Origin of the sequence: Rhizobium sp. R693, assembly GCF_002211315.1 — a bacterium.
Classification (GTDB): domain Bacteria; phylum Pseudomonadota; class Alphaproteobacteria; order Rhizobiales; family Rhizobiaceae; genus Rhizobium.
The window spans coordinates 229,341-284,615 of record NZ_LOKY01000047.1 but is presented as its reverse complement, the minus strand read 5'-3'; the positions used below and the strand labels follow the sequence as shown (position 1 = coordinate 284,615).

60 protein-coding genes (2 of these 60 running past the window's edge) are annotated in these 55,275 nt (G+C 61.5%); 42 read left to right on the top strand and 18 right to left on the bottom strand.

The features are described from left to right. From tkt to ATY79_RS27580, 8 genes are all read left to right on the top strand, one after another. Positions 1–368: the final stretch of a transketolase gene (tkt, locus tag ATY79_RS27610; RefSeq protein WP_088693265.1), read on the top strand. Its footprint begins 1,612 nt before the window's first position; the window shows 368 of its 1,980 coding nt (coding positions 1,613–1,980); its start codon lies off the left edge, out of view; its stop codon occupies positions 366–368. Between the two features lie 155 nt (positions 369–523). Continuing rightward, positions 524–1,534 (top strand): type I glyceraldehyde-3-phosphate dehydrogenase, encoded by a 1,011-nt coding sequence (gene gap, locus ATY79_RS27605; protein WP_007527381.1) that lies wholly within the window; start codon positions 524–526, stop codon positions 1,532–1,534. A 122-nt stretch (positions 1,535–1,656) separates the two neighbouring features. Beyond that, complete coding sequence (locus ATY79_RS31075; protein ID WP_189637170.1) at positions 1,657–1,797, top strand: hypothetical protein; 141 nt, start codon at positions 1,657–1,659, stop codon at positions 1,795–1,797. Positions 1,798–1,892: 95 nt separating this feature from the next. Next, positions 1,893–2,213, top strand: coding sequence for a hypothetical protein (locus tag ATY79_RS27600; RefSeq protein ID WP_088693266.1), 321 nt, complete (start codon positions 1,893–1,895; stop codon positions 2,211–2,213). Between the two features lie 333 nt (positions 2,214–2,546). Then, positions 2,547–4,397: a potassium/proton antiporter gene (locus ATY79_RS27595; RefSeq protein ID WP_088693267.1), complete on the top strand. Its 1,851-nt coding sequence runs from the start codon at positions 2,547–2,549 to the stop codon at positions 4,395–4,397. Positions 4,398–4,467: 70 nt separating this feature from the next. Then, entirely contained in the window at positions 4,468–5,670 is a 1,203-nt protein-coding gene (locus tag ATY79_RS27590) for a phosphoglycerate kinase (protein ID WP_088693268.1), read from the top strand. A gap of 221 nt (positions 5,671–5,891) precedes the next feature. Next, on the top strand, positions 5,892–6,917 hold the full coding sequence (locus ATY79_RS27585) for a class I fructose-bisphosphate aldolase (protein ID WP_088693269.1): 1,026 nt from the start codon (positions 5,892–5,894) through the stop codon (positions 6,915–6,917). Positions 6,918–7,057: 140 nt separating this feature from the next. Beyond that, the gene (locus ATY79_RS27580) at positions 7,058–7,975 is read left to right on the top strand and encodes a PhzF family phenazine biosynthesis protein (RefSeq protein ID WP_088705451.1); all 918 of its coding nucleotides are present in this window, start codon (positions 7,058–7,060) and stop codon (positions 7,973–7,975) included. Here ATY79_RS27580 and ATY79_RS31070 read toward each other — a convergent pair. Beyond that, complete coding sequence (locus ATY79_RS31070) at positions 7,972–8,136, bottom strand: hypothetical protein (RefSeq protein WP_007802544.1); 165 nt, start codon at positions 8,134–8,136, stop codon at positions 7,972–7,974. The genes ATY79_RS27580 and ATY79_RS31070 overlap by 4 nt on opposite strands. 170 nt (positions 8,137–8,306) lie before the next feature. On the opposite strand from ATY79_RS31070, the gene ATY79_RS27570 reads away from it, so the two are divergent. From ATY79_RS27570 to ATY79_RS27560, 3 genes are all read left to right on the top strand, one after another. Further along, complete coding sequence (locus ATY79_RS27570) at positions 8,307–9,587, top strand: MFS transporter (protein ID WP_088693325.1); 1,281 nt, start codon at positions 8,307–8,309, stop codon at positions 9,585–9,587. A 21-nt stretch (positions 9,588–9,608) separates the two neighbouring features. After that, on the top strand, positions 9,609–9,800 hold the full coding sequence (locus ATY79_RS27565) for a DUF1192 domain-containing protein (protein ID WP_088693271.1): 192 nt from the start codon (positions 9,609–9,611) through the stop codon (positions 9,798–9,800). A 376-nt stretch (positions 9,801–10,176) separates the two neighbouring features. After that, positions 10,177–10,692 (top strand): DUF1465 family protein, encoded by a 516-nt coding sequence (locus ATY79_RS27560; RefSeq protein ID WP_018858873.1) that lies wholly within the window; start codon positions 10,177–10,179, stop codon positions 10,690–10,692. 120 nt (positions 10,693–10,812) lie between these two features. Here ATY79_RS27560 and rpmE read toward each other — a convergent pair whose 3' ends face one another. Then, positions 10,813–11,034 carry a 50S ribosomal protein L31 gene (rpmE, locus tag ATY79_RS27555; protein ID WP_007527409.1) on the bottom strand — a complete coding sequence of 74 codons (222 nt, stop codon included), beginning with the start codon at positions 11,032–11,034 and terminating at the stop codon, positions 10,813–10,815. A gap of 192 nt (positions 11,035–11,226) precedes the next feature. Here rpmE and ATY79_RS27550 point away from each other — a divergent pair, with 192 nt between their 5' ends. The 3 genes from ATY79_RS27550 (at position 11,227) to ATY79_RS27540 (ending at position 13,958) form a co-directional block, all read left to right on the top strand. Then, the gene (locus ATY79_RS27550) at positions 11,227–13,029 is read left to right on the top strand and encodes an ABC transporter transmembrane domain-containing protein (RefSeq protein ID WP_088693326.1); all 1,803 of its coding nucleotides are present in this window, start codon (positions 11,227–11,229) and stop codon (positions 13,027–13,029) included. 148 nt (positions 13,030–13,177) lie between these two features. Continuing rightward, positions 13,178–13,621: a hypothetical protein gene (locus ATY79_RS27545; protein WP_088693272.1), complete on the top strand. Its 444-nt coding sequence runs from the start codon at positions 13,178–13,180 to the stop codon at positions 13,619–13,621. 148 nt (positions 13,622–13,769) lie between these two features. Beyond that, positions 13,770–13,958: a YegP family protein gene (locus tag ATY79_RS27540; RefSeq protein ID WP_088693273.1), complete on the top strand. Its 189-nt coding sequence runs from the start codon at positions 13,770–13,772 to the stop codon at positions 13,956–13,958. Positions 13,959–13,988: 30 nt separating this feature from the next. On the opposite strand, the gene ATY79_RS27535 is transcribed toward ATY79_RS27540, so the two are convergent. Beyond that, positions 13,989–15,629, bottom strand: a complete 1,641-nt coding sequence (locus ATY79_RS27535) for an FAD-binding dehydrogenase (RefSeq protein ID WP_189637169.1) — start codon at positions 15,627–15,629, stop codon at positions 13,989–13,991. A 221-nt stretch (positions 15,630–15,850) separates the two neighbouring features. On the opposite strand from ATY79_RS27535, the gene ATY79_RS27530 reads away from it, so the two are divergent. Next, the gene (locus ATY79_RS27530) at positions 15,851–16,189 is read left to right on the top strand and encodes a YciI family protein (RefSeq protein WP_088693274.1); all 339 of its coding nucleotides are present in this window, start codon (positions 15,851–15,853) and stop codon (positions 16,187–16,189) included. A 7-nt stretch (positions 16,190–16,196) separates the two neighbouring features. Beyond that, positions 16,197–17,447, top strand: a complete 1,251-nt coding sequence (locus ATY79_RS27525; RefSeq protein ID WP_088705450.1) for a DUF6596 domain-containing protein — start codon at positions 16,197–16,199, stop codon at positions 17,445–17,447. A 2-nt stretch (positions 17,448–17,449) separates the two neighbouring features. Here the strand turns inward: ATY79_RS27525 and ATY79_RS27520 are convergent, their stop codons facing one another. The 5 genes from ATY79_RS27520 to ATY79_RS27500 form a co-directional block, all read right to left on the bottom strand. After that, positions 17,450–18,481 carry a peptidoglycan -binding protein gene (locus tag ATY79_RS27520; protein ID WP_088693275.1) on the bottom strand — a complete coding sequence of 344 codons (1,032 nt, stop codon included), beginning with the start codon at positions 18,479–18,481 and terminating at the stop codon, positions 17,450–17,452. A gap of 3 nt (positions 18,482–18,484) precedes the next feature. Continuing rightward, positions 18,485–19,582: a flagellar motor protein MotA gene (locus ATY79_RS27515; protein WP_088693276.1), complete on the bottom strand. Its 1,098-nt coding sequence runs from the start codon at positions 19,580–19,582 to the stop codon at positions 18,485–18,487. A 100-nt stretch (positions 19,583–19,682) separates the two neighbouring features. Next, positions 19,683–20,483: an inositol monophosphatase family protein gene (locus tag ATY79_RS27510; protein ID WP_088693277.1), complete on the bottom strand. Its 801-nt coding sequence runs from the start codon at positions 20,481–20,483 to the stop codon at positions 19,683–19,685. Positions 20,484–20,830: 347 nt separating this feature from the next. Beyond that, positions 20,831–21,913 (bottom strand): tetratricopeptide repeat protein, encoded by a 1,083-nt coding sequence (locus ATY79_RS27505; RefSeq protein WP_088693278.1) that lies wholly within the window; start codon positions 21,911–21,913, stop codon positions 20,831–20,833. 10 nt (positions 21,914–21,923) lie between these two features. Continuing rightward, positions 21,924–22,577 carry a thiamine phosphate synthase gene (locus tag ATY79_RS27500; protein WP_088693279.1) on the bottom strand — a complete coding sequence of 218 codons (654 nt, stop codon included), beginning with the start codon at positions 22,575–22,577 and terminating at the stop codon, positions 21,924–21,926. Between the two features lie 108 nt (positions 22,578–22,685). Here ATY79_RS27500 and ATY79_RS27495 point away from each other — a divergent pair, with 108 nt between their 5' ends. Further along, entirely contained in the window at positions 22,686–23,450 is a 765-nt protein-coding gene (locus ATY79_RS27495; RefSeq protein WP_088693280.1) for a sulfite exporter TauE/SafE family protein, read from the top strand. Positions 23,451–23,518: 68 nt separating this feature from the next. Further along, positions 23,519–23,779 (top strand): metalloregulator ArsR/SmtB family transcription factor, encoded by a 261-nt coding sequence (locus ATY79_RS27490; RefSeq protein WP_088693281.1) that lies wholly within the window; start codon positions 23,519–23,521, stop codon positions 23,777–23,779. Between the two features lie 154 nt (positions 23,780–23,933). On the opposite strand, the gene ATY79_RS27485 is transcribed toward ATY79_RS27490, so the two are convergent. Continuing rightward, positions 23,934–24,107 carry a DUF465 domain-containing protein gene (locus tag ATY79_RS27485; RefSeq protein ID WP_088693282.1) on the bottom strand — a complete coding sequence of 58 codons (174 nt, stop codon included), beginning with the start codon at positions 24,105–24,107 and terminating at the stop codon, positions 23,934–23,936. Positions 24,108–24,336: 229 nt separating this feature from the next. Here ATY79_RS27485 and ATY79_RS27480 point away from each other — a divergent pair, with 229 nt between their 5' ends. From ATY79_RS27480 to ggt, 7 genes are all read left to right on the top strand, one after another. After that, the gene (locus ATY79_RS27480; RefSeq protein WP_007527435.1) at positions 24,337–24,540 is read left to right on the top strand and encodes a DUF465 domain-containing protein; all 204 of its coding nucleotides are present in this window, start codon (positions 24,337–24,339) and stop codon (positions 24,538–24,540) included. A gap of 16 nt (positions 24,541–24,556) precedes the next feature. Beyond that, positions 24,557–25,051: a 5-(carboxyamino)imidazole ribonucleotide mutase gene (gene purE, locus ATY79_RS27475; RefSeq protein WP_007802503.1), complete on the top strand. Its 495-nt coding sequence runs from the start codon at positions 24,557–24,559 to the stop codon at positions 25,049–25,051. Continuing rightward, the gene (locus tag ATY79_RS27470; protein ID WP_088693283.1) at positions 25,048–26,127 is read left to right on the top strand and encodes a 5-(carboxyamino)imidazole ribonucleotide synthase; all 1,080 of its coding nucleotides are present in this window, start codon (positions 25,048–25,050) and stop codon (positions 26,125–26,127) included. The genes purE and ATY79_RS27470 overlap by 4 nt, the downstream gene beginning before the upstream one ends. A gap of 162 nt (positions 26,128–26,289) precedes the next feature. Further along, positions 26,290–26,415 (top strand): type B 50S ribosomal protein L36, encoded by a 126-nt coding sequence (gene ykgO / locus ATY79_RS27465; RefSeq protein WP_003566454.1) that lies wholly within the window; start codon positions 26,290–26,292, stop codon positions 26,413–26,415. 106 nt (positions 26,416–26,521) lie between these two features. Next, positions 26,522–27,136, top strand: a complete 615-nt coding sequence (locus ATY79_RS27460) for a hypothetical protein (RefSeq protein WP_088693284.1) — start codon at positions 26,522–26,524, stop codon at positions 27,134–27,136. A gap of 63 nt (positions 27,137–27,199) precedes the next feature. Continuing rightward, a complete protein-coding gene (locus ATY79_RS27455; RefSeq protein WP_088693285.1) occupies positions 27,200–28,264 on the top strand; it encodes an alpha/beta hydrolase in 1,065 nt (354 codons plus the stop codon). A 97-nt stretch (positions 28,265–28,361) separates the two neighbouring features. Next, complete coding sequence (gene ggt / locus ATY79_RS27450; protein ID WP_088693286.1) at positions 28,362–30,104, top strand: gamma-glutamyltransferase; 1,743 nt, start codon at positions 28,362–28,364, stop codon at positions 30,102–30,104. Here the strand turns inward: ggt and ATY79_RS27445 are convergent, their stop codons facing one another. After that, a complete protein-coding gene (locus ATY79_RS27445; RefSeq protein WP_088693287.1) occupies positions 30,105–30,812 on the bottom strand; it encodes a hypothetical protein in 708 nt (235 codons plus the stop codon). It lies immediately after the preceding gene. A 160-nt stretch (positions 30,813–30,972) separates the two neighbouring features. On the opposite strand from ATY79_RS27445, the gene ATY79_RS27440 reads away from it, so the two are divergent. Both ATY79_RS27440 and ATY79_RS27435 read left to right on the top strand, forming a co-directional pair. Continuing rightward, positions 30,973–32,034: an AraC family transcriptional regulator gene (locus ATY79_RS27440; protein ID WP_088693288.1), complete on the top strand. Its 1,062-nt coding sequence runs from the start codon at positions 30,973–30,975 to the stop codon at positions 32,032–32,034. Between the two features lie 70 nt (positions 32,035–32,104). After that, complete coding sequence (locus ATY79_RS27435; RefSeq protein WP_088693289.1) at positions 32,105–33,079, top strand: threonine/serine dehydratase; 975 nt, start codon at positions 32,105–32,107, stop codon at positions 33,077–33,079. Between the two features lie 28 nt (positions 33,080–33,107). Here ATY79_RS27435 and ATY79_RS27430 read toward each other — a convergent pair whose 3' ends face one another. After that, positions 33,108–33,905 (bottom strand): SDR family oxidoreductase, encoded by a 798-nt coding sequence (locus ATY79_RS27430; RefSeq protein ID WP_088693290.1) that lies wholly within the window; start codon positions 33,903–33,905, stop codon positions 33,108–33,110. Positions 33,906–34,024: 119 nt separating this feature from the next. Between ATY79_RS27430 and ATY79_RS27425 the strand changes: the two genes are divergently transcribed. Next, positions 34,025–34,969: a GlxA family transcriptional regulator gene (locus tag ATY79_RS27425; RefSeq protein WP_088693291.1), complete on the top strand. Its 945-nt coding sequence runs from the start codon at positions 34,025–34,027 to the stop codon at positions 34,967–34,969. Here ATY79_RS27425 and ATY79_RS27420 read toward each other — a convergent pair. Then, positions 34,960–35,886 (bottom strand): LysR substrate-binding domain-containing protein, encoded by a 927-nt coding sequence (locus tag ATY79_RS27420; protein ID WP_088705452.1) that lies wholly within the window; start codon positions 35,884–35,886, stop codon positions 34,960–34,962. The two genes, ATY79_RS27425 and ATY79_RS27420, sit on opposite strands and share 10 nt — an antisense overlap. Positions 35,887–35,994: 108 nt before the next feature. On the opposite strand from ATY79_RS27420, the gene ATY79_RS27415 reads away from it, so the two are divergent. From ATY79_RS27415 to ATY79_RS27405, 3 genes are read left to right on the top strand one after another with little or no spacing between them, the layout of a single operon-like run. Next, positions 35,995–36,414: a tautomerase family protein gene (locus tag ATY79_RS27415; protein WP_088693292.1), complete on the top strand. Its 420-nt coding sequence runs from the start codon at positions 35,995–35,997 to the stop codon at positions 36,412–36,414. Continuing rightward, complete coding sequence (locus ATY79_RS27410; RefSeq protein ID WP_088693293.1) at positions 36,411–36,812, top strand: cupin domain-containing protein; 402 nt, start codon at positions 36,411–36,413, stop codon at positions 36,810–36,812. Before ATY79_RS27415 ends, ATY79_RS27410 begins: the two co-directional genes overlap by 4 nt. After that, positions 36,809–37,360, top strand: a complete 552-nt coding sequence (locus ATY79_RS27405) for a DUF4865 family protein (protein WP_088693294.1) — start codon at positions 36,809–36,811, stop codon at positions 37,358–37,360. Before ATY79_RS27410 ends, ATY79_RS27405 begins: the two co-directional genes overlap by 4 nt. Positions 37,361–37,364: 4 nt before the next feature. Here the strand turns inward: ATY79_RS27405 and ATY79_RS27400 are convergent, their stop codons facing one another. The 3 genes from ATY79_RS27400 to ATY79_RS27390 form a co-directional block, all read right to left on the bottom strand. Further along, positions 37,365–38,000, bottom strand: a complete 636-nt coding sequence (locus ATY79_RS27400; RefSeq protein WP_088693329.1) for a LysE family translocator — start codon at positions 37,998–38,000, stop codon at positions 37,365–37,367. Between the two features lie 131 nt (positions 38,001–38,131). Continuing rightward, positions 38,132–39,571, bottom strand: coding sequence for a pyruvate kinase (gene pyk / locus ATY79_RS27395; RefSeq protein ID WP_088693295.1), 1,440 nt, complete (start codon positions 39,569–39,571; stop codon positions 38,132–38,134). Further along, a complete protein-coding gene (locus tag ATY79_RS27390; RefSeq protein WP_007802470.1) occupies positions 39,571–40,056 on the bottom strand; it encodes a DUF1036 domain-containing protein in 486 nt (161 codons plus the stop codon). Before ATY79_RS27390 ends, pyk begins: the two co-directional genes overlap by 1 nt. 198 nt (positions 40,057–40,254) lie before the next feature. Here ATY79_RS27390 and ATY79_RS27385 point away from each other — a divergent pair, with 198 nt between their 5' ends. From ATY79_RS27385 to ATY79_RS27375, 3 genes are all read left to right on the top strand, one after another. Then, a complete protein-coding gene (locus tag ATY79_RS27385; RefSeq protein WP_088705449.1) occupies positions 40,255–41,046 on the top strand; it encodes an N-formylglutamate amidohydrolase in 792 nt (263 codons plus the stop codon). A gap of 11 nt (positions 41,047–41,057) precedes the next feature. After that, positions 41,058–41,363, top strand: a complete 306-nt coding sequence (locus tag ATY79_RS27380) for a DUF1244 domain-containing protein (RefSeq protein WP_088693297.1) — start codon at positions 41,058–41,060, stop codon at positions 41,361–41,363. 91 nt (positions 41,364–41,454) lie between these two features. After that, positions 41,455–41,718, top strand: coding sequence for a DUF2312 domain-containing protein (locus tag ATY79_RS27375; protein ID WP_007527482.1), 264 nt, complete (start codon positions 41,455–41,457; stop codon positions 41,716–41,718). Positions 41,719–41,796: 78 nt separating this feature from the next. Here the strand turns inward: ATY79_RS27375 and ATY79_RS27370 are convergent, their stop codons facing one another. Next, positions 41,797–42,555, bottom strand: coding sequence for an alpha/beta hydrolase (locus ATY79_RS27370; protein WP_088693298.1), 759 nt, complete (start codon positions 42,553–42,555; stop codon positions 41,797–41,799). A gap of 395 nt (positions 42,556–42,950) precedes the next feature. On the opposite strand from ATY79_RS27370, the gene ATY79_RS27365 reads away from it, so the two are divergent. From ATY79_RS27365 to ATY79_RS27330, 8 genes are all read left to right on the top strand, one after another. Then, on the top strand, positions 42,951–43,568 hold the full coding sequence (locus tag ATY79_RS27365) for an ANTAR domain-containing response regulator (protein ID WP_088693299.1): 618 nt from the start codon (positions 42,951–42,953) through the stop codon (positions 43,566–43,568). Next, positions 43,565–44,776 carry a CmpA/NrtA family ABC transporter substrate-binding protein gene (locus ATY79_RS27360; protein ID WP_088705448.1) on the top strand — a complete coding sequence of 404 codons (1,212 nt, stop codon included), beginning with the start codon at positions 43,565–43,567 and terminating at the stop codon, positions 44,774–44,776. Before ATY79_RS27365 ends, ATY79_RS27360 begins: the two co-directional genes overlap by 4 nt. A 319-nt stretch (positions 44,777–45,095) precedes the next feature. Beyond that, entirely contained in the window at positions 45,096–46,358 is a 1,263-nt protein-coding gene (locus tag ATY79_RS27355; protein ID WP_088693301.1) for a nitrate/nitrite transporter, read from the top strand. Between the two features lie 18 nt (positions 46,359–46,376). Next, complete coding sequence (nirB, locus tag ATY79_RS27350; RefSeq protein ID WP_088693302.1) at positions 46,377–48,827, top strand: nitrite reductase large subunit NirB; 2,451 nt, start codon at positions 46,377–46,379, stop codon at positions 48,825–48,827. Positions 48,828–48,831: 4 nt separating this feature from the next. Next, on the top strand, positions 48,832–49,167 hold the full coding sequence (gene nirD / locus ATY79_RS27345) for a nitrite reductase small subunit NirD (protein WP_088693303.1): 336 nt from the start codon (positions 48,832–48,834) through the stop codon (positions 49,165–49,167). Continuing rightward, positions 49,167–51,824 (top strand): nitrate reductase, encoded by a 2,658-nt coding sequence (locus tag ATY79_RS27340; RefSeq protein WP_088705447.1) that lies wholly within the window; start codon positions 49,167–49,169, stop codon positions 51,822–51,824. The genes nirD and ATY79_RS27340 overlap by 1 nt, the downstream gene beginning before the upstream one ends. Beyond that, positions 51,796–53,292 carry a siroheme synthase CysG gene (cysG, locus tag ATY79_RS27335; RefSeq protein ID WP_088693305.1) on the top strand — a complete coding sequence of 499 codons (1,497 nt, stop codon included), beginning with the start codon at positions 51,796–51,798 and terminating at the stop codon, positions 53,290–53,292. Before ATY79_RS27340 ends, cysG begins: the two co-directional genes overlap by 29 nt. Then, a complete protein-coding gene (locus ATY79_RS27330) occupies positions 53,292–53,609 on the top strand; it encodes a hypothetical protein (RefSeq protein ID WP_088693306.1) in 318 nt (105 codons plus the stop codon). The genes cysG and ATY79_RS27330 overlap by 1 nt, the downstream gene beginning before the upstream one ends. 8 nt (positions 53,610–53,617) lie before the next feature. Here the strand turns inward: ATY79_RS27330 and ATY79_RS27325 are convergent, their stop codons facing one another. Continuing rightward, positions 53,618–54,733 carry an HPP family protein gene (locus ATY79_RS27325; protein WP_088693307.1) on the bottom strand — a complete coding sequence of 372 codons (1,116 nt, stop codon included), beginning with the start codon at positions 54,731–54,733 and terminating at the stop codon, positions 53,618–53,620. A 57-nt stretch (positions 54,734–54,790) separates the two neighbouring features. Continuing rightward, a protein-coding gene (locus tag ATY79_RS27320; protein WP_088693308.1) for a LysR substrate-binding domain-containing protein crosses the window boundary here: on the bottom strand, positions 54,791–55,275 show its 3' portion. The gene runs 424 nt beyond the window's last position; 485 of the gene's 909 nt are visible here — the last part of the coding sequence; the start codon falls outside the window, past its right edge — the gene reads right to left on this strand; it ends in the stop codon at positions 54,791–54,793.

The following is a 55,275-nucleotide window of genomic DNA, read 5'->3' as shown; positions in this document are numbered from 1 at the left end:
CGCTCGCCGGCAATGCCGACGCGAAGGCGACGATCTTCGCGTCGGGCTCGGAAGTTGAGCTTGCCGTTGCCGCCCGCGCAACACTGGAAGCCAAGGGCGTCAGCGTTCGCGTTGTATCCGTTCCCTGCACCGAGCTGTTCTTCGAGCAGCCGGACGCCTACCGCAAGGAAGTCATCGGCAACTCACCGGTGAAGATCGCCGTGGAAGCCGCTGTCCGCGAAGGCTGGGATGCCTTCATCGGGCCTGAAGGCACTTTCGTTGGCATGAAGGGGTTCGGCGCGTCCGGTCCGGCGAAGGAAGTCTTCAAGCATTTTGGCATCACCGCGGACGCCGTGGTCGCTGCCGCAGAAGCAAAACTCCGCGCATAGCCCTTCAAATCGGTTCCGATTTGAAGAAAGGATTATGCGCAGTTTCTAAATGCTATAGCGTCTTTGCGCGTCATATGACGTGCGGCGCTATAGAGGGAGCGCCCAGGCGCTCTCCAATTCAATCCGCAAGCCCCATCTCTAGGGAGTGAATGCACATGACTGTAAAGGTTGCCATCAACGGCTTCGGCCGCATCGGCCGTAACGTTCTCCGCGCCATCGTCGAATCCGGCCGCACCGACATCGAAGTCGTTGCGATCAACGACCTCGGTCCGGTCGAGACCAACGCCCACCTGCTGCGCTACGATTCCATCCACGGCAAGTTCCCGGCCGAAGTGAAGGTTGAAGGCGACACCATCACGGTTGCTGGCGGCAAGCCGATCAAGGTGACCGCGATCAAGGACCCGGCAACGCTGCCGCACAAGGAACTCGGCGTCGACATCGCGATGGAGTGCACCGGCATCTTCACCGCTCGCGAAAAGGCTGCCGCACACCTGACGGCCGGCGCAAAGCGCGTTATCGTTTCGGCTCCTGCCGACGGTGCCGACCTGACCGTCGTTTTCGGCGTCAACCACGACCAGCTCACCAAGGAGCACCTGGTCATCTCCAACGCGTCCTGCACGACGAACTGCCTCGTGCCGGTCGTGAAGGTTCTCGATGACGCCGTCGGCATCGACCACGGCTTCATGACCACCATTCACTCCTACACGGGTGACCAGCCGACGCTCGACACCATGCACAAGGATCTGTACCGCGCCCGCGCCGCAGCCCTCTCCATGATCCCGACCTCCACGGGCGCTGCCAAGGCTGTTGGCCTCGTTCTGCCGCATCTGAAGGGCAAGCTCGACGGTACGTCGATCCGCGTGCCGACCCCGAACGTCTCGGTGGTCGATTTCAAGTTCGTTGCCAAGAAGGCCACGACCGTCGGCGAGATCAACGAAGCGATCAAGGCTGCTGCAAACGGCAAGCTCAAGGGCATCCTCGGCTACACCGACGAGCCGCTCGTTTCCCGCGACTTCAACCATGACAGCCACTCCTCGATCTTCGCGACCGACCAGACGAAGGTCATGGAAGGCAACTTCGTGCGCGTCCTGTCCTGGTACGACAACGAGTGGGGCTTCTCCAGCCGCATGTCCGACACGGCCGTTGCTTTCGCAAAGCTCATCTAAGAGCGTCGCGACATAGTTCGTGGAAAGCGGCTCGGGCAACCGGGCCGCTTTTCTTTTGGCGTCGAACTGACTAGCGTCAAAGCCAACAGAGAATGCCGGATGAATGGCTGGCGGATTCACCCATGAAAATTCTCATGACGATCATCGTTTTCCTTATGATTGCGAGCGTTTTGAGCTTGAGCGTCGTTGGCGGGCGCAGTTCGAAGCAGATCGCCGAGGGGCAGCCGCTGATGGCCTCCACCCGCATCATGGGCCCTCGATAGTCCGTTCCCGGGGAAGGATAGGGACTGGCGCTGCGCCGCCGATCGCCGTACTGTCGATCGAAGCTAAGACGGCACAGAAGCGAAAGAGAATTTTGATGGACTACTTTACGATCGAAATCGGCGGCCAGGCGATCGCAAGTTTCCGCTCCGAGAATGCCGACGACGCCAAGAATTTCTTCGAGGCCGAGGATTTCCGCGAGGACCTGACGGTCCTGCAATCGCAGGGCAAGCCGGTTTGGAATGGGGTCACGGCGCTCACGCTGCGCAAGGCGACCGCCGAAGAGGCGAGTGAAGTCGAGCACGCCTACGAATTCGACGACGATCCAGAACGCACGATCGACGATGAGTTTGTTGTCTTTCTGGTCCCGATTTCTGACCTCGCCGATGGCGAGGATGATGAGGACGACGACGCCTGAGAGAGAGCGGAAGCCTGGGGGCGTTGCCCTGTCCCACGCGGCATTCATTGAACGAGAGGAAAAGCGCAAGAGCGCGGCTTCTGCCCTGCTATCGCCCGATTTGCTCATACACTCGATTCATGCTCTTCGTGAGCGCTCATCCGGCTTTGCCATCCGGCACGCCAAAACAGCAGCATGAAGCCGCAAAACAGCACGGGTTGGACCGCAAGGCCTACCCATCCTGCTTGTTTTGCCGTTTACTCATAGCTGGCTTGAGTGACCACGAAAGGGCGATCTGGAATGGGCTGCGGGACCGGGGGCGGTCTGCATTGAATTGCGGGTAAGGGGACAGGCATGGAAGCGTTCTACATCGTCGTGCTGGTGTCGACGACGCTCGTGCTTCTCGCCGCATTCTCCAGCCTGCTCGCCTTCCGCTTCGGCGCCCCCCTGCTCCTGCTTTTTTTGGCGATCGGCCTGCTAGCGGGGACTGACGGTCTCGGGATCGAGTTCACCAACAACTACCTCGCCTATATCCTCGGCTCGATTGCGCTTGCGGTCATCCTGTTCGACTCAGGCTTCGGAACGCCGGTGCAAGCCTTCAAGCTTGCCGCGGTGCCCTCGCTGACGCTCGCCTCTGTCGGCGTCCTCATGACGGCGTCGCTCGTTGGCGTCGCTGCCATGTGGCTCCTGAACTTCACGTGGTTGGAAGGCCTGCTGCTCGGCTCCATCGTCGCCTCGACCGACGCCGCCGCCGTCTTCTTCCTGCTGCGCATTGGCGGCATCAATATCCGCGACAAGGTCCGCTCGACGCTGGAAGTGGAATCCGGAACCAACGACCCGATGGCGATCTTCCTGACCATCGCTCTCGTCGAGATTCTCGCCAGCGGCGAACGCTACCACGGCATCAACATCGGCATGCTCGCCATGTTCGTGCAGCAGATGGGCCTCGGTGTCATCCTCGGCCTACTCGGCGGCATGATGATCTCGCTGATCGTCAGCCAACTGGAAACCGATCGCGGCCTCACTCCGATCTTCGTGCTGGCGCTGGCGTTGCTAGTCTTCTCCGCGACTGGAGCAGTCGGCGGCAGCGGGTTCCTCGCCGTCTATGTCGCGGGAATTTACGCGGGTAATCGCAAGCTGCAGGGCTATGCCTCCATCAAGCGCTTCCAGGATGGCATGACCTGGCTCGCCCAGATCATCATGTTCCTGGTGCTCGGGCTCCTTGCGACGCCGTCGCAATTTCCGGCAATCGCCATTCCCGCCGTTCTGCTCGCCCTGTTCCTGATCTTCATTGCGCGCCCCCTCGCCATATGGCTATCGCTGCTCCCCTTCGACTATACGCAGCAGGAGATCGGCTTTGTTGCCTGGGTCGGCTTGCGCGGCGCAGTTTCGATCCTGCTCGCCATCATGCCCATTCTCGGCGGCCTGGAGAATGGCCAGATCTATTTCAACTGCGCCTTCATCATCGTGCTCGTCTCGCTGCTCGTACAGGGGTGGACGATCAAGCCGGTCGCCAAGAAACTCGGGCTCATCATCCCGCCGCGTATGGGCGCGGTCGACAAGGTCGAAGTTGATCTGCCTGGCGCGGCAAACCATGAGCTTCTCTCCTACCGCGTGATCAAGGATAGCCCGGTGCTGCGCGGCGAACGCATCCCACGCTGGGCAACGCCGTCGCTCGTCATCCGTGACGGCAAGTCGATGCGTTATCAATACGCCGGCCGATTGCGCGAAAACGATCTTGTCTATCTCTTCGTCGTTCCCTCCTATTCGCGGCTGCTCGACAAGCTCTTTGCCAGCCGCGCGCCGGTGGAGGAGGACGACGCGGATTTCTTCGGCGCATTCGCGCTCTCGCCGGCCCGACCTGCTGCCGACCTTGATGCCGCCTATGGCCCCGGCCTGCTGAACGAATCCGAGAAAGGACTGACGATCGCGGAACTGATGAAGCATCGCCTGGGTGGCAAGGCGGACTATGCGGACCGAGTACGTCTAGGCTCGATCATTCTCATCGTCCGCGACCTCGATGATCAGGACCACATCACCTCGGTCGGCATGTCGCTAGAGGCAGTCGAGCCCGCCACCGCGCTGCCGATCTTCCTCAATCTGCACGATATCATCGACCGCATCCGCGACCGCATCAAAGGCCGCAGGAACCGGGAAGCAGCCGCCGCCGCGGCCTCGGCCAAGGCCGATCAAAACCCGCAATGACTGCCTTGCGTCTGCGATCATCCTTGCTATGGTCGCCGCATCTTTTGGGCAATAACGAACGGATTTTTCCATGCCTTCCTTCAAGACCCTCGACGACCTCAACAATGTTGCCGGCAAGCGCGTTCTCGTTCGCGTTGACCTCAATGTTCCGGTCAAAGACGGCAAAGTAACCGACACCACGCGCATCGAGCGTGTTGCCCCGACGATCCTGGAGCTCTCCAAGAATGGTGCCAAGGTGATCCTGCTGGCGCATTTCGGCCGCCCCAAGGACGGCCCGTCGCCGGACCTTTCGCTGTCGCTGATCGCTCCGTCCGTCGAGGAGGTGCTGGACCATCCCGTGGCGACCGCTGGCGACTGCATCGGCGCCGCAGCTGCCGCCGCAGTTGGGGCGATGAAGAACGGCGACATCCTGCTCCTGGAAAACACCCGTTTCCACAAGGGCGAAGAGAAGAACGACCCGGATTTCGTCAAGGCGCTGGCCGCCAACGGTGACATCTATGTCAACGACGCCTTCTCCGCTGCTCACCGCGCACACGCTTCGACGGAAGGTCTCGCTCACCATCTTCCCGCCCACGCCGGCCGCACAATGCAGGCCGAGCTTGAGGCACTGGAGAGCGGCCTTGGCAACCCGGCCCGGCCTGTCGTCGCCATCGTCGGCGGCGCCAAGGTTTCGACCAAGATCGATCTTCTGATGAACCTCGTGAAGAAGGTCGATGCGCTGGTAATCGGCGGCGGGATGGCCAACACCTTCATCGCCGCGCGCGGCACCAATGTTGGCAAGTCGCTCTGTGAGCACGATCTTGCTGACACCGCAAAGCAGATCATGATCGAAGCAGCCACCGCCGGCTGCGCCATCATTCTCCCGGAAGACGGCGTTGTCGCCCGCGAATTCAAGGCGAACGCCGCTAATGAAACGGTCGCAATCGATGCGATCCCCAGCGACGCGATGGTGCTGGACGTCGGCCCGAAATCGGTCGAGGCGATCAAGGCCTGGATCGAGCGCGCCAATACGCTGGTCTGGAACGGGCCGCTTGGCGCTTTTGAGATCGAACCGTTCGACAAGGCAACGGTCGCGGCCGCGAAATTTGCGGCCGAGCGCACCAAGGCCGGCAAGCTCACCTCTGTTGCCGGTGGTGGCGACACGGTCGCGGCGCTGAACCATGCCGGGGTTGCGGATGATTTCAGCTATGTCTCAACGGCCGGCGGCGCTTTCCTGGAGTGGATGGAGGGTAAAGTCCTTCCCGGCGTCGCTGTGCTCAGCAAGGCCAAATAATTCGGCCAACCGAATTCAACAAATTTTACATGTAGATAGACCGCGGTGCGAAAGTGCCGCGGTCTTTTGCTCGCAGCGAATGCAAAAGCCCAGACTTTCAAACGATTAAAAGAAATTCAAACGTTTCAAACAATTTTGCTGCCGTTTTCCCGCCCATAAACTTCTGTTATCCGCGACCTATATCTACTGGTTGACGATTTTTTTGCTGTGGAGAGAACGATATGAGCGAACGTTTGGAAGACATTGCCGTGCGTATGGTAGCTGGTGGCCGCGGGCTGCTTGCAGCGGATGAATCGACAGCCACGATCGGTAAGCGGTTCGATACGATCGGACTCGAATCGACGGAAACGAGCCGCCGCGACTACCGCGAAATGCTGTTCCGCACGGACGACGCGATGCGTCAGTATATTTCCGGCGTCATCCTCTACGAAGAGACCCTTCATCAGAAGGCGGCAGACGGCACGCCCTTCGTGGACATCATTCGCGCTGCCGACAGCATCCCGGGCATCAAGGTGGATATCGGCGCGAAGCCGATGGCTGCCTATCCCGGCGAAACCATCACCGAAGGCCTCGACGGTCTCGCAGACCGCCTGGCGAAGTATTATGAAGCCGGCGCCCGCTTTGCCAAGTGGCGCGGCGTGATCGCAATCTCCTCCACGCTTCCGACCTGGGGCTCCATGAAGGCCAATGCGCACGCGCTTGCCCGCTATGCCGCGCTCTGCCAGCAGGCTAACATCGTACCGATCGTTGAGCCGGAATGCCTGATGGACGGCAAGCCGGGCGACCACAACATCGATCGTTGCGCCGAAGTCACCGAATGGACGCTGCGCACCGTCTTCGAAGAACTGGCCGATGCCCGCGTCAGCCTGGAAGGCATGATCCTGAAGCCGAACATGGTTATCGACGGCAAGAATGCTCGCAAGGCTTCCGTGGCTGAAGTCGCCGAGCGCACCGTCGAGGTGCTGAAGCGCACCGTTCCGTCGGCTGTTCCGGGCATCGCCTTCCTCTCCGGCGGCCAGTCCACCGAAGAAGCAACTGCGCATCTTTCCGCGATCAACTCGGGTTACGACCTGCCTTGGGCTGTCACCTTCTCTTACGGCCGCGCCCTGCAGGATACGGCCCTGAAGGCCTGGGGCGGCAAGCCCGAGAACATCGCCGCTGGCCAACGCGCCTTTGCCCATCGCGCCGAGATGAACAGCCTCGCCGCCAAGGGAAGCTGGAAGAAGGATCTCGAGAAGGCGGCGTAAGCCTCTTCTCGACCGATGAGACAGAAGAAACCGGTCGTCCTAGGCGGCCGGTTTTTGCATTGTAACCGCGACAAGTTTCAGGCTTCAGCAGCCAGCGGATCGCCAGTAGAGATCATGACACACGCCCTCTCGGAGCCGTCATGAAAACCGTAGCCTTCACGACCCTCGATGTCTTCACCACCACCCGCTTCGAAGGCAACCCGCTGGCCGTGATGACGGATGCGCGCGGATTGACCGATGCCGACATGCAGAACATCGCCGCAGAGTTCGGCTATTCGGAGATTACCTTCGTACTACCGCCGGAAGACCCGGCAAACACTGCCCGTGTCCGCATCTTCACGCCCACCATGGAAGTGCCATTCGCCGGACATCCGAACGTCGGCACGGCCTATGTGCTCGGCCGACAGGGTCAGGTCTTCGGGCGGCCGGTTAGCGATAGCCTGCGCTTCGAGGAGAGGGCAGGCCTTGTCGAAGTCAATTTGAAGCGTGACGGCGATGACGTTCTGTCGGCATCCATTCGCGCGCCAAAGCCGCTCACCATTGGCAACACGATACCCGAGCAGACCGTTGCCCGTTGCGTCGCGATCGAGCCAGGGGACATCCGTGTAGCCAAGCATCGACCTGTTGTTGCATCGGTAGGTCTGAGCTTCGTCTTTGCCGAACTTGCGGACCTTGCCGCCCTCGGCCGCGTTCGTCCGAACCTCGCCTATTTTCAGGATGCCGCCGGCCCGACCGCCGAAGGCAATCATGACTTCTCGCTGTTCGTCTATGTCCGCTCCCAGGAAGAGCCATGGGTGATCCGCGCACGGATGTTTGCGCCGCTCGACAACGTGCCGGAAGATCCGGCAACTGGCAGTGCCTCGGCAGCACTCGGCGCGTACCTCGTGTCGCTGGAGCCTGAGGCAAACATGAACGTCTCACTGAGGATCGAGCAAGGCGTCGAGATGGGGCGCCGCAGCATCATCCGTATCGACGTTGTCAAGAAGGACGGCACTGTTACCGACGTGACGATCTCGGGCGGCTGCGCGCCGGTCATGCGCGGCGAAATCTCGTACTAGACGAACAGATCGCGGCCGATCAGGGCCACCGCCCAGATCGCGAAGGCGATCAGCGCGATCTTCCAGAAATCCATGCGCCGACGCAGCCCGGGAACGCCGAGCGGCTTGATCAGCTGAATCGCCATCGCCAGGATGAGCAGCAGAGCGATCAGCTTGGTCATGTCTTTATTTTTCCATCTCTTCTGAATGTCACAGGACGGACATTTTTTCACGTCACGACTGCATTTATTCATGCCGTAAAGGCATTTGGGGGCACAATCAATCATCTCGAGGCTGGGCGACACTGTGTGTTGCCATGTCCTTTGACGTTCAACGCATAGAGTTTTGCTATATGAAAAGAAATCTGCTGTCCGTCGCCTCGCTTCTCTTCGGGACGCTCTTTCTCTTCATGGGTAACGGGTTGCAGGGTATCCTGCTTCCGGTGCGCGGCAACCTGGAAGGCTACGCGACAACGACCCTCGGCCTGCTCGGCACATCCTGGGCCGCCGGCTTCGTCATCGGCTGCCTCGTCGCCCCGAAACTGGTGCGCCGCGTCGGCCACGTCCGCGCCTTCTCTGGCTTCATTGCGATTATCGCGATCATCGCGCTTGTCAGCGGCATCATCATTCACCCGGTGTGGTGGGTACTCTTGCGCGCCGTCACCGGCTTTGCTACCGCCGGCACCTCGATGATCATCGAGAGCTGGCTGAACGAGCGCGCCACGAACGAGAGCCGCGGCGCGATCTTCTCGCTCTATATTGCCATCACCCTCTTCGGCGTCGTGGCGGGCCAGATGATGATCCCTCTCGAGGATGTGCGCACGCCTGTCCTGTTCATGATCTGCGGCATCTTCTACTGCATCGCGATGCTGCCGACGACGCTCTCGACCGCAGCTTCGCCGCAGCCGCTGAAGGCCGTGAAGCTCGATCTGCCGGCACTCTACCGCAATTCTCCGGTCTCCTGCCTTGGCATTCTCCTCGTCGGCATCGCCAACGGCGCCTATGGAACGCTGGGCGCTGTCTTCGGCGCGGGCTCCGGCCTCTCCGATACCAGCATCGCCATCATGATGAGTGCCACCATCTTCGCGGGCGCCCTGATGCAGCTGCCAGCAGGGCGGCTTTCCGACCGCATCGACCGGCGCTACGTGCTGGCGGCGATGTCAGCTATCGCTGCTTTCGCGGGCCTGCTGCTCGCGGTCCTGCATCCGTCGTCGCCGGTTTTCATCATCGGCCTCGTCGTGCTCTACGGCGCCGTTGCCAATACGCTCTATCCGATCGCTGTTGCCCATGCCAACGACTATGCCTCGGCCGAGGATTTCGTGAAGGTCTCCGGCGGACTGCTGCTGCTGTATGGCATCGGCACTATCATTGGCCCAACCATCGGCGGCCCCGTGATGTCGATGATCAACCCGCACGCCCTTTTCCTTGTGACGGCGGTCGCCCACATGCTGATCACCGCCTACGCCATCATTCGCAGCCGTATGCGCGCCGCGGTTCCGGTCGAAGACCGAGACGCCTTTACGACGATTCCGACGGCGACCTCGCAAACGCTCACCCCCGAAAGCATGTCGCTTGCCAACCCCGGACCCGGCAAGACTCCCGAAACCGGCGATCCTGCCCTAAAATATAGCTGAGGCAGAAACGGGAGGATTGAAATGAGCTTCATCGACGACGACCGGCCGCAGAAAAAGGTTGCCCACGAGATCGGCGCCGACCTCTCCACCCTATCGGTCGACGAGCTGCGGGCGCGCGTGGATCTACTCAAGGCAGAAATCGCAAGACTTGAGGCAGAGGCCGCCAGCAAGACATCGACAAGATCAGCGGCGGAAAGCCTCTTTCGCTCGTAATTCGTCGGCTGGCTATTGCAGAAAACAAGCTGCCGAAGAGCGTTAATTCGAGACAGATTTAAGCGGCCATTAAGCTTTATAAGGTATTACTGTACTCATCCAGATCTTCTCTGGATCTCAGACAGTTTTCCATGCGGTGAATTGGTCTGATTTTTCTCCCTGTTTTACCTTGAGAGCCGCTTTTGCGGCTCTTCTTTTTTATTGCGCTGGGGATCATTTCCATGAAACTGTGGAAGTTAACCCTTTCTTAAGAAACGCCTTGCGCAATTCCGCTAAAGCTACCATCTTAAAAGCATAAAGACCGGCCGAAGAAACTTTTTCCATTTGGCTGGCGTTACCTGACCATAAGTAGATGCGTGCAACAGGGACTATTTAAATGTCAGAGCTCGGATTGAACACAATCAGTTTTGCAGGTCGCGCTGCCGCATCCTCGCAGTTCAAGACACTATATTCGGAAGGCATGTCGCTGGTTGAAGAAACCGCTGCCTACCTCGATGGCCAGGGCCGTGCTGCCTCCAAGGTTCTGCCGCGCATGGCATCGGTTCTCTATGCGGCCGAGTCCATGCGCCTGACCACCCGCCTGATGCAGATGGCCTCCTGGCTTCTGCTGCAGCGCGCTGTCAACAACGGCGAGATGTCGCGTGATCAGGTTCTGGCGGAGAAAAACAAAGTTCGCCTCGACGGCTTCAACGTCGATCGCAACGCGCCCGGCTGGGGCGATCTGCCGGAATCCTTCCGCGACCTGATCGAGCGCTCCTTGCGCCTGCAGAACCGCGTCGCCCTACTCGACCGCGAAATCTATCGTCCGGCGGAAGCCCCGATCGTTCCTGATAATCAGAACAGCGTACAGGCGCAGCTCAGCCTGCTGCAGACGGCCTTCGGCAACAACTGAAACGGCGCAATCTGAATTCACGAAACCGGCTGCACCCGCGCAGCCGGTTTTTCGTTGTTCAATCAGCTCAAAAAAAACCCCGCCGAAGCGGGGCTTTTTAACTCTGCCAAGCGACAGCGATTAGAGGCCGAGGCCGCCGAAACGCTTGTTGAACTTGGAAACGCGACCGCCACGGTCCATGAGCTGCTGGTTGCCACCAGTCCATGCCGGATGCGACTTGGAGTCGATTTCAAGGTTCATGACTGCGCCTTCAGAACCCCAGGTCGAGCGGGTTTCGTATTCGGTGCCGTCGGTCATGACTACCTTGATCGTGTGATAGTCGGGATGGATATCTGCCTTCATAACAATCTTCCTGCCATGCAACGTCCAATTTGACGCATATTCGTTGCGACAAGAGGACCGATTGAATAAATGAAGCCGCAGACGCAAAGGCTACGGCTTCCCATTAGGATGGGCTGCCTATACATGAAGGCCGGCAGGATAACAAGTGCCATCAGCCGCGGATGAGCGGTGTCGAAGGCGATCGGAGACGAATTGGCATACGCAGGGCAAGCAGGGGAAAAGAAGTCGCGATCGCTGAAGCCGCTTGGCCGGCTGACGCCCTACGTCGCGCGCTATCGCGGCATGGTCGCGGGTGCCCTCGCGTCCCTGGCACTGGCCGCTGTTACCTCGCTTGCCCTGCCGCTCGCCGTCCGTCGCATGATTGACCATGGCTTCACGCAGGCCGACGGCAGTTTCATCAATAGCTATTTTCTGATGCTGATGATCATGGCGATCGTGCTCGCCGTCGCGAGCGCTCTTCGCTATTACTTCGTCATCACTCTCGGCGAACGCGTGGTTTCCGATCTTCGCCGCGATGTCTTCAGTCACGTCACGCGGCTGTCGCCTTCCTTCTTCGACGTCAACCAGTCCGGTGAGATCGTCTCCCGCCTGACGGCGGATACCACGCAGATCAAGTCGGCTGTCGGCGCGACCGCCTCCGTCGCCTTGCGCAACCTCATTCTCTGTCTCGGCGCGATGGGAATGATGATCGTCACGTCGCCAAAGCTGTCCAGCCTGGTGATCGGCGCGATTCCCTTGATCGTCTTTCCGCTTGTCGGCTTCGGCCGCTCGGTCCGAAAGCGCTCGCGCTCCGCCCAGGATACGCTTGCGGACGCCTCCGCCTTCGCCAACGAGACGATTGCCGCCAGCCGCACCGTCCAGGCCTTTGGCGGCGAGGACGCCGCTGCCTCGCGCTACGGGACGGCCGTCGAAGCCGCCTATGACGCTGCCCGAGCGGCAATTCGCTCGCGCGCCCTGCTGACGGGAATCGCCATCACCCTTATCTTCGGCAGCGTCGTCGCGGTTCTCTGGGTCGGCGCCCACAACGTCCTCGCCGGCACGCTTTCGCCGGGCACGCTCGGCCAGTTCCTTCTCTACGCCGTCATCGCCGCCGGCTCGCTCGGCGCGCTCTCCGAGGTTTGGGGCGAGCTTTCGCAGGCCGCGGGTGCGGCCGACCGGCTAACAGAACTGCTCGACGAAGTCTCCCCGATCTCGGTGCCCACAGCACCGGTTGCCCTGCCCGCTCCAGCGCAAGGTCGTGTCCAGTTTTCAGACGTGCATTTTGCCTACCCCTCGCGCCCCGAAAGATCCGCGCTGCACGGCCTAAGCTTCGGCGTCGCTCCCGGGGAGACCGTCGCGATCGTCGGTCCCTCCGGCGCCGGCAAGAGCACGGTCTTCTCGCTGCTTCTCCGCTTCTACGATCCGCAGCAAGGCTCGGTGAAGATCGATGGCGTCGATGCCCGCAGCACCGACCCCGACGGATTGCGCAAGCGTCTCGCGATCGTGCCGCAGGATGTCACGATCTTTGCGGCTTCCATCCACGACAACATCGCCTTCGGTCGCCCCGAAGCCACCCGCGAAGAGGTTCGTGCTGCCGCGATGGCCGCGCAGGCCGACGAATTCATTGCTCGTTTGGATAAGGGATACGACACCGAGGTCGGTGAGCGTGGCATCACGCTCTCCGGTGGTCAACGCCAGCGCATCGCCATCGCCCGTGCCATCCTGAAGGATGCACCGGTCCTGCTGCTCGATGAGGCGACCTCGGCATTGGACGCCGAAAGCGAGACTCTTGTGCAGAAGGCGCTCGATGGGCTCATGACAGGGCGCACGACGCTGGTCATCGCCCACCGCCTCGCCACCGTGCTGAAGGCGGACCGGATTCTTGTTATGGATCAGGGCCGTGTCGTCGAAGAGGGAACGCATCAGACCCTCATTCGAGATGGTGGCATTTACGCCAAGCTCGCCAAACTGCAGTTCGAAACCGGCGCTGGCGACTTTCTCGCCGCCGTGAAGTGATCGTCGAATTACACCTCCCTTCTCAGCGATCAGCTTGCGACGGTTGCATCGACGTATAATCTTTGCGTGTATATTGACATAGTACACGCAAAGATTACACTCGGTTTATGGGCGCATTCGATGTCGCCGCGCTGCGAGGGAGGCGCTGGTGGACTTGATAAATTTTGCAGACATGCTGATCGTACTCGTCGCCGTGGCCGTCGTCATATCGATGCTGTTGTGCTATCGCTCACTCCAGGAAGCACAGGACTGGTCGCTGACCGACGCGTTGCCGGAAGAGGTCGAGTTGACCAAGACCGATGCAACCGGCAACCCCATCGACGCTGCCGGCAACCTCCTCGCAGCAGGGCAAGCCCCCCTCACCATCACCATGATGAAGGCGAGTTCGAGCCGCTTTATCGCCCTTGTCGGAACCGTTGCGATACTGATGCTCTATGTCGGCTTCGGCCTTGCCTGCCTCTATCGCTTTGCCAGCGTTAACGAGATCCCGGACATGACGAAGGCTGCCAACTTCTTTTATTCCGGCCTCGTGCTTGTCGCACCCTACCTGATCAACAAGTTCTCGTCGGTCTTCTCGATCTTCAAGCCGTAGCAGCCGTGGGTGGGGGCGCATTCCTCCGCGAGATCCATCAGTCGCGCCGGTTGCAAAGCGCGCAAATATCCCGATGGAATAGTTGCGTTTTTTGTTCTAGGCTGCGTCTGCAGATTGGACAACATCCTGATTCCGGGAGAAAAAACCGATGTATAAATTCGAAGTTTACAAGGACAAGGCTGGCGAGTTCCGTTTCCGTTTCAAGGCGCCGAACGGCGAATCCATGTTCGGCTCCGAAGGCTATAAGGCCAAGGCATCGGCGCTGAGCGCCATTGAATCCATCAAGAGGAATTCTCCCGGCGCAGAAGTCGTTGACACGACGAAGGCTGAGGCCTGATCAAATCAGGCGGCGCCAAAGGCGCCGCCTTTACACTGCCCGCCCGGCAACCCTGCCGGAAAAGATGCAGCCGCCGAGGAAGGTTCCCTCGAGCGCATTGTAGCCATGCATGCCGCCGCCGCCAAAGCCGGTCACTTCACCCGCGGCATAGAGGCCGGGCACCGGATCCCCACTGTGGCCGATCGCGCGTGCGGATAGATCCGTCTCCAGACCACCCAGCGACTTGCGTGTCAGGATGTGCAGCCGTACGGCAATCAATGGTCCAGCCCTAGGGTCAAGCAGTGCATGCGGCTTGGCCGTCCGCATCAGCCGATCCCCGAGGTAGCGCCGAGCACCGCGAAGGGCGATGATCTGGGCGTCCTTCGCAAAGGCATTGCCGATCTCCCTGTCACGCGCCTCGATCTGCGCCCTGAGGCGGCTTGCATCCACGCGCCTTTCGCCCATCAATCCGTTCATGCCGTCGACAAGCGCTTCCAGCGTGTCACGAACGATGAAATCCTCGCCCTTATCCATGAACGCCTGGACCGGCCCTGGCGGCTCCTTGCCCAAACGCCTGAGAAGCAGGCGGATATCCTTGCCCGTGATATCCGGATTCTGCTCGGAACCGGAAAGGGCAAATTCCTTCTTGATGATTGCCTTGGTCAGAATGAACCAGCTGTAGTCGTGCCCAGTCGCGCAGATGGCTTTCAGCGTCGCCAGCGTATCGAAGCCGGGCATGGTAGGCGCTGCAAAGCGGTTACCCCAAGCATCGCACCAGAAGGAAGATGGACCCGGCAGGATACGTATGCCGTGATTGCGCCAGATCGGGTCCCAGTTCTTCAGCCCCTCCGTATAGTGCCACATCCGATCCGAATTGATCTCGCGACCACCTGCGCGTTCGGCGATCTCGATCATTCGACCATCGACATGGGCAGGCACACCAGCGACCATATCAGTCGGCGGTCGTCCCAGCCGGTCGATCGGCCATCTCCGCCGCACCGCGTCGTGATTGCCACCGATGCCCCCTGACGTCACGACCGTCGCGTCGGCTCTTATTTCGAAGAGCGCCGAGAAAACGCGGTTCGTCTCTCGACCGCGAACCGAGGAGTCCGCCTGGAGGATGGTGCCACGAGCGCCGCAGACGACCCCGTCTTGGATTAGAAGGTCATCCACCTGATGCCGGAACAGCAGCGTCACAAGGCCCCTCGCTTCCGCTTCACGCACGCGACGAACAAATGGTGCAAGCACAGCCGGCCCGGTTCCCCACGTCACGTGGAAGCGTGGCACGGAATTTCCGTGGCCATGCGCTAGGCCGCCTCCCCGCTCGGCCCAGCCGACCACCGGGAACCAGCGCATACCCTGCTGATGAAGCCACGAGCGCTTTTCGCCGGCGGCAAACTCCAGATACGCCTCTGCCCAGCGACGCGGCCAGTAGTCTTCCGGCCGGTCGAATGAGGCAGACCCCATCCAGTCCTGCCGCGCCAGGCCAAGGTTGTCGCGGATGCCCATCAGCCGCTGTTCCGGGCTGTCTACGAAGAACAGTCCGCCCAGCGACCAGAATGCCTGCCCACCGAGGCTTTGCTCGCCTTCCTGCTCGACGATGCAGACCTTCCGCCCGCGATCCGCCGCCTCTGCTGTTGCCACGAGCCCAGCAAGTCCTGCGCCGATGACCAGCACATCGCATTCAATCAAAGCATTCCCCCCAAATCTCCACGAACCTACGCGGAGCTCCGCTCAGCGACAACGCCACATTTTCCTCCGTGATATTTTTTTGGCCGAATGTCGAAATGAACTGGTGTCGCGTCTCATCTTATCGGAACGGTCTACCGCCGATCCCCGAGCGTTGCAGCTTTTTGCTTTTGGTTCTTAGATGCCTGCACGCCGGTCAACGCAACCACAGAGGAGAATGCCTCATGCAGTACGCGCTTATCATTCGCGAGTCGTCACGGGATTTCGCCCGCCGCGCCGATCCCACCTATCGGGACGGCTGGATTGCCTACACGCAGGCTCTGATTCAGGCCGGTATCATGACCGGCGGCGCCGGGCTGACCGCACCCGAGACCGGCACGGTGGTGCGACGCAAGGGCGAGGACCACGACGTGCAGGATGGTCCCTACCCCGAAGGCAAGGAGCAGTTGGGCGGCTTCTACCTGATCGACGTGCCGGATTTCGACACGGCGCTCGAATGGGCGACCCGGGTTCCCGTTTCCGCCGAGGGTTCAGTCGAGGTGCGCCCTCGCCTCCAGATGTGAGGCGGACATGACCGTCGAGGCCGAGCGCGCCGCCGAACGGGTGGCGCGTCAATCATATGGCAAGCTAGTCGCCTTCCTGACGGCTCGCTCTCGGGACCTACCCGCTGCCGAAGATGCGCTGTCGCAGGCGCTCGTCGATGCCCTGCGGGTCTGGCCGGAGCGCGGCATTCCGGACAGCCCGGAGGCCTGGCTGTTGGTCGCCGCGCGACGCAATCTGATGCAGGGCGTACGCCACCGATCCGTTCGCGAGAATGCGCGCCCCACCATCGCCCTGGCCTTCGAGGAGGCCGAGGCGAGGATGAACGAGGCGGCGGCCGAGACATTTCCCGATGAGCGTCTGAAGATGCTTTTCGTCTGCACCCATCCGCAAATCGACAAGAGCATCCACACGCCGTTGATGCTGCAGGTTGTCCTGGGCATTGACGCAAAAGCAATCGCCCAGGCCTTCGTGGTTTCTCCTGCGGCAATGGGGCAGAGGTTGGTCAGGGCCAAGGCGAACATTCGCGATAGCGGCATTGGATTTGCGATACCCGATCGACGTTCGCTGCCCGAGCGCCTGTCGGCCGTTCTCTCCGCAATCTATGCCGCCTACGGGCTTGGCTGGGATGATCTCGATGGAGCCGATGGCGGTCGTAGTGCGCTTTCCAATGAAGCCGTCTGGCTCTGCCGTGCGCTGCTTTCGATGCTTCCTGACGAACCGGAGGTGATCGGACTGCTTGCCTTGATGCTCTATTGCGAGGGCCGACGCGCCGCGCGGCGCAATGCCGAGGGTGACTACATCGCGCTCGACAAGCAGTCGACGGATCGCTGGAATGCGATCATGCTTGCCGACGCCGACGCGCTGCTCCGCAAGGCCGGCGCCGCCGACCGCTTCGGTCCGTTCCAATGCATGGCGGCCATTCAATCCGTTCATGCCGCCCGCCGGCTGACGGGCCTGACGGACTGGGATGCTCTCGTGACCTTCTATGACGCGCTGCTGATGATGCAGCCAACGATCGGCGCCCGCGTCGGCCGTGCTGCCGTCCTCGGCCGCGCGAAAGGCCCAAAAGCCGGGCTGAACTGCCTCGACGCTATGGATGCAAAGGAGGTCAGAGCCTACCAGCCATACTGGGCCGTTCGCGCACATCTGCTGACGGAGGTTGCGGACTATCCGGCAGCAGAGACGGCCTATCTATCGGCGATCGGATTGAGCGACAGCCCTGCCGTGCGCAGCTTCCTAATGCGGCGCCTCACGGACCTTCGGATGCGCGCTGCGTAGACCTACTTCTCTGTCAGCTTCAGTTCGATACGACGGTTGGTGGCGCGCGCCTCCGGCGTGTCACCTGGCGCGATCGGCTGGAACTCGCCGAAGCCAGCGGCGACGAGACGGTCGGCCGGCACGCCGCGGGAGATCAGGAATTTGACGACCGAGATCGCACGCGCGGACGATAGCTGCCAGTTATCGACATACCGTCCAGTGCCAGCGAGCGGCACGTTATCCGTATGCCCGTCGACGCGCAGAACCCAGTTGATCTCGGGTGGAATTTCCTTGGCAACATCGAGGAGCGCCGTCGCAAGCTTTGCCATCTCGACCTGCCCGTCCGGATTGAGATCCGCGCTGCCTGACGGAAACAGCACTTCCGACTGGAAGACGAAGCGGTCGCCGACGATCCTGATATTCTCGCGATCCGACAGGATTTCGCGCAACCGCCCGAAGAAGTCGGACCGGTAGCGGTTGAGCTCCTGCACACGTTGCGCCAGGGCGACGTTGAGGCGACGGCCAAGATCGGCGATCTTGGTCTGCGAGGTTTGGTCCTTTTGCTCGGACGCCTGCAGCGCGGCTTCGACGGCAGCAATCTGACTGCGCAACGCGGCAATTTGCTGGTTCAGCAGTTCGACCTGGCTCATCGCCCGGTCGCTCATCTGCTTTTGCTCGTCCAGTTCCTTCGTAAGGCTGCCGATACGGGCCTGCGCGGCACTCTGGCCGCCGGAACCGGCATCAAGCAACGCCTTCAGCCGTGATCTCTCGCCTTCAGCCGACGCCAGGGATGCCTGAAGATTGGCAACACTATCCTCGAGGTCCTGCTTGCTTCCCTTCTCGAGCGCCAGCAACTGCGTCAATTCGTTGATCTGGCTGTTCAGGCGGTTCAGCACCTCGTCCCGGCCGGAGATTTCGCGGCTGAGAATATATTGGCCGACGACGAAGACGGTCAGCACGAACATGATCGAGATCAGCAGCGTCGACAGTGCATCGACGAAACCTGGCCAGTAGTCCACCGCGCGTTGGGGACGACGATTGCGGGCGAGAGCCATGGCTTACTTCTCGGTCTTTTCGGTTTGCGGCATGCGCTGAGAGCGTTCACTTGGGCTGTGTTTTTCCTGCGAACCGATCCGTTCAGCAAGACGATCGAGCGTGCGGCGCATTGCCTTCGTTTCGTCCTGTTGCGCCTCGATCCAGTCGCGCAGCATCTGCTGCTCGTTGCGCATATTCTTGACCAGACCCTGAATACCTTCGGCAAGGTTCGCCATCGCCGCGACCGATCTCTGGGTGCCGCCGCTGCCCTCTTCAGAGATCCGCCGCATGTATTCCGAGAGCGCCCGAACGTCATCCGGCGAGACCGCCGAGTTTGCGCTGATCGAAGGCATGGCAATATCGGAGCCTACGTCGGTCACCGACGAAAGCCAGTTTTCCAGCTCCATGTAGAACCGATTCTGGGCGCGGCCCGCCTGCAGGTCAAGGAAGCCGAGAATGAGCGAGCCGGACAGACCGAGCAGCGACGACGAGAAGGCCTGGCCCATGCCCGAAAGCGGCGTCGAAAGCCCTTCCTTCAGCGCACCTAGAACATCCGTCGAACCATTTGATCCCGCATCGAGCGACTGGATCACCGAACTGATCGAGCCGATCGTGCCGATAAGGCCCCAGAAAGTGCCGAGCAGACCGAGAAAGACGAGAAGGCCGATGAGATAGCGTGAGACGTCGCGCGATTCATCGAGGCGGTTGGCAATCGAGTCGAGAATGGAGCGAAACGCCGCGGTCGAAATTCCTGCCGTGGCACTGCGGCTGCCGATCAGCGTCCGCATCGGGGCAAGCAACCTGGGATTGCGGCCAACCTTGTCGGCGCTACCCGCGGCGCGGAAGGAATTGAACCACCGCACTTCCGGCCGCAGCGACAGCACATGGCTGAACACGAGGATGATACCAACGGCCAGCACGCCAAGGATCAAACCGTTAAGGCCCGGATTATGCATGAAGGCAGTTTGTGTCTGCCGGAAAAGAATGGCGGCAATGAACCCGACGATGATCAGAAACAGCACCATCGTCCAAAGGAACGGCATCGGACTGGAAAGTTTATAGCTGTAGTTGCCCGTGGTTTTTTCGGTCGAGCCGAACTCCGCCACATTCACATTTTCCATAGGTTCCGCAGCCTCCGGATTCATTTCATCCGGAGACTAGAGCAACATTGTGCCGAATTGAAGTATGCGGAAACGAAAACCGTGTCTTTACAACAGCGATTTACCGCGTTGGGACGGGACGCTTGGCAACCTCAAGCAATGCCTTCTGGATATATTCGTTGCCCGCAACAACCGAACCGGTCTCGAGAACGGACGAACCGCCATCCCAATCGGAGACATAGCCGCCGGCTTCGCGGATCAGGAGGATGCCGGCCGCTATATCCCACGCAGACAGCCCGGTTTCCCAGTATCCATCGAACCGACCGGCGGCCACATAGGCGAGGTCAAGCGAAGCAGCGCCCATGCGGCGGATGCCGGCAACTTCACCCATAACGTGCCGAAGCTCGACGAGGAACTTGCCGTGATTGCCGCGGCCGAGGTGCGGAACGCCACAGGCAACGACGGAGTCCGAAAGCACCCGGCGCGCACCAACACGCAGACGGCGGTCGTTCAGGAAGGCACCACCGCCACGTTCCGCGGTGTAAAGTTCATCCGTGGCCGGGTTGAAGACGACACCGGCGACGATCTCGTTGTTGCGCTCGAGCGCGATCGAGACCGCAAACATCGGAATGCCATGCAGGAAGTTGGTTGTGCCATCGAGCGGGTCGACGATCCAGCGATGCGCGCCGTCCGTGCCCTTGATTTCTTCGCTCTCCTCGCCGAGGAAGCCATACGTCGGACGAGCCTTCAGGAGCTCGTCCTTGACGATCTTTTCGGCCTTGCGGTCGGCATTGGAAACGAAGTCGCCGGGGCCCTTCACCGAAACCTGCAGGTTCTGCACTTCCCCGAAATCACGCCCCAGCGACTTGCCTGCCTTGATGGCGGCCTGAACCATGACATTGAGGAGAGCTGAACGAGCCATGTGAGCACTTTTCCTTGAGCGATAATACGGTACGCGCTGTCAGGGCAAAGTAGGTCCCTGATCGCCAGAGAAGGCAGCGCTCGATAAGATTGGCGGCCTCAAGACCACAAAATCGGGAAAATTTCAAGGGGAGACAGCAGAACCACTGGCTGCCCGGAAAAATGCAGGCGAAATTATTCTGGACAGATTGGTCTGGAATTGATCGACGGCGGCTATCTCGCCAAAGAACGAGGCCGGCCGCTTGCGCCGCCGGATCTTCAAAACCTCCGCTGGATGATCAGGACGGACGATGGCGCGACACGGTCGTCGAGACGACGAAGATCTCTTCGCCGACGCACTCTCCTAAATCACTGGAGCCGGCGGAACTTGTTGGCCGCCTCGATCCCCGCCTTTTGCTGGTCTTCCTCGATGCCGAGATAGAAGTCTTCGAGCTCCGGGTCAGGTAGGCCGGCCCGACGCGACAGCACATACCACTTCGCAGCCTCAACAGGATCTGGCTTGGTTCCGAGCGCGTTGATGTAGAGGTGTGCGAGCTTGTTTTGCGCAACCACGTTTCCACGATTGGCGGCGAGCCGCAACCACTGGAAACCCTTGACGAAATCGCGCGGCCCATTCTGGCCGTTGACGAGCCAGATACCAAGATCGACCTGAGCCGTGTCGTAGCCGGCATGCGCAGCGCGTGCCATCCATTCGCGCGCCAACTGCTTCTTTTCCTCCGGCAGGTCAGGCAGCGAGGCATAAATTTCCGCCACCGCATACTGTGCGTCGGCGATGCCCTGTTCGGCAGCCTTCTCATAGTAAGGCAAGGCGAGCTTCAATCCCTTGTCGCCCGGATTGTCAGCCGTCAGGATCTGACCCCAGTTGAACTGCGCCGAGGGATTTCCAGCCTCAGCCGCCTTGTGCATGTATTCGTCGGCCTTGGCCTTGTCGCGCGTGACAGACCGTCCCTCGATCAGCATCAGCGAATATTTGAACATCGCCGCGGCATCACCACCTTCGGCGCCCTTGCTGTACCAGAAGGCGGCGTTCTTCATATCGCGCTTGACGCCCAGCCCGTCCGCCAGGAGTTCGCCCATCAGCGTCTGCGCGGCCGGATCACCAAGCTGCGCACGGGGCAGAGCCTTTTCCATCGCGGTCAGATAGTAGCCGCGCTGATAGGCGCCGTAGGCTTCGTCGACCGGCCCCTTGTAGTCCTTTTCCGGCGGCAGATCCGGCAGTTTCGCCCCCATACGGTCGAAGACCCCGACGCCCGTCGACGGTCCCGTGCCATCTGCCTGCGGCCGTCCTGTTTTCAGCGTCTCCGGGGCGCTCGCGAGCGGTCGTGTCACGACGTTATCGACCACCTGGGCAGAAACGCCATGCGTCAGCCCGACCAGAACGGTGACGGCAAAGGCAGTTGAGAGGCGCAAAGTACAGGACAGCATCGGCATGAGCGCGATATCAATCCTCAAACCGTGGCGCTTTTTCGTCCAAGAGCGCATTGACCTCGGCGACGACGGATGGCGCACGGCCGGCGTCCGTGAAAACCGCAAGCCGCAGCGCGACGAACTCCGCGCCAGTCTCTGCCACCGCCAGCGCGGAAGCCGGATCTGTACCGCCCATGACGATACAGGGAATCTCGATCATCGAAGCCCACCATTCCCCGAGCGCCAGGTTCTTGGGATGTGCTTCCGGCTTGATGTCACCATCGAGCTTGCCGAAGAAGATATAGTCCGGTCGCTCCTCGCCGATCTCCAGCGCATGGTGCCGGTCGGCGGCATTGCCGCCACCGACGATCAGCTTGTCGGCATATTTGTCGATAGCGTCGGAGATTTCACTGGCCGGACCGGTCAGATGCAAGCCGTCCGCCTTCGTGCGCCCAACGACGCGACTGTCGCCCGCAAGCAGTGCGGCTGCTCCCGAGTCCTGAATAATCGGAACCAGCTTCTCGGCGTGCTTTTGAAACTCGCCATCGTTGAGGCCGTATTGCGGCACGATCACAGAGGCGACGTCACCGCCCTTCAAGGCATCGCCGACGACCTTTGCCTGCTCATCGGCATCGGCAAGGTCGGGAGCAATCAAAACTAGGCGGCAGCGGTTTTCCGGTTCGGTCATGAACTCTTTCCATTTACAGCGGAACAGGCCGTTTCAGGGCCGATCTGCACTCGTCCTGTGTGAGTAATTCCGTTAGACGGGGCTGGCAAGGGGAGGATTTTCAAAAGCATGCCGATGGACCTGTCATTTTATTACGCCGCCGTTCCGGCCGTCATCCTGGTCGGACTTGCGAAAGGCGGCATGGGCGATGCGCTGTCGCTGATCGGGCTGCCCTTTCTCGCTCTCGTCGTCTCGCCCGTTCAGGCGGCCGCGATCCTGCTGCCGATCCTCATCTTCATGGACATGATCTCGCTCGTGATCTGGCGGAAGCACGGCGACTGGACAACGCTGAAGATCGTACTGCCGGGCGCTCTGTTCGGCATCGCGCTCGGTTGGGCGACCTCGGCGCTGGTTCCGGGAAATGTGCTTCGCGTCGTCATCGGCGTCGTCACCATCCTCTTTTGCCTTCGCTACTTCTGGAACAACTTCGGCCCCGCAGCCGGAAAGCACACGCCGCCTCAAGGCCAGCGGCCACTGCTTGCGACAATTTGGGGAAGCCTGTCCGGCTATGGTAGCTTCGTCGCGCATGCCGGCGGAGCACCTTTCCAGATTTATGCTTTGCCGCTGCAGATGCCGCCGCGAGAATATACCGGCACCAGCGTCCGCTTCTTCGCGATCCTCAATGCCGTCAAGCTCATACCCTACTTCGCGCTTGGCCAGCTCGACACGCAAAACCTCGCCACCTCGGCCACGCTGCTGCCTTTTGCGCCGCTTGCGACAATTGCCGGCGCCTGGTGCGTGCGCCGCATGAAGCCCGCGATCTTCTATCCTTTCATGTACGGCATGGCGCTCATTGCCGCCGTGTTGATCGCGAAGGAGGGCTTGGGTTTCTGACAATTTTGGGTTTCGTTGCGCCGCACAATTTCCTTGCCCGATTGCGCCGTTTGACGTAGCTTTTCGCCATGTCGAACACGGATCCCTTCGCCGCGATAGCCGATCCTCACCGGCGCTTCCTGCTGGAGGAACTTCGACGCGCGCCGAAGACCGTGAACGAGCTTGCCGAGGGCCTCCCCATCAGCCGCCCCGCCGTTTCCCAGCACCTCAAGGCGCTGCTGGATTGCAACCTGGTTTCCGTCACCGCAGAGGGCACGCGGCGCATCTACGCGGTCAACAATCGCGGCTTCGACAGACTCAATCTTTGGCTCGATCAGTTCTGGGCTTAGCCCGACCGCTCAAATGAAAGACGCCGGCTCGCGACTTTCCGTCGGAACCGGCGCCATAATCGCCTGTCGAGCACGAACTGGTCTAAGCTTTTGGTGAAATTGGGGTTTCGCCCTCCTCGCCTAGGGCCGCGTTCGTTGATTTATTGCATCCCACTCAATGGAAGGATGATTTTAGGCGCTCAATCTCGTCCTTGATCCGCAATTTTCTGCGTTTGCACTCAGCGACTTCATTATCGTTTCGGGAGGGGGATATCATAAGAGAATGCAACTCCTCCTCAAGAGCAACATGCTTTTTTTCGAGTGACTCAAGATGAGCTTGAACAGTCATTTGACCCTTCCTTCCTCTTACCTCTCCCCGGCCAACACCGCCGGAGATCCAAGGCGTCAACCCTCCAACTGTGACATATTTTTGAAGCCTTGTCGAAGGTGAAAACAAGGAGAACACATGGCAAAATCATGACGAACAGCCGCTAGCCGTTACCTCCAATTGGTGATAGGAGCTTGCGGAAATCATCGGCAGAACGGACGATGTCCGAAGACGGTTATGGGGAATGCATATGGCCGATCAGGAACAGGCGGAAATCAGGCTCATGGTCGCGAGACTGCGCCAGGAGCACGAGGATTACGATGCCGCCATCAACGCCATGATTGCCACCGGATGTGACGCATTGCGCATCCAGCGCATGAAAAAGAAGAAACTGGTCATCAAGGACAAGCTGACAAAGCTCGAAGACCAGATCATCCCTGATATCATCGCCTAAAGGGAATGCCGTGACGATGACAGACAGACCACCCGTTGCCATCATCATGGGAAGCCAATCCGATTGGGAGACCATGAAGAACGCCGCCGACACGCTGGAGGCGCTCGAGATTCCCTATGACGCGCGCATCATATCGGCCCATCGCACGCCGGATCGCCTCGTAAACTTCGCCAAGACCGCCCGCGATGAAGGTTTCAAGGTGATCATTGCCGGCGCCGGTGGCGCGGCCCACCTGCCAGGCATGGCCGCCGCGATGACGCCGCTTCCGGTGTTTGGCGTCCCGGTTCAATCCAAGGCACTGTCAGGTCAGGATAGTCTTCTTTCCATCGTCCAGATGCCGGGCGGCATCCCGGTCGGCACACTTGCCATCGGCAAGGCCGGCGCGATCAACGCCGCCCTTCTGGCAGCTGCAGTCCTGGCATTGTCGGACGAGGATATTGCCGAGCGGCTTGACGACTGGCGTGAGCGCCAGAGCGCAGCCGTTGCCGAATATCCGATGGACGACCTATGACTGTAACAACAATCGGCATCATCGGCGGCGGCCAGCTTGGCCGCATGCTTGCCATGGCCGCTGCACGGCTGAACTTCCGAGCCGTCATCTTGGAACCGCAGGCCGACTGTCCGGCCGCGCAGGTCGCCAACCAGCAGATCGTGGCGGCATACGACGATCCGGCCGCGCTCGCAGAGCTCGCGAATATCTGCGACATCGTCACCTATGAGTTCGAAAACGTCCCGGTCACAGCCGCCGAGGCGCTTGCGAGCCATGTACCCGTCTATCCGCCACCGAAGGCACTCGAGGCTGCGCAGGATCGGCTTGTCGAAAAGCGCTTTATCAATGGATGCGGCGTTCCGACGGCCCGCTTCCATGCCGTCGACAACCAGGCCGACCTCGAGGCAGCATTGCAGGATTTCGGCGGCCGCGGCGTCCTGAAGACTCGCCGCCTCGGCTATGATGGCAAAGGACAACGAGTGTTTCGCTCCAGTGCCGACAAGCCGGATGGCGCCTTTGCAGCGCTCGGTGAGGTCCCCCTGATTCTCGAGAGCTTCGTGCCCTTTGAGCGCGAGATCTCCATCATTGCAGCGCGCGCAACGGACGGCACTGTCGTCTGTTACGACCCTGCTGAAAACGTTCACCGCGACGGCATCTTGCACACGTCGACTGTACCTGCCTCGATTTCAGCGGAGACGGCAGCGGGGGCGCGTGAAAGCGCCGAGAAGATATTGGCTGCGCTTGGCTATGTCGGCGTCATCGGCATCGAATTCTTCGTACTCGCCGACGGCAGCCTGATCGCCAATGAAATGGCGCCGCGTGTCCACAACTCCGGCCACTGGACCGAGGCCGCCTGCGTGATCTCGCAGTTCGAGCAGCATACCCGCGCTGTTGCCGGCCTGCCACTCGGCAATGCCGACCGCCATTCGAACTGCGTGATGCAGAACCTGATTGGCGACGATATCCTGGCGCTCCCGGACTGGCTGCGGCGAGCGGACACGCTGGTTCATCTCTATGGCAAGACGGAATCTCGTCCCGGCCGGAAGATGGGACACGTCACGACGTTGACCACGAAATTGCCGGTTTTTCCCGGATAAAAGCCGCTCCGGCCATGGGAAAAACACCGTCACGTGGTTGACACAGGCAAGTCGCCGGGTTATCTGCACGCCCAACCTGAAGAGCGCGCCCCGAGCGCGCTTTTGAATGTAATAGATACGGGCGAATGTGAATTCCCCCCTCAAACATCGCGGATCAAAACAATGAAGATCAAGAATTCGCTCAAGTCGCTCAAGGCTCGTCACCGTGACAACCGCCTGGTTCGCCGCAAGGGCCGCATCTACATCATCAACAAGCTGAACCCGCGCTTCAAGGCTCGCCAGGGCTGATATAGCGCGCCTGGACGGTTTCGTGGCATTTTGTGCTCGTGCCTGTCCGGGGATTGCTTCGGCAATCGAATCAAATTGCTTTGATCTTCAGCGGTGGCGGGCTAACATGTCCGCCATGCGCTTTTTTGTTATGACCTGTGCGGCGCTGCCGCTGTCCCTCTTTCTGCTCGCTCCTGCTTTCCCCGCCACGGCCGCGGATAAGGACGTCATTGTCGAGCAACCGGACGCAAACCTCTCACCCAAGCAACACCTGGATCAGCTCTATGCGCAGCTGAAGCGCGAACGCGATCCGGACAAAGCGAGCGGTATCGCCAACGAGATTCGCGCCCAGTGGAACGACTCCGGCAGCGCGACCGTCAACCTCCTGATGCAATGGGCCGACAAGGCGATCGAGGAGAAGCGCACCGCTGCTGCCCTTGACTTCCTAGATCAGGCGATCGCCCTCAAGCCTGACTACGCCGAAAGCTGGAACCGCCGGGCAACGCTCAACTACGCCAATGACAACTATCGCAAGTCGATGTCCGACATCGAGCATGTACTCGACATTGAGCCACGCCATTTCGGCGCGCTTTCCGGCATGGCCGCCATCCTCACCGAGACGGGCAACGACCAGCTGGCCCTGAAAGCCTGGGAACGTTTCCTCGAGATCTACCCGGCCAATCGTAGCGCCCAGGAGCAGATGAACACGCTCTCCGAAAAGCTGGCTGGCAGCCGCACCTGATCTTGACGGTGAACCGCGAGACCCAATCTTACGTGTTGGTCACGTGAGTCAACAGATATAGCCATGCTTGCCGTAGCCTCCGCTCTCCTTGCCCCCATCGCCGCCGCGATCGGCTACTCCTCCTACAAGGGACGTCGATTCGAGGCGACATGCCCGAACATCGGTGAGTTGACGGATATCGGCGGCTATCGGCTGAACGCCCTTCACATCGCGTGTCCAGAGACCGCCGATCTGCCGCCTCTGGTCTTCATCCATGGTGCAAGCGGCAACCTGCTTGATCAGGTCGGCGCCTTCCTGCAGCCGCTGCAAGGCCGTGCCGAGATGCTCTTCGTCGACCGCCCTGGCCACGGCTATTCGGAGCGTGGCGGTCCGGAGAATGCCCTGCCTTCGGGACAGGCGGATGCGATCGCAAAACTGATGGAAAAGCGTGGCATCAAACGAGCCATTATCGTCGGACATTCCTTCGGCGGCGCGATCGCAGCCGCCTTCGGCGTGCGCCACCCTGATAAGACTGAAGGCCTGCTCTTTCTCGCTCCCGCGACGCACCCCTGGCCAGGCGGCATTGACTGGTATTATCACCTCGCTGCGATGCCAGTCCTTGGCTGGCTGTTCAATCACGCGGTCGTCGTGCCACTCGGCCTGCGACGCTTGGAGCAGGCGACATTGAATGTTTTCCGGCCGAATCCGCGCCCGGATGATTACATCGCGAAGACGGGCCCCACCCTGGTGCTGCGCCCGCGTGCCTTCTACAACAACGCCGTCGATTGCACGCGCCTACTGGCCTACCTCAAGGCCCATTCTCCGCAATATTCCAGGATTACAGCACCGACCATCATCATTACCGGTGACAGCGACAGCATCGTTTGGGAACACATCCATTCACAGGGATTGGCCCGCGATATCGTCGGTTCCGAACTGGTGAAAATCCGCGGCCTGGGCCACAAGCCGGACTATGTGGCCACCGATGTCGCCATTGCCGCCATGGAGAAGGTCGGTGGCGCTGCCCGCGATCTTCAGGCCGCCAGGCACCAGGCCGAACGCCGCCTGATGCACGAACAACCCACTCAACCGATAGACATTGCAGCGTCCTTCGGAGACCTGGCGCCTCCGATTGTAACGGGAAACTAACCTTTCAGCGACCAAACGGGCTGTAGCGGACGACCGTGCATTGTCTGGAGCTCACTGCGTCCCATATCCATCGGACCGTCATGCTTTGAGGGAAGTCATGGATCACCCCCACATCAGAATATTTGCGGTTGCCGCAGCGCTGTCGCTCTCGCTTGCGCCGCATGCGTTCGCCGCCTCGCCCACGCCGGTTGAAGCCGAGCACGGCATGGTCGTGACAGCCCAGCATCTGGCGACCGATGTCGGCGTCGAGGTACTGAAGAAAGGCGGCAATGCCGTCGATGCAGCGGTCGCGGTTGGCTACGCGCTCGCCGTCGTCTATCCGACGGCCGGTAACATCGGTGGTGGCGGCTTCATGACCATCCGCTTGAAGGACGGCAGGACGACATTTCTCGATTTCCGCGAGCGTGCGCCGCTCGCTGCCACGAAAACCATGTATCTCGACGCCAAGGGCGACATCGTCCCTCGCGCCAGCCTCGACGGCTATCTCGCCGTCGGTGTGCCCGGATCCGTGATGGGCTTCGAGATGGCGCGCGAGAAATACGGCACGAAGTCGCGGCAGGACCTGCTGGCTCCGGCCATCCGCTATGCCACGGAAGGCTTCACGCTGGAACAGGGCGATGTCGCCAGCATCGGCGGCAGCGCCAAGCGACTCGCCAAGGACGAGGCGGCGGCAAAGATCTTTCTAAAGGCGGAGGGCAAGCCTTTCGCAGTGGGCGAGAAGCTCGCACAACCCGACCTTGCTGGCGTTCTTTCCAGTATCGCCGACAAGGGACCCGACGCATTCTACAAGGGCATACCGGCCGACGCGATCGTCAAGGCAAGTCAGGCAAAGGGCGGCATCCTCGCCAAGGAAGATTTCGAACAATACGCGGTACGTGAACTGAAGCCGATCGAATGCAGCTACCGCGGCTACGACATCATCTCCTCGCCTCCCCCCTCCTCGGGCGGCGTCATCATCTGCGAAATCCTCAACGTGCTGGAAGACTATCCGCTGTCCTTCCTCGGTTACGGCTCAGCAGAGACCGTGCACCTGATGGTCGAGGCGATGCGTTACGCCTACGTCGACCGCAACGCCGCCCTCGGCGACCCTGACTTCGTCGACAATCCCGTTTCGACTTTGCTCGACAAGGGCTACGCCAAGGGAATCCGCGCCAAGATCGATCCCTACAAATCAGGCACCTCAGCCAATCTGAAGCCCCTCGGCGCCAAGGAAAGTGTCGAAACCACGCATTACTCGATCATCGACGACGACGGAAATGCCGTCGCCGTCACCTACACGCTGAACGGCAGCTTCGGCGCCGGCGTCGTCGCCCCCGGCACGGGGATCCTGCTCAACAACGAGATGGACGACTTCACCTCGAAGCCCGGCGTTCCGAACCTTTATGGCCTCGTGCAGGGCGAGGCCAATGCGATCGCGCCGAAGAAGACGCCGCTCTCCTCGATGAGCCCGACGATCGTCACCAAGGACGGCAAGCCGTTCATGGTCATTGGCAGTCCCGGCGGCTCACGCATCATCACCATCACCCTTGAGGCGATCCTCAACGTCATCGATTTCGGCATGGACATTAGCCAAGCGGTCAATGCGCCGCGCATTCACCACCAATGGCAGCCGGACAAGATCTATTTCGAACCCTATACGTTGTCGCCCGATACCATCCGAGCATTGATCGGCATGGGCCATGCGCTCGACGATGGCAGCAGCGGCCCGCCGCAATGGGGACAGGCCGCTGGTATTCTTGTTGGCGGCAAGAGCCTCGCCGATATCCAGAAGGGCGGCGGCGCGCGCTACTACGGCGCGATGGACAGCCGCTCCACCGAGGGATCCGCCGGCGGCTACTGATCAGCGAATACGGGCGTGGACATAATCGCCCTTGATGCTCACGCGCGGCCGGGCGCCGGGTACGCTCGGTTCCAGGCTGTCGACATAGGATGCCTTGGCGATCACCGAATAGTCCAGCGGCACACCGCTTCCGAAGGTGAGATCCGCCTGCAGCGACTGCGCGGTGATGCTGAGTGTCTCATCCTGCCGGATGGTGTCGTAGCGCAGATGCGCGCGCACCGCCGTGCCAAGGATATCGACCCCGGCGGCGTGGCCGTCAAAGGTGATATCGGCCGCCTTGCTGGCGATCGCAACATTGGCGAAGTCTCCATCCAGTTCCGCCTTCAGCGCCTGCTGGTCGATGCGCACGGTGGTATCAGGCGCGACGTTCGCCGAAATCTCCGCCGTACAATCGGAAAGATCCGACCACGCCGTCTGCATCACCTCGATCTTCAGGACCGTTCCCTCGATGCGCATCGCGCTTCGATCGCGGCAGCCATTGAAGAACCAACTCGAATAGAAGCTTGAGAACCAGCCGTGGCGCCGCGCGCTGGTATTCGCTCTGTAGGGTCCTGCGTCATCAGCGGTTAGCCTGACCTCACTTGCCTCGCCGCTGATGACAACGGATCGGACCGCTGAAATATCGAGTGTCTCTCCCACCATGCGCGGTTCGGCGAACGCGGAGGCGAGCGCCAGAATGAATGCGGGGATGAAGAGGATCAATGTCATCGGTTTCTCCTTGGACGCGCCTGCCGGCAGCTGGCGATTGCGTGCAAGGTGAAGACCGGGAACCGATCTTGAGACCTCGATCGTGATCCGGGTCGCCCGCGATTGCGATCAAGGCCATAGTCATGCAGTTATTGAACGCGTCTCACCGAGCCCAACCATCATGATCTTCGTTCCGCTTCCTTTCGTCGTTGCTCTCCTTCTCGTCATCCTGCTCGTGCGGATGGTCAGGCAGAACGATTGGGCAGAACAGGAAAAGCGTCCATTCCTCCTCCTGATCGGCGCCTACACATTGCAGTCGATCATCATCGGGATCCGCTGGGGCTATGACGTGATCGACATCCTGCCGGTCCAGCCCGTCGTCGCCTGCATGATCGCGGCGCTCGCCTGGATCAGCTTTCGCAACCTCGCCGCGGAACGCCAGACATCGCTCCTACACTTCTGGCCGCATATCCTGCCAAGCGTCGTGATCGTCGCGCTTCTGGTCTTCTGGCGCGACCCGGTTGGTCCGTTCGTGACCGCGACCTTCCTCGCCTATGGCGCGGCTCTGCTCTGGCTCGCTCGCAACGGGCCGGATGCACTCGTCTCCTCGCGTCTCGATGGCGCGCTTCTGTCCTGTCGCTCCCTCGTTATCACCGGACTGGCGCTGATCGCCTCGTCGGCGGCCGATATCGCGATCAGCCTCGACCTCGAACAGAGCGGTGGCATCCATGCCGGGGCAATCGTCGCCGTCGGCAATGTCATTACGCTTCTGATCCTCGGCACGGCAGCGTCGATTGCGAGCGGCAGCCAGTCGCTCGCAGCACAGCCATCGGAAGTCACCACGCCACCCCCTCCGAGCCACGAAGACGATGCCATCGCTCGTGCGTTGGAAAGCCTAATGCAGTCACGACAACTCTACCGTGATCCGGACCTCAATCTCGGCCGAATTGCCCGCAAGATGAACCTGCCGGCCCGGCGCGTCTCGATGGCGGTCAACCGTGTCCACGGCGTCAGCGTCTCGCAATATGTGAACGACTTTCGTATCCGAGCCGCCTGCGAGGCGCTGGTGACAACGGAAGAGCCCATCACACGGCTGATGTTCGATTGCGGCTTCATCAGCAAATCGAACTTCAATCGCGAGTTCCTGCGCGTTGCAGGCACCAACCCGACTGAGTTTCGGCGGCGCAGTCGTCACAAACCCGAGGCCGGTGATATGCGGCCAACGCTTTTCGTGTCACGGTGACAAAGTCGTCGTTCACAAGCATCACGTGTGGCCCTATGCAGGGGGTGTACCATCATTCGAAAGAGTCTCCATGGCCAGCATTGAAATGATCGTTGCCGCCCGCGCCCGCCTGCGCGGACATGCGCGCCGCACGCCGCTTCTTTCCTCTCCGTTCATCGACGAAATTGCCGGCCGACGGGTATTCGTGAAGGCCGAGTGCCTGCAGCACACCGGCTCCTTCAAATTCCGTGGCGGCTGGTCTGCCGTTTCCGCGCTTGATCCCACTGTTCGCAGCCGCGGCGTCATTGCTTTCTCGTCAGGCAATCACGCTCAAGGCGTGGCGCTTGCCGCAAAGCTGCATGGCGTACCTTCCGTCATCATCATGCCGTCGGACGCGCCGAAGCTGAAGATCGCCAATACGCGGGCGCTCGGCGCGGAAGTCGTGCTCTACGACCGTGCCACGCAGGACCGCGATGCCATCGGCGCCGAGCTTTCGTCGGCCCGTGGGCTGACCCTGATCAAGCCTTTCGACGAGCCGCAGGTGATCGCCGGCCAGGGCACGACGGGTCTCGAGATTGCTGAGCAGGCAGAAGAGGAAGGCGTCAAGTCAGCAGAGGTGCTGGTGCCCTGCGGCGGCGGCGGCCTGTCATCGGGGATTGCGCTTGCCCTCGAAGCCAGCGCGCCGGCATTCCGCGTGCGCCCCTGCGAGCCGGATGGATTCGACGATTTCACGCGGTCGCTGGCATCCGGCAAGATCGAGCGCAACGCGACGATGACCGGCTCCATCTGCGATGCCATCATCACGCCGCAGCCCGGCAACATCACCTTCCCGATCCTGCAGCGTCTCTCGGGCGCCGGCATTGTCGTGACGGACGAAGAGGCGCTTCGCGCGATGGCGCTCGCCTTTGTCCGGCTGAAGATTGTCGTCGAACCCGGCGGCGCGGTGGCACTGGCCGCAGCGCTCTTCCATGGCGATGAGCTGGAAGACGACAACGTCGTCGTCGTTACCTCGGGAGGCAACGTCGACGCCGATATTTTCGCCGAGGCACTGGCCCGGCACGGATAGAGGCAGGCCAGGGCTGCCTCACCCTCACTTAGGCGGCTTTGTAGCGCGCCGCTGATGCCGAGCGCGACAGGTTCGGCGTCAGCGCCTGGCGAGCATCCTCGTAGGCCTTGAGCAATCCGGCATCCTCGAGAGCCGGGATCGTTGCGAATTCGCCCTGGTCAAAGCCGGCAAGGGCGGCGTCCACCATGTCTTCCGCCTGCATGACGATTTCGGTCGGCAGATGCTCGACCGGCGTGCCGGCTATGCTCCAGAATTCGGTCGCGGTCGCTCCCGGCAGCACCGCCTGGATGCGGATGTTCTTGTCCGCCAGTTCGTGCTTCAGCGATTGGCTGAACGCAAGAACGAAAGCCTTGCTCGCCCCATAGACGCCGTTCAGCACCTCGGGCGCGATCGCCACGATCGACGCGATGTTGATGATCGCGCCGCCACCACGGGCAACAAAGCCGGGCACGGCGGCATAGGTCAGCCGCATTAACGCCGTCACGTTGAGATCGACTATCGCCTGCATCTTGTCGACATCGGAGGCAAGCAGCGGCGCGGTGCCGCCGACGCCCGCATTGTTGACCAGAAGCGTGATGCTGCGATCGCTCTTCAGCGCCGTCTCGACGCGCGCCAGATCGGCCCTCTTGCCGAGATCGGCCGGAATGGTTTCAATCGTCCTGCCCGTTTCCCGGGTCAGCTTGGACGCAAGCTCCGAAAGCCGCTTTGCATTGCGGGCGACCAGAATGAGATCATAGCCGCGCTTTGCGAGCCGGTGAGCATAGATGGCACCGATCCCCGACGACGCGCCGGTAACGAGTGCGGTTCCTTTGTGCTGTTCGGTCATTGTCGTTCTCCGTGTTGGGCAACAGCGCCTGCTGTCGGCTTGCTGAGAGTCTTACGCCCGATTGCAAATGTCTTGAATGTCATATAAACCACCTTTTAGGACAAACGGAGTTCTGTGCCATGCAGCGCATAGCCGTCCTGCTCTTTCCCGGCTTTCAGATGATGAGCCTCGCCGCCATCTCCGCCTTCGAGTTCACCAATCTCGAACTCGGCGAGCAGGTCTACGACATCGCCTATCTCTCCGAGACCGGCGGACCAGTGCGAGGTTCCTTCGGCGTCACGATGGAGACGACGCGGTTCGACGAGCCCGCTTTCGATACGCTGCTGGTGTCGGGCGCCGTAGGCATCAAGCTGCCGACCCCAGGAGAAGGCGAATTCATCCGCAACGCGCTTGCCGCCTCCCGCCGCGTCGCATCCATCTGCACCGGCGCCTTTCTGCTTGCCGACGCGGGTGTCCTCGACGGCCGTCGCGCCACGACACATTGGCTCCTCGCCCGCGAGCTGCAATCGCGCTATCCCAGGGTCAGGATCGAGGAGGATCGCATCTTCATCATAGACGGATCCGTCTGGAGCTCGGCGGGGATGACGGCCGGGGTCGATCTGGCGCTTGCCATGGTCGAGAAGGATCACGGCGCCGATATCGCCCGCGCCGTCGCCCGCAAGCTTGTCGTCTATCATCGCCGCGCCGGCGGCCAGTCGCAGTTCTCCGCCCTGCTGGAGCTGGAGCCGAAATCGGACCGCATTCAGAAGGCTTTGGCGCATGCGCGCGGCAACCTGAAGAACACGTTGTCCGTCGAAGAGCTGGCAGAGGCAGCCGCGCTCAGCCCCCGCCAGTTCAGCCGGACGTTTCGCGCCGAGACTGGGCAATCACCGGCCAAGGCAGTGGAGAATCTGCGCCTCGAGGCGGCTCGCCTGATGATGGAACAGGGCCGGCATCCGATCGACGTCGTTGCCGCCGAAACAGGCTTCGCCGATCGCGAGAGGATGCGCCGCGCCTTCCTTCGTGCCTTCGGCCAGCCGCCGCAGGCGATCCGCCGAAACGCCCAGCGCGAATATCAGGCATAGGCTTTCGCAACCGGCTGGACGGCCGATGGTACGGTGTCGGTGATAGCCTCCCGGACCGATTGCAGCATGATGGACGCAAGCAGCGCCGTCGCCGGTCCGGGCTCTGCTTCGGCGCGATGCAGGACGAGGCCGAGCGAGGGAAGGTCAGGCAGGCCGGCGTCGTTCGCGACAAGCGGCTTCACCTTCCGCGGCAGGCCAATCGGTGTGCGGATGCTGATACCGAGGCCGGCAGCCGTCGCCGCCCACAATCCGCCGAGGCTCGGGCTGACGAAGGCAAGCCGCCAGGGAATGCCTGCGGTATCGAGCGCCTTGGTCGCCGCCGTTCGCAACAGGCACGGAGCCTCGAGTGAGGCAAGCGGCACCGGCTCGCTGCCGAGCCGCCAGTCGACCGCCCCTTCCGCCGGCCCGATCCAGCGCATCGGCACTCCGGCGATCTTCTCGCAATGCGGCGTCAGCGTGCCATCGCTCCATGCCAGCGCCAGGTCAAGCTTGCCTGAGGTGACGCGCTCGATCAGCTCGACATTGCGCACCACCCGCGCCTCGATGCGGACCTTCGGATGCGCACGCGCAAAGCGGCCGAGCACGTCGGGCAACAGGGTTTCGCCGAAATCCTCCTGCAATCCGAGCCTGACCCAACCCTCGAGCTCGATGCTCTGCACGGCTGCGGCCGCCTCGTCGTTGAGCTCGAGCAGCCGGCGCGCGTAAGCCAGCATCGTCTCGCCGGCATCGGTGAGCGCAAGACCGCGTCCCGCCTTGCGGAAGATCAGCGTGCCGGCCTGCTCCTCCAGCTTCTTCAACTGAGCGCTGACGGCCGAGGTCGAACGGCCGAGCCGGTCGGCCGCCCGCGCGAAATTGCCGAGCTCCATTCCGGTCGCGAAGGTCCTGAGCACATCGAGATCGAAGATCGTCCGTCGCATCACCATTGTCCTGCTTTTACGGATCATTAGTTCATTTAATTCTGATTTTCTGCATTATCGTGGCGTGCGATGCTCCTCCTGTCAAGAATTCACTCAGAGGAGGCCGTCATGCCTTTTGTTCGTATCTCTCTGCTGCGCGGCAAGTCGCCGGAGTATCTTCGCGCCGTTTCGGACAGCATCCATCGTGCCATGGTCGAGACATTCAATGTGCCGCCTGCCGACCGTTTCCAGGTCATCCACCAGCATGAACCGGGCGAACTGATCTTCGACCCGACCTATCTCGCGGGGCCGCGTTCCGACGACTTCGTGCTTTTCGCCATCACCGCCGGGAAGCCTCGCTCGACCGAAACCCGACAGGCCTTCTTCAAGCGAGCCGCCGAACTTCTCCTGCTATCGCCGGGCATCCGGCCGGAAGACATCATGATCGTCGTCACCACCACGTCACCGGATGAATGGTCGTTCGGCGATGGAAAGGCGCAGATGAGCGAACCCGGCTGGGAAGCCCGCGCCTTCGGGAGCGCCGCATGATAGGCAACCCTGAACGAATGACGGTCCAGCGTCCGGGCAATGCCGTCCGCTCGCCCGTCGATATTGCCACTACGCCCTTCTGGGTCGAGATGCTGCTGGAAGGCGCTGCCGATGGCGAGAACACCGCGATGCGGGCGAGCCTCGATCCCGGTACGATCACGCGCTGGCACACGCATCCGCTCGGGCAATTGCTCTATGTTCTATCGGGCAAGGGTCTGGCGCAACGCGAGGGCGGCGCGGTGGAGGAATTGCGCGCCGGAGATGCCGTCTGGTTCGCCGCCGGCGAAAAACACTGGCATGGCGCGACGGACGACAGCCCCTTCAGCTACATCAGTATCCAGGCAACCGAGACCGGCCGCATCGTCGACTGGCTGGAGCCGGTGGAGATTCTCTCATGATGGCGATGCAGTACAGCTTTACCCTGCCGGCCGATTACGACATGTCGATCATCGACCGGCGGATCCGCGACAAGGGACCGATGCTCGACGGATTTTCCGGTCTCGGCTTCAAGGCCTATCTCAGCGCCCGCAAGGGTGAGTACGGATCCCGCGAAAACCTCTATGCGCCCTTCTATTTCTGGCAGCAGCCGGAGCGTGCCAGCGACTTCCTCACCAGCCCCGGCTTCGAAGGACTGACGCAATCCTTCGGCTGGCCGCAAGTGAAGACCTGGATTGTCTGGCACGCGGAAACCGCGCCTTCGCCAGCAGAAGCGGGCTTCGCCACGGAGGAGACAATCACCATCGAGCCCTACTCCTCGCTTGCAGAGATCAGAGACGAGGAAATCAGACGAGCGCAACGGGAAGCACGACAGGCTGACGTCGTCGCCTCGGTCTCGGCCTTCGAGCCGACGAACTGGACGGCACTACGCTTCAGCCTGCATCGCTCCGCACCGCTAATCGCGGGAGCCGGTCAGATCTATCGTGTCGGGCACGTATCCCTGCCCTAGAGCGTCAGGTCGTTGCCCGTCGGTAGAGCGCAAGCGACCCCGCCAGCGCCAGCATCGCCCCGCCGCAGGCGCGCTCCAGCCAGACCGCGCCCGCCGCCTTCAGCAGGCGGACGGCCTGCGAACCGAAGACCGCATAGCCGAGCATGATCAGAAAATCGAGCGACGCAAAGACCACCGCCAGCACCGCATACTGCGTCGCCTGCGGCAGCGCCGGATTGATGAACTGCGGCAGAAAGGCCGAGAAGAACAGGTAACCCTTGGGGTTGGTGACGGCGACCATGAAACTCTTGAGGCCGATCGAAAATGCGGTTCCGCCGGTCATCTCGTTTTCCGGTTTCAGCGCCGCATTGAAGCCGCCCTTCGTGCGCAGCATCATGATCCCGAGAAAGGCGAGATAGGCAGCGCCCACATATTTCAGCATCGAGAACCAGAATTCCGACGCCGCGAGGAGCGCGCCGAGACCGATCGCCACGGCACCGAGGAGCACGAAGTCGGACAGCACCGCGCCGATCATGCCCGGGATCGCCCGGCGAACGCCGTAGCGCGAGCCGTTGGTCATCGCCAGAAGCACCGTCGGCCCGGGCGTCGCAATCGCGACAAAGGATACGGCCACGAATGCGAGAAGTGTAACAATGTGCATGATGCCCTCCCGAACATGGAAGTCGACCCTTGCATGTGCGCTCGCCAGCCGCAAGACGCCCATGGTTCACGACAGCAAAAAGCCCGCAGCCTGTTAAGGCAGCGGGCTCTGTGAATGGTGGCTAGTGCGCCTCAGACGCCGCTCTGGCCGTCGGAGCCGATATAGGCGATGCGCAGCATGTTGGTGGCACCCGGTGTGCCGAGCGGCACACCGGCCGAGATGATGATGCGGTCGCCAGGCTTGCCGAAGCCTTCGTCGGCAACGATGCGGCAAGCACGGTTGACCATGTCGTCGAGGTCGGTCGCATCATGCGTGACAACGCAGTGCAGGCCCCAGACGATGGCAAGGCGGCGAGCCGTCTGGATGACAGGCGACAGCGCCAGGATCGGCACCTGCGGACGCTCGCGCGAGGCGCGGAGACCGGTCGTGCCCGACGACGTGTAACAGACGATAGCCGAGAGGCGCAGCGTTTCGGCGATCTGGCGAGCAGCAAGCGAGATCGCGTCGGCGCCGGTTGCTTCCGGCTGCGCGCGCTGCGCGTAGATGATGCCAGGATAGTGCGGCTCGCGCTCGATGGCGCTGGCGATGGAAGCCATCGTCGCGACGGCTTCAATCGGGTAGTCGCCGGATGCGGATTCAGCCGACAGCATGACGGCGTCGGCGCCTTCAAAGACAGCGGTTGCGACGTCGGAGACTTCGGCGCGCGTCGGAACCGGCGCGGTGATCATCGATTCCAGCATCTGCGTTGCAACGACAACCGGCTTGCCCGAACGGCGGCAGGCACGGATCAGCTGCTTCTGGATGCCCGGCACGGATTCGAGCGGCATTTCGACGCCGAGGTCACCACGGGCAACCATGAGTGCGTCGGAGAGCTCGATGATTTCCTCGATGCGCTCGATCGCCTGCGGCTTCTCGATCTTCGACATGATGCCGACGCGACCGCGCGCGATCTTGCGCACCTCGGCCAGATCTTCCGGGCGCTGCACGAAGGACAGCGCAACCCAGTCAACGTCATCGGTTTCGAGAACCGCTGCAAGGTCGGTGCGGTCCTTGTCGGTCAGAACGCCGACGGTCAGCAGCGTATCGGGAAGGCTGACACCCTTGCGGTCGGAGATCTTTGTGCCCGAAATGACAGTGGTGACGATGCTCTTGCCGTCGCACTTTTCAGCGCGCAGGGCGAGCTTGCCGTCATCGATCAGCAGGCGGTGGCCGGGCTGTACCGATTCCAGGATTTCCGGATGCGGCAGGAATACGCGGGTGGCGTCGCCGGGAACATCCCTGTTGTCGAGCGTAAAGGTGTCGCCCGGCTTCAGATCGACCTTGCCTTCGGCGAACTTGCCGACGCGCAGCTTCGGGCCCTGCAAATCGGCGAGGATGCCGATCGGACGGCCGGAGCGGGCTTCGACGGCGCGGATACGCTTGATCAGCGTGCGCATCACGTCATGGCTGGCATGGCTCATGTTGATGCGGAAGACATCGGCACCTGCCTGGTGCAGCTTCTCGATCATCGATTCCTCGGACGAGGCGGGTCCGAGGGTGGCTAGGATCTTAACTTTGCGGTTGCGCTTCATCAATTCGGGCTTTCTTGGGTGCCGGGAGTGTCGGAAAGTTGAACCATCCAGCTGCCCTGGCGGCCCGTGTCATATTCCTTGAACCCCATCTTTTGATAGCCACGGGCGTAGCAATCATTGACTCCCGTGATCTTGAACTCGTTTTCTGCTACGCACATCTGCACGTCACCCGTCCATCGGCCTCCCCGGGCAGCGTCTTCGGCGTAGAGATAGTAGTATCGGGACTGCAACTCCCCTTCGATCAGCGTCGCGCAGGTCGTCGCCGGCACTTGCCACCAGCCTTCCGTCATCCAGCCATCCTTGGCTCGATATCCGATCGCCACGCCCACCAGATTCTGCGTTCCGTTGCACACACGGAAATCCGCGCGGGCCACATCGGCAATGAAGAACGGCGAGAACGCCGCAAGAACAAAAAGGGCAAAACGGGCAAGCGGCCCGGAACGCGTAAGGAAACTTGGCGCGGTCTGGATCAACACGACTTCCAATTGGCTCCCGGTTATTCGTTGTTTGTGCTTTCTTGCGCTGCCTCCCCGCGAATGTCAACGCAATGCTAATCGATTATATTCTGTATGGCCAACCGCAGTTAGGCCTCACCGGAGCCATTGCTTGCCAAGCGCGCTTGAACCCGCCCGTGGCCCGTGCGATCAGAGGCAGCCCCGTAACTGCGATCGGCCATTTTCCTCATGAGCACTTTCAAATCATTCGAACTACTAGCCGGCAATCATGACAGAGGCATGGTGCTGCTCGGCGATCACGCGATGAACCGGCTGCCGGAGCGCTATCGCAGGCTCGGCTTGCCGGACAGTGCATTCGAGCGCCACATCGCTTATGACATCGGCATCGAGGGACTCGTGAGGAACTTGTCGGCGAGCCTCGGTGTGCCGGCAGTGCTCGGCGGCTTTTCGCGCTTACTGATTGATCCCAATCGTGGTGAGGACGACCCGACACTGATTATGAAGATATCAGACGGCGCGATCGTTCCGGGCAATCATCCGATCACCGCTGAGGAGTGGAATTACCGGATCGAAACGTTTCACCGGCCCTATCACAAGGCCGTCAGCGAAACGATCGACAAGGTAGCGAATAAGACCGGGAACGCGCCGCTCGTTCTCTCGCTTCATTCCTATACGCCGATCTGGAAGCACTTCCGTCGCCCTTGGCACGCCACCGTTCTGTGGGATACCGACCATCGCGCAGTCGCCCCCCTGCTTGATATGCTGCGCAGCGATCCCGATCTCGTGGTGGGTGACAACGAGCCTTATGACGGCGCGCTGAAGGGCGATACAATGTATCGGCATTGCATGCTGACCGGCATTCCGCACGCGCTGCTTGAGGTGCGCCAGGATCTGATCGGCGACGAGCCGGGTATTGCCGCATGGGCAAACCGTCTCGCGCCGATCTTCGAGACCATGAATGCCGATCCGGCACTGCACGAGTATAATGTGCATGTGTCGCGCACCGGTCCGTACGAATAAAGGAGACCGAGATGGCCGCCCTGACAAAACAACAACAGACCGAATTCGAGGCTGCGGCTTTTCGCCGCCTCGTGGAGCATCTGCGTGAACGCAGCGACGTCCAGAACATTGATCTGATGAACCTGGCGGGCTTCTGCCGCAACTGCCTTTCGAATTGGTACCGCGAGGCCGCCGAGGCCGACGGAGTTCCGCTCTCGAAGGACGAATCGCGCGAAATCGTCTACGGCATGCCGTATGACGATTGGAAGAACCTCCACCAGAACGACGCCTCGGCGGAGCAAAAAGCAGCGTTTGAGCTGAACAAGGCGCACAAATAATTCCTGTGCGTCTCGAATCGGCTTGACCCCGGGCACGCTTCGCGGCAGTCAACGCCATCCGAATTTTCCCACCCCTAATCAGGAGAACACGATGTCTGATGCTCATGGCGTCGCCCGCGATCAGCTTCGCGCCTTTGTCGAGCGCATTGAACGCCTGGAAGAAGAAAAGAAGACCATCGCCGACGACATCAAGGACGTCTACGGCGAAGCCAAGGGCATGGGCTTCGACACCAAGATCCTCAAGAAGGTCGTTGCGCTGCGCAAGAAGGATGAGCAGGAGCGCATGGAAGAAGACGCAATCCTCGACACCTATCTGCATGCGCTCGGCATGATCGAAGCGCCGCCGGAAGGCTGATCGTTTCACGTCTTATCTTCAAAGCCGCCGATATTCTCTCGGCGGCTTTTTTTGTATGCTAGCGGGGCGTGGCAGATCTTATCTGCCTGCTTCCTTGGCGGCCTTCTCGATCACGTCGGCAACCTTTTTCGGCTGCGAGGCGAAGACGGCGTGGCTGGACTTGATCTCGGTGACCACGCTTCCGGCGCGCTTTGCCATGGTCCGCTCCAGCTCAGGGTTGATGGAGCGATCCTCGGTCGCCACGATGGACCAGCTCTTTTTCGTCCGCCATGCGGGATCACCGACTTTCGTGCCAAAGACCTCCTTGGCGGCAAAGACCTGTGATTGCGCGACGAAGGCCGCTTCGGCCTTTGGCAGGTCGGCGGCAAAATCGGCATGAAAGACGCTTGGGTCGAGATAGAGATATTTGCCGTCCTTGGTTTCCTTGATGCCTGTTCCAGCCGGTGGCTTTGAGCCCGCAAGAGTGGCCACGTCTTCGCCCTTGTCGGGCTGGAAGGCCGCCACATAGACAAGTCCCTCGACGTGCGGGTTGCGGCCGGCTTCCGTAATGACCATGCCGCCATAGCTATGTCCGACCAGCAAAGTCGGCCCATCTTGCAGGTCCAGCACGCGGTTCGTTGCGGCAATGTCGTCGGCGAGCGAGGTCAGAGGCTCCTGCACGACAGTAACCTGAAAGCCGCGCCGCTCCAGGATTTCGGTAGCCTTGCGCCAGCCGGACCCATCGGCGAAGGCGCCGTGAACGATGACGATGTTCTTGATTTCCGCAGCTTGAGCCGCATAGGCGATGACGCTCGTGGCCAGCGCAAGTGCGAAGGTGGAAACGATACGGCGATTCATGCGGTCACTCCTTTTAATTTATGGCATACCGGGCCCGAAATGATCGAGCGGCGCGGCTGAGGTTGAAAGGCGTGGGCATCTGGTCTGCGCGACGTGTCGCTGATATGTCGGGCTCCATCGTGAAATGTAACGCACTGTAGGACAACTCAACCGGTGCAGAATTGCGTGGGGACGCTTCGTCAGCCGCTCTCGCAAATGCCCACAGAATAAGCATGAATACAAACTGCTTGATTTTGAGGCGACATTCGCGCATTCAATGGCGCCATGAGGGGCTTCGACCTTGGCCTCAGAGATCATAGAGCAACACAACCACAGCATGGCACCTTTCGCGATACCAAAGCCGACGCTATCTCATTTTGCGCGCATGCCCGACATCACCAACCGGCGGTAGATCCGTGGCCAACCGTTCTTCCAAGCCTGGCGACCTCAATGTCCTCGTCATAGACGAGAACAGCATCCGCGCGTCGATCATCGAGGTTGGCCTGCGCGAGGCGGGCTACGACAACGTCACGATCATCGACGACATGAACGGCCTTGCGCGGCGCATCATGGAGATCAACCCCGATGTCATCGTGATCGACATCGAGAACCCGAACCGCGATATGCTGGAAAGCATCTTCCAGATTTCCCGCGCGGTGAAACGCCCGATTGCAATGTTTGTCGACAAGTCGGACGAAGCTTCGATCGAGGCCGCCGTCGAGGCTGGCGTTTCCGCCTATATCGTCGACGGCCTGAAGCAGGAGCGTGTACGTCCGATCCTCAAGATGGCGATCAGCCGCTTCAATGCCTTCTCGCGCCTGAACCGCGAACTGGAAGAGACGCGCGGCGAACTGGAAAACCGTAAACTGATCGACCGCGCCAAAGGATTGCTGATGCGATCCCGCGGGCTGACGGAAGACGAAGCCTATGCGCTCATGCGTCGAACAGCCATGAACCAGAACAGGAAGATCGTCGAGATCGCCCAAAGCCTGATTACCGCCGCAAGCCTTCTGGATCCAGGAACCGACGCATGACGAGCACACATCAGATCACCGCCGGCTTCCTGCCGCTTCTCGACAGCGCACTTCTGGTCGCCGCCAAGGAAAAGGGCTTTGCGGCAGAACAGGAAATCGAGCTAACGCTCGTGCGCGAACGCTCCTGGGCAACAATACGCGACCGACTTGCTGTCAGCCATGTCGACGTGGCGCATATTCTCGCGCCCATGCCGATCGCCTGCAATCTCGGACTGACCGCACCTGCACCGCGCATGATCGTGCCGATGGCGCTTGGACTTGGCGGCAATGCCGTGACCGTCTCTGCCGACCTCTGGAGCGAGATGGCCGAATGCGGCGCCTCGCCTGATCTCGATGCCCGCGCGAGCGGTCTCGCCTTGCGGCAGATCATTAATCGTCGGAAAGGCGAGCGTCTGCGCTTCAGCGTCGTGCACCCCTATTCTGGTCACAACTACGAACTGCGCTACTGGCTGTCTGCCAGCGGCATAGATCCCGACGAGGATGTGGAGATCGGCATTCTGCCTCCGCCCGATATGGCTGACGCGCTGACTGCAGGCCTCATCGACGGTTACTGCGCCGGCGAGCCGTGGAACACGCTCGGCGTGCTTCACAACCACGCACACCTGGCGACGGTGAAGGCGGCCATCTGGAAATCGAGCCCGGAAAAGGTGCTTGGCGTCAATAGCCGCTGGGCCGACGGTCACCCAGAGGCTTTGGCAGCCCTCCTGCAGGCACTCTACACGGCCTCCCTGTGGTGCGCGGACAACCGCAATCACGAAGAGCTTGCGAACCTGCTGGCGAAGCCCGCCTATGTCGATCGGCCCCCAGAAAGTCTGCTGCCTGCATTGACCGGCCTCCTGCGCATCGGCGGGAGAGAAATGCTGAGCATCAAGGACTTTTTCGTCCCCAACGCCAAGGCGGCGACGTTCCCTTGGAAGAGCCACGCCCTGTGGTTCTATACGCAGATGGTTCGCTGGGGACATATCCGGCACACGGCTGAACACCAGCAGATCGCCAACGACACCTACAGACCCGACATCTACCGAAGCGCATTGAAGGCTCTTGACGTCGCCATGCCGGCCGCAAGCTCCAAGGTGGAAGGCGCACTGAGAGTCGCGACGCCGGTCGGCTCGAGCGGCACGCTGACACTCGGGCCGGACGGTTTTTTCGACGGCGGTCTGTTCGATCCCGCTGACGTTGATAGCTATATCGCCAGCCAGGCCCGCTAGCGCGTGCTTATTTTATGCGCATTGCACAATTTTTAGAGCGATTACCGCACATGCGTTAGAGCTACAAATGCTCGTCTCGTTTGGTAGATTTGAGCTTAGTCATTTAAAAACAACGCCTTAATAAAACTGGCACGGCCCTTGCTTTGCTATAAGCAGGCCAAGAGGCCAAGAATTCGGTGTCCAACGATGGGCGCTCACAGCAAAGCCGCTGATCAGGATACCCCGCGCACCTCCCGTATATGCGCGCCCTGACCAGCGGCTTTTTGTTTTTAACCCCTAGCGATGGATTGGCACGACCTTGTCGGGCCCCGGAGAAGCTATGTCTGTCATCAGGAACACGCAGTCCATGTCCGCCGGCGAACCAGCCAAAGCATTGTGGATGTCCACGATTGCCTTCACCCTCTGTTTCGCCGTCTGGACGATCTTCGCGATCATCGGCATCCGCATCAAACAGGAGCTTGGTCTGAACGAGGCCGAGTTCGGCTTGCTGGTCGGCACGCCAGTCCTGACCGGTTCGCTCGTCCGCATCGTCCTTGGCATCTGGACCAGTCGTTACGGCGGCCGCCTCGTCTACACGCTCACCATGCTGGCCGCCGCCGTGGCGACCTTCCTCCTCTCCTATGCCCATACCTATACGCAGATGCTGATCGCCGGGCTCGGCGTTGGACTCGCCGGCGGCTCCTTCGCGGTCGGCGTCGCCTATGTCTCGCCCTTTTTTCCGGCGCAAAAGCAGGGAACGGCGCTTGGCATCTTCGGCGCCGGCAATGTCGGCGCCGCGGTGACCAAATTCGCAGCACCCTTCGTTCTGATCGCCTGGGGCTGGCAGGCCGTTGCTCAGATCTGGGCCGTCGGCCTGGCGCTGATGGCAATCGTCTTCTGGTTCACCACGACGGATGATCCGGCCTTCCGTCTTCGCCGCGAAGGCAAGCTCGCCTCCAAGAGCCTGGCGCAGGAATTCGCGCCGCTGAAGAACGTCCAGGTCTGGCGCTTCTCCCTCTATTATTTCTTCGCCTTTGGCGGTTTCGTTGCCCTGTCGCTGTGGCTGCCCCGCTATCTGGTCGGCGTCTACGGCTTCAATCTCGAAGTCGCCGGCATGGTCGCTGCCGCCTACTCGATTCCCGGCAGCATCTTCCGTGCCTTCGGTGGCGTCGTTTCCGACAAGAAGGGCGCCCGCAGCGTGATGTATGTGATGTTCGCGGTCGCGGCCGTCGCGACGCTCATCCTGTCGCTCCCGGCTGCCGGGTCCGGCGCCGCAATTGGCATCACGCCTGGCGTCTTCATCGTCGTCATCTTCGCGCTCGGCTTTGTCATGAGCCTCGGTAAGGCGGCCGTCTACAAGCACATCCCTGCCTACTACCCCGAAAGCGTCGGTGCGGTTGGCGGCATCGTCGGCATGATGGGCGGCCTTGGCGGCTTCATCCTGCCGATCGCCTTCGGCCTGCTCAAGGACATGACCGGCCTCTGGTCGAGCTGCTTCATGCTGCTCTTCGCGATTGTCGTCATCTCGCTCATCTGGATGCACCTGTCGGTCAAGCAGCTCGACCGCCAGGGCCTCTCCGCACAAGCCGTCGCTGCGACCTGATCTGAGGACTTGAAAACTATGACTGAGAAGCTTGTCATCATCGGCAACGGCATGGCGCCCGGGCGCATGCTCGAGCACCTCTTCGAAAAGGCGCCGGACCAATATCAGGTCACGATCTTCAACGCCGAGCCGCGCGTCAATTACGACCGCATCATGCTCTCGCCGGTTCTGTCCGGCGAGAAGGAATATGAAGAGATCATCATCCACGGCGATGGATGGTACATCAAGCACGGCATCACCCTCTACAAGGGCCACAAGATCATCAAGATCGATCGTGCTGCCAAGACGGTCACGTCGGATCACGGCGTCACGGAAAGCTACGACAAGCTGGTGATCGCCACCGGCTCCGTGCCTTTCATCATCCCAGTACCCGGCAACGATCTGCGCGGCGTCATCACCTACCGCGACCTCGACGATGTGCAGGCGATGCTGCTTGCCGCCCAGTCTCGCGAGAAGGCGATCGTCATCGGCGGCGGGCTGCTCGGCCTCGAAGCAGCGGCCGGCCTTGCCTCGCGCGGCATGGATGTCACCGTCCTGCACGTGATGCCGACACTGATGGAGCGCCAGCTCGATCCGGCTGCCGGCTACCTCCTGCAGAAGGCCGTGGAAGAACGCGGCATCAAGGTCATCTGCAAGGCCAATACCAAGGCGATCATCGGCAACGGCAAGGTCGAGGGCATCGAGCTCGATGACGGCCGCATCATTCCGGCGACCCTGGTCGTCATGGCGGTCGGCATCCGCCCGAGCGTCGGGCTCGCCAAGGACGCCGGCATTGCCGTCAACCGTGGTATCGTCGTCGATGACGGCATGCAGACCTCGGACGGCAGCATCATGGCGCTCGGCGAGTGTGCAGAAGTCGGCGGCATGGTCTACGGGCTTGTCGCACCGCTCTATGAGATGGCGCGCGTAGCCGCCTCCCATCTGTCCGGCGATCGCTCGGCTGCCTTCGTGCATTCGGACACGCCGACCAAGCTCAAGGTCACCGGCATCGAGCTCTTCTCGCTCGGCGACTTCGCCGATGGCGACGACCGTGAGGAAATCGTGCTGCGCGACGCCTCCGCCGGCGTCTACAAGCGCCTCGTGCTGAAGGACAACAAGATCATCGGCACCGTGCTCTACGGCGAAACTGCGGACGGTGCCTGGTTCAACGATCTTAAAAAGAAACAAACCGATATCAAGGAGATGCGCGAAACGCTGATCTTTGGTCAGGCCTACCAGGGAGGGTCACCGCTGGACCCTATGGCGGCCGTTGCAGCCTTGCCGGATGACGCGGAAATCTGTGGCTGCAACGGCGTATGCAAGGGCAAGATTACCTCGACGATTACGTCCAAGGGCCTGACGTCCCTGGACGACGTGCGCGCCCACACCAAGGCGTCCGCGTCCTGCGGCTCCTGCACCGGCCTTGTTGAAAAGCTGATGACGCTGACGCTTGGCGACAGCTACAACCCGACCGCCGTCCAGCCCATGTGCACCTGCACCGAACTCGGCCACGACGACGTCAGGCGCCTCATCAAGGCCAAGGGCTTGAAGAGCATCCCTGCCGTCATGCAGGAACTCGAATGGAAGACCTCCTGCGGCTGCGCCAAGTGTCGCCCCGCCCTCAACTACTACCTCGTCTGCGACTGGCCGGACGAATACGCCGACGATTACCAGTCGCGCTTCATCAACGAGCGCGTCCACGCCAACATCCAGAAGGACGGCACCTATTCCGTCGTTCCGCGCATGTGGGGCGGCGTGACGAATTCCAACGAACTGCGCGCCATCGCCGATGTCGTCGACAAGTTCGAAATCCCGATGGTCAAGGTGACGGGCGGCCAGCGCATCGACCTGCTCGGCATCGAGAAGGAAGACCTTCCGGCTGTCTGGGCCGATCTCGGGAAGGCCGGCTTCGTTTCCGGACAGGCCTACGCCAAGGGGTTGCGCACCGTGAAGACCTGCGTCGGCTCCGACTGGTGCCGCTTCGGCACGCAGGATTCCACCGGCCTCGGCATCCGCATCGAGAAGTTTATGTGGGGTTCCTGGACGCCTGCCAAGCTGAAGATGGCCGTCTCCGGCTGCCCACGCAATTGCGCCGAAGCGACCTGCAAGGACATCGGCGTCATCTGCGTCGACAGCGGTTTCGAGATCCATTTCGCCGGTGCTGCCGGCCTCGACATCAAGGGCACCGAGGTTCTCGGCCTCGTGAAGACCGAGGACGATGCCCTGGAGCATATCGTGGCGCTGACGCAGATGTACCGCGAGCAGGCCCGCTATCTCGAGCGCATATACAAGTGGGCGAAGCGCGTCGGCCTCGACGAAATCCGCCACCAGATCATGGGCGACGCCGACAAGCGAAAGGCTTACTACGAGCGCTTCGTCTTCTCCCAGAAATTTGCCCAGGTCGATCCCTGGTCGGAGCGCGTCTCCGGCAAGGACAAGCATGAGTTCAAGCCGATGGCGACCATCGGTTACCCGCAGGCCGCTGAATAAGGAGATGGACATGAATTGGATTTCAATCGGCGACATCTCCGAAATTCCGCTACGCGGCGCCCGCTGCGTGAAGACACCCCAAGGCAAGATCGCCGTTTTCCGCACGGCGGAAAACGAGGTCTTCGCCATCGAGGACCACTGCCCGCACAAGGGCGGGCCTCTCTCCCAGGGCATCGTGCATGCGAAGGCGGTCACCTGCCCGCTGCACAACTGGGTGATCTCGCTCGAGACCGGAAAAGCGCTCGGCGCCGACGAGGGCGAAGTCCGGACCATCCCGGTGCGCAACGAGGATGGCGCCCTCTACATCGCGCTCGAAAGCCTGCTGATGGCGGCCGAATGATGGAGAATGAGGTCAAGACAACCTGTCCCTATTGCGGTGTCGGCTGCGGCGTCATCGCCAAGCTCACCGATGACGGCAAGGTTTCCGTCAAGGGCGACCCGGATCACCCCTCGAACTTCGGGCGGCTGTGCTCGAAAGGCTCAGCGCTTGGCGAAACGGTCGATCTCGACGGACGCATCCTCTACCCGGAAATTTCCGGCGAGCGGGTGGAATGGGAACAGGCGCTTGACCTCGTCGCACAGCGGTTTTCGGATGCCATCAACGAGCATGGACCCGATTCCGTTGCCTTCTACGTTTCCGGGCAGCTGCTGACCGAAGACTACTACCTCGCCAACAAGCTGATGAAAGGCTTCATCGGTTCGGCCAATATCGACACCAATTCGCGGCTCTGCATGTCGTCTTCCGTCGCGGGTCACCGACGCGCCTTCGGCTCGGATACGGTACCGGGCACGTATGAGGACATCGAGCTTGCCGATCTGGTGATCCTCACCGGCTCGAACCTCGCCTGGTGTCATCCGGTCATCTATCAGCGGCTGGCGGCTGCCAAGCAGGCACGTCCCGGCATGAAGGTCGTCGTCATCGATCCGCGGCGCACAATGACCGCCGATATCGCCGATCTGCATCTCGCCATCCGCCCGGACAGCGATGTCGCGCTTTTCATTGGCCTTTTCGAACACCTGATCGCAAGCAACGCCATCGACCAGAATTACGTTGCCGAACATACCAACGGCTTTGCCGAGGCCTTTACGGCTGCATCAGGCGTCTCCTTCAACGAAGTACTGGAACTGACCGGCCTGCCGGCGATGCAGCTTCGCGAATTCTATCGGCTGTTTGCCTCCACCGAGAAGGTGGTCACCTGCTACAGCCAGGGCGTCAATCAATCCTCGTCCGGTACCGATAAGGTCAACGCCATCATCAACTGTCATCTCGCCACCGGCCGCATCGGCCGGCCCGGTATGGGACCCTTCTCGCTCACCGGCCAGCCGAACGCCATGGGCGGGCGGGAGGTCGGCGGGCTTGCCAACATGCTGGCCGCCCATATGGCGATCGAAAGTGCTGCGGATCGCGACCGCGTCCAGCGCTTCTGGGCTGCGCCGACCATTGCCGAAAAGCCGGGCTTGAAGGCGGTCGACATGTTCAAGGCCGTTGCTGACGGGCGCATCAAGGCGCTCTGGATCATGGCGACCAACCCCGTCGTTTCCCTGCCGGATGCCGACGCCGTCGAGGCCGCCATCAAGGCCTGTCCCTTCGTCGTTGTCTCCGACGTTCTCCAGGACACCGATACCGCGCGCCACGCCGATGTCCTTCTGCCCTCGCTCGGCTGGGGCGAAAAGAGCGGCACTGTCACCAACTCCGAGCGCCGCATCTCCCGGCAGCGCTCCTTCCTTGATGCGCCCGGAGAAGCGCGGGCCGACTGGTGGCAGCTGGCCGAAGTGGCTCGCCGCATGGGCTTTGCTCAAGCCTTCGACTTCGGCTCCAATGCCGAGATCTTCGACGAACACGCCGCCCTTTCCGCTTTCGAGAACAACGGCAATCGCGACTTCGATATCGGCGCATACGTCGGAATCAACCGTCAGTCCTATGATGAATTATCGCCTTTCCAGTGGCCGCAGCCTACTGGCCGTGAAGCAGATGTGACACGCTTCTTCGCCAAGGGCGGCTTCTACCACGCCGACGGCAAGGCACGCTTCGTCGCCGTCAAACCGGTCGCCTCGGATCGCACCAACGCCGATTATCCCTTCACGCTGAACACCGGCCGTATCCGCGACCAGTGGCACACGATGACCCGGACGGGCAAAAGCGCACGCCTCTCATCCCATATCGCCGAACCCTTCGCCGAGCTCCACCCGCGCGATGCGATCGAGATCGGTGTCGGCAACGCCGGTCTCGTCGAAATCGAAAGCCCGCACGGCAAGGCCGTGGTTCGTGCCTTGATCACGGAGCGCCAGGCCCGCGGCAGCATTTTCGTACCGATGCATTGGAACGATCAGTTTGCCGCGAAGGCTCGCATCGACGCCGTCGTAGCGCCTTTGACCGACGCGATCTCGGGCCAGCCGGCGTCCAAGAATGTTGCTGTCGCGGCACGGCGCTTCAAGGCGGCGCGCTACGGCTTTGCCGTTTCTGGGGCTAAGCCGGGTCACCTCGACGCGGCCTACTGGGCGCTCGCAAAGGCCGAAGGCGGCTGGCGGGTCGAACTCGCCTTCGAGCAGCCGGTCGAGGACTGGTGCGCGTGGTGCCGAACGACGTTCGATATCCCCAACGACGTCGAGCCGCTTGGCTATGCCGACCAGCAATCCGGCGATCTGAGGCTCGCCTTCTTCGACGGCAAGCGATTGCTCGCGGCGCTGTTCCTGGCCCGTGAACCGGTAGCGGTTGCCCGCAACTGGGCGATCTCTCAGCTCACAGCCGAACATACCAATCTGCGCAAGCGCTTCGCGCTCGTCGCCGGCCGCCCCGGTGCGGACAAGCCCGACCCGGGCGCCACCGTCTGCTCCTGTTTCGGTGTCGGCGTCAATCAGATCGTCGCTGCCGTTCGCGGCGGCTGCCACAGCGTCGAAGCCGTCGGCAAGGAACTCAACGCCGGAACCAACTGCGGCTCCTGCCGCGCCGAGATCAGGGGGATCATCGATGGATGTCTTGCAGCCGCCGCGGAGTGAAGCACCCGCCCGCATGGAGCCGCTTGCCAAGCTGCCGGTGTTCTGGGCGCTTGAAGGCAAGCACGTGATCGTCGCCGGCGGATCCGATGCCGCCGCGTGGAAGGCCGAGCTTCTCGCGGCCTGCGGCGCGGAGGTCCATGTCTATGCCGACGAGCTTTCCGACACCTTCGAAACGCTGATTCTGCGGGGCGCCGAACACCCGCAGGGCGGCTTCATTCATCACTGCCAAGCATGGGATGAAACGATCTTCGCGGGCGCAGCCATCGCCATCGCCGACTGTGAGAAAGACCACGAGGCGAAAGCCTTCTTCGACGCTGCCCGCATCGCCGGTGTGCCGGTCAACGTCATAGACAAGCCCGCTTTCTGCCAGTTCCAGTTCGGCTCGATCGTCAACCGCTCGCCCGTCGTCGTCTCGATCTCGACGGATGGTGCCGCTCCGATCCTCGCCCAGGCGATCCGCCGGCGGATCGAGACGTTGCTTCCGCAGACGCTGAAAGGCTGGGCGGGATTGGCACAGTCGCTGCGAGACCGGATCAACGAGCGGCTGGCGCCCGGCCCCTTGCGTCGCGCCTTCTGGGAGAAGTTCGCCGATCGCGCCTTTTCAAGTTTGGATACGCCGGAGGAGGGCGTCGGCGGGCAGCTTCTCAAGGAAGCCGAGCGGCTTCGGGAAGCGCCCGCCCACTCCAAAGGTCGTGTGACGCTGGTCGGCGCCGGCCCTGGTGATGCGGAGCTCCTGACTTTGAAGGCCGTTCGCGCCCTGCAGGCGGCCGACGTGATCCTCTTCGACGACCTTGTGTCACCGGAGGTACTGGAGCTAGCGCGTCGTGAAGCCAAGCGCATGCTGGTGGGAAAACGCGGCGGCCGCACGAGCTGCCGCCAGGAAGACATCAACGACATGATGGTCAAGCTCGCCAAGGCAGGCAAACGCGTCGTGCGTTTGAAGTCCGGCGATCCGATGATCTTCGGCCGCGCCGGCGAGGAGATCGCCCATCTCGATCGTGAAAGCATCCCCGTCGACATCATCCCCGGCATCACGGCTGCCAGCGCCATGGCCTCCCGCCTCGGGATTTCGCTGACGCACCGAGACCACGCGCAGTCTGTCCGTTTCATCACCGGTCACTCTCGCCACGGCGGCCTTCCCGTTGATGTCGATTGGACCGCAGTCGCCGATCCGCACACGACAACTGTCTTTTACATGGGAGGACGAACGGCACCGCTGATCGCCGATCGGTTGGTCGAAGAAGGACTGTCGCCTGAAACGCCTGCCATTGTCATCAGCGACGTCAGCCGCGCGACGGAGCGCGACTGGAGCGGCACCCTCGCAACGATCCCTGATGGGATCGCGCAGATCGGCTACGACAATCCCGTGCTGATCGCCGTCGGTAGCGCGCTTGCGGCACGCCAAACCCTCGCTCGCGACACAAGCGATTTCGACAGCGATCATCGCTTGGTCATGGGAGCGCGCTGATGCAGCTCCAAATGATCGCGCCCATCTTCCTCGTTCTTGCCATTGCCTTGAGCTGGCCGCGCTTCAGCAGCATCTTTCTCAGCGAAACGCAGATCGCGGTGGCAACCGCTCCACTCACCATGGTTGCCAGTGCCGTCAGCGTTTCCGCCCTCGGATTGGCCTTCGCCGGCAACGGGCCATGGCTCGGCATGCTGATCGCGGCGCTCGGCGCGCTCCTCGGTTGGGCGATGCGAACGCCAACGCCGTCGCTCGCGGTATCACTGGCCACTCTCAGCCTGGCCGCCTATCTGCAGTTTGGCCCGACCACTCTCTTCTAGCAACCATTTCAAGCGGCGCTTTGCGCCGTCTGTTCCGGCAGCATGTGGGCCATGGCACTCAGCAGGTCCGTTTGCGAGATGAGCCCGACCACCTGGCCGCCGACATCGACGATGACAACGGCGTGGGTGCGCCCATCCGTCAAATCCGGTAACAGGCTGATGGCGGGCGCATCAGGGGAACCGGTCACAGCCGCAGCGATATGACCGACAAGCCGCTCGGCGTGCATCAATTCCCGCAGCCCGACCGTCCCGACCAATCGCCCGCTGCCATCCTTCACAGGCAGCGTCCGGATATTGTGCTTCAGGAGCAGAGCGCGCGCATCTTCCGCCGTGGCGTTCTCGCCGACCGCGATCACATCGCGCGACATGATGTCGGCGCAGCTGACGGTGCCATGAGAACGAACAGCAGCCTCGACCTCGACCTGCCGCAGCAAGCGGCTCAGGTCACCGCGATCGATATCGAAGGTTTCCTCGAACTTCGCCAACGCCGCATCGACGTCTTCCTCGCGGAAGCCAATCCGCACGGCAGATGGCGGATCGATCGTCTGATGCGTGTTGACCGGTGCCGGAACGGCGACATGCGGATAGTTTCGCCGCCCGAGCTTATGAAAAAGAATGCCGAGCGCGACCAGGATGCAGGAATTCAGCGCCACCGGCACGAACGGGAAAAGCAGCCCCCAGCTTGCCACCGCAGGCCCACCAAGCACAGCGGTCAGCGCCGCGGCACCGCCGGGCGGATGCAAGCAGCGTGTGAACGACATGGCACCGATCGCCAGCGAGACACCGACGCCGATCGCAATGATCGGCTCGTGGATGAAATGCGCCGCGAGAATGCCCATCATTGCGGAGATCGTGTTGCCACCAATGATCGACCACGGCTGCGCCAGCGGACTTGCCGGGACGGCGAAAAGCAGCACGGCCGAGGCGCCCATCGGCGCCACGATCAACGGCAGGTGCGAACCCTGCCCGAAGAAGTAGCCGCAGACCATGCCGGTCAGCGCGATGGCGATCAGCGCGCCAAGGCAGGCAAACATGCGCTCGCGCAGCGTGGCGCCGGCGAGGATCGGCGAAAACAGGCGGAAGCGGTGGCTGGGATCGGCCTTGGGAGTGCTGGAATTTGACATGATGAACCGGCAGTTTGTGAAACGAAGTCTTGGTAAAGAAACGGATACGAGCCGAGGTCATCCGTTTGGGGGCGAGAGGCCGCTCCTGCCTCGCGAGGCGATGAGGACATCGTAAAAGGCCTCGAACGAGTCCGACCGGTCGGCCTTGCAGCGGACAAGAAACGTCTCCACAGCACCGATCTTGCGAGTGACGATATCGACAGGCCAGCGCAGCAGATCGAACACCGAGCGCGGCATGACGCCGAAGGCATTGCCGGCGACAATGCTCGCGAGGATCGCGTGATAGGAACCGAGCTCCAGCGTGCGCAGCGACGTGGCATCCTTAGCCCACTCCTCGGCCATTCGCCGATAGGTGCACCCGGGCTCCATAACAGCAAGTGTGCCGACGCGCAGGTTCTTCGCGTCCTTGATTTCAGGATGTCTTGGGGGAAGGACAAGGATCAGATCCTCGACATGAATGCGCCGTGCATCGAACCTGCTGAGGTCGAGATCGGCATAGCGTGTCTTGTCGAGCGACGCCTCTGGTGGCCGCGCGACCAATG

Bases quoted from the DNA above. Each gene is read 5' to 3' on its own strand.
- gap (WP_007527381.1), top strand. From the start codon at position 524: ATGACTGTAAAGGTTGCCATCAACGGCTTCGGCCGCATCGGCCGTAAC.
- ATY79_RS31075 (WP_189637170.1), top strand. From the start codon at position 1,657: ATGAAAATTCTCATGACGATCATCGTTTTCCTTATGATTGCGAGCGTT.
- ATY79_RS27600 (WP_088693266.1), top strand. From the start codon at position 1,893: ATGGACTACTTTACGATCGAAATCGGCGGCCAGGCGATCGCAAGTTTC.
- ATY79_RS27595 (WP_088693267.1), top strand. From the start codon at position 2,547: ATGGAAGCGTTCTACATCGTCGTGCTGGTGTCGACGACGCTCGTGCTT.
- ATY79_RS27590 (WP_088693268.1), top strand. From the start codon at position 4,468: ATGCCTTCCTTCAAGACCCTCGACGACCTCAACAATGTTGCCGGCAAG.
- ATY79_RS27585 (WP_088693269.1), top strand. From the start codon at position 5,892: ATGAGCGAACGTTTGGAAGACATTGCCGTGCGTATGGTAGCTGGTGGC.
- ATY79_RS27580 (WP_088705451.1), top strand. From the start codon at position 7,058: ATGAAAACCGTAGCCTTCACGACCCTCGATGTCTTCACCACCACCCGC.
- ATY79_RS31070 (WP_007802544.1), bottom strand. From the start codon at position 8,136: ATGACCAAGCTGATCGCTCTGCTGCTCATCCTGGCGATGGCGATTCAG.
- ATY79_RS27570 (WP_088693325.1), top strand. From the start codon at position 8,307: ATGAAAAGAAATCTGCTGTCCGTCGCCTCGCTTCTCTTCGGGACGCTC.
- ATY79_RS27565 (WP_088693271.1), top strand. From the start codon at position 9,609: ATGAGCTTCATCGACGACGACCGGCCGCAGAAAAAGGTTGCCCACGAG.
- ATY79_RS27560 (WP_018858873.1), top strand. From the start codon at position 10,177: ATGTCAGAGCTCGGATTGAACACAATCAGTTTTGCAGGTCGCGCTGCC.
- rpmE (WP_007527409.1), bottom strand. From the start codon at position 11,034: ATGAAGGCAGATATCCATCCCGACTATCACACGATCAAGGTAGTCATG.
- ATY79_RS27540 (WP_088693273.1), top strand. From the start codon at position 13,770: ATGTATAAATTCGAAGTTTACAAGGACAAGGCTGGCGAGTTCCGTTTC.
- ATY79_RS27530 (WP_088693274.1), top strand. From the start codon at position 15,851: ATGCAGTACGCGCTTATCATTCGCGAGTCGTCACGGGATTTCGCCCGC.
- ATY79_RS27525 (WP_088705450.1), top strand. From the start codon at position 16,197: ATGACCGTCGAGGCCGAGCGCGCCGCCGAACGGGTGGCGCGTCAATCA.
- ATY79_RS27520 (WP_088693275.1), bottom strand. From the start codon at position 18,481: ATGGCTCTCGCCCGCAATCGTCGTCCCCAACGCGCGGTGGACTACTGG.
- ATY79_RS27515 (WP_088693276.1), bottom strand. From the start codon at position 19,582: ATGGAAAATGTGAATGTGGCGGAGTTCGGCTCGACCGAAAAAACCACG.
- ATY79_RS27510 (WP_088693277.1), bottom strand. From the start codon at position 20,483: ATGGCTCGTTCAGCTCTCCTCAATGTCATGGTTCAGGCCGCCATCAAG.
- ATY79_RS27505 (WP_088693278.1), bottom strand. From the start codon at position 21,913: ATGCCGATGCTGTCCTGTACTTTGCGCCTCTCAACTGCCTTTGCCGTC.
- ATY79_RS27500 (WP_088693279.1), bottom strand. From the start codon at position 22,577: ATGACCGAACCGGAAAACCGCTGCCGCCTAGTTTTGATTGCTCCCGAC.
- ATY79_RS27495 (WP_088693280.1), top strand. From the start codon at position 22,686: ATGCCGATGGACCTGTCATTTTATTACGCCGCCGTTCCGGCCGTCATC.
- ATY79_RS27490 (WP_088693281.1), top strand. From the start codon at position 23,519: ATGTCGAACACGGATCCCTTCGCCGCGATAGCCGATCCTCACCGGCGC.
- ATY79_RS27485 (WP_088693282.1), bottom strand. From the start codon at position 24,107: ATGACTGTTCAAGCTCATCTTGAGTCACTCGAAAAAAAGCATGTTGCT.
- ATY79_RS27480 (WP_007527435.1), top strand. From the start codon at position 24,337: ATGGCCGATCAGGAACAGGCGGAAATCAGGCTCATGGTCGCGAGACTG.
- purE (WP_007802503.1), top strand. From the start codon at position 24,557: ATGACAGACAGACCACCCGTTGCCATCATCATGGGAAGCCAATCCGAT.
- ATY79_RS27470 (WP_088693283.1), top strand. From the start codon at position 25,048: ATGACTGTAACAACAATCGGCATCATCGGCGGCGGCCAGCTTGGCCGC.
- ykgO (WP_003566454.1), top strand. From the start codon at position 26,290: ATGAAGATCAAGAATTCGCTCAAGTCGCTCAAGGCTCGTCACCGTGAC.
- ATY79_RS27460 (WP_088693284.1), top strand. From the start codon at position 26,522: ATGTCCGCCATGCGCTTTTTTGTTATGACCTGTGCGGCGCTGCCGCTG.
- ATY79_RS27455 (WP_088693285.1), top strand. From the start codon at position 27,200: ATGCTTGCCGTAGCCTCCGCTCTCCTTGCCCCCATCGCCGCCGCGATC.
- ggt (WP_088693286.1), top strand. From the start codon at position 28,362: ATGGATCACCCCCACATCAGAATATTTGCGGTTGCCGCAGCGCTGTCG.
- ATY79_RS27445 (WP_088693287.1), bottom strand. From the start codon at position 30,812: ATGACATTGATCCTCTTCATCCCCGCATTCATTCTGGCGCTCGCCTCC.
- ATY79_RS27440 (WP_088693288.1), top strand. From the start codon at position 30,973: ATGATCTTCGTTCCGCTTCCTTTCGTCGTTGCTCTCCTTCTCGTCATC.
- ATY79_RS27435 (WP_088693289.1), top strand. From the start codon at position 32,105: ATGGCCAGCATTGAAATGATCGTTGCCGCCCGCGCCCGCCTGCGCGGA.
- ATY79_RS27430 (WP_088693290.1), bottom strand. From the start codon at position 33,905: ATGACCGAACAGCACAAAGGAACCGCACTCGTTACCGGCGCGTCGTCG.
- ATY79_RS27425 (WP_088693291.1), top strand. From the start codon at position 34,025: ATGCAGCGCATAGCCGTCCTGCTCTTTCCCGGCTTTCAGATGATGAGC.
- ATY79_RS27420 (WP_088705452.1), bottom strand. From the start codon at position 35,886: ATGCGACGGACGATCTTCGATCTCGATGTGCTCAGGACCTTCGCGACC.
- ATY79_RS27415 (WP_088693292.1), top strand. From the start codon at position 35,995: ATGCCTTTTGTTCGTATCTCTCTGCTGCGCGGCAAGTCGCCGGAGTAT.
- ATY79_RS27410 (WP_088693293.1), top strand. From the start codon at position 36,411: ATGATAGGCAACCCTGAACGAATGACGGTCCAGCGTCCGGGCAATGCC.
- ATY79_RS27405 (WP_088693294.1), top strand. From the start codon at position 36,809: ATGATGGCGATGCAGTACAGCTTTACCCTGCCGGCCGATTACGACATG.
- ATY79_RS27400 (WP_088693329.1), bottom strand. From the start codon at position 38,000: ATGCACATTGTTACACTTCTCGCATTCGTGGCCGTATCCTTTGTCGCG.
- pyk (WP_088693295.1), bottom strand. From the start codon at position 39,571: ATGAAGCGCAACCGCAAAGTTAAGATCCTAGCCACCCTCGGACCCGCC.
- ATY79_RS27385 (WP_088705449.1), top strand. From the start codon at position 40,255: ATGAGCACTTTCAAATCATTCGAACTACTAGCCGGCAATCATGACAGA.
- ATY79_RS27380 (WP_088693297.1), top strand. From the start codon at position 41,058: ATGGCCGCCCTGACAAAACAACAACAGACCGAATTCGAGGCTGCGGCT.
- ATY79_RS27375 (WP_007527482.1), top strand. From the start codon at position 41,455: ATGTCTGATGCTCATGGCGTCGCCCGCGATCAGCTTCGCGCCTTTGTC.
- ATY79_RS27370 (WP_088693298.1), bottom strand. From the start codon at position 42,555: ATGAATCGCCGTATCGTTTCCACCTTCGCACTTGCGCTGGCCACGAGC.
- ATY79_RS27360 (WP_088705448.1), top strand. From the start codon at position 43,565: ATGACGAGCACACATCAGATCACCGCCGGCTTCCTGCCGCTTCTCGAC.
- ATY79_RS27355 (WP_088693301.1), top strand. From the start codon at position 45,096: ATGTCTGTCATCAGGAACACGCAGTCCATGTCCGCCGGCGAACCAGCC.
- nirB (WP_088693302.1), top strand. From the start codon at position 46,377: ATGACTGAGAAGCTTGTCATCATCGGCAACGGCATGGCGCCCGGGCGC.
- nirD (WP_088693303.1), top strand. From the start codon at position 48,832: ATGGACATGAATTGGATTTCAATCGGCGACATCTCCGAAATTCCGCTA.
- ATY79_RS27340 (WP_088705447.1), top strand. From the start codon at position 49,167: ATGGAGAATGAGGTCAAGACAACCTGTCCCTATTGCGGTGTCGGCTGC.
- cysG (WP_088693305.1), top strand. From the start codon at position 51,796: ATGGATGTCTTGCAGCCGCCGCGGAGTGAAGCACCCGCCCGCATGGAG.
- ATY79_RS27330 (WP_088693306.1), top strand. From the start codon at position 53,292: ATGCAGCTCCAAATGATCGCGCCCATCTTCCTCGTTCTTGCCATTGCC.
- ATY79_RS27325 (WP_088693307.1), bottom strand. From the start codon at position 54,733: ATGTCAAATTCCAGCACTCCCAAGGCCGATCCCAGCCACCGCTTCCGC.